Origin of the sequence: Pseudonocardia sp., assembly GCF_029263155.1 — a bacterium.
Classification (GTDB): Bacteria; Actinomycetota; Actinomycetes; order Mycobacteriales; family Pseudonocardiaceae; genus Pseudonocardia.
Genome location: NZ_JAJCYB010000101.1, coordinates 56,533 through 112,619 on the forward strand (window position 1 = coordinate 56,533; position 56,087 = coordinate 112,619).

The 56,087-nt window shown below is 74.8% G+C and carries 55 protein-coding genes and 2 riboswitches (2 of these 57 only partly in view); of the genes, 31 read left to right on the top strand and 24 right to left on the bottom strand.

The annotated features are described in order from the left end of the window. Both Q1K26_RS20800 and Q1K26_RS20805 read left to right on the top strand, forming a co-directional pair. On the top strand, nt 1-233 hold the 3' end of the coding sequence (locus Q1K26_RS20800; RefSeq protein WP_300015555.1) for a GNAT family N-acetyltransferase. The gene continues 967 nt to the left of window position 1, outside the view; the window shows 233 of its 1,200 coding nt (coding positions 968-1,200); its start codon lies off the left edge, out of view; it ends in the stop codon at nt 231-233. An 84-nt stretch (nt 234-317) separates the two neighbouring features. Next, a complete protein-coding gene (locus Q1K26_RS20805) occupies nt 318-686 on the top strand; it encodes a hypothetical protein (protein ID WP_300015558.1) in 369 nt (122 codons plus the stop codon). Nucleotides 687-690: 4 nt separating this feature from the next. Here Q1K26_RS20805 and Q1K26_RS20810 read toward each other — a convergent pair whose 3' ends face one another. Beyond that, the gene (locus Q1K26_RS20810; RefSeq protein ID WP_300015561.1) at nt 691-1,257 is read right to left on the bottom strand and encodes an RNA polymerase sigma factor; all 567 of its coding nucleotides are present in this window, start codon (nt 1,255-1,257) and stop codon (nt 691-693) included. A gap of 95 nt (nt 1,258-1,352) precedes the next feature. Between Q1K26_RS20810 and Q1K26_RS20815 the strand changes: the two genes are divergently transcribed. From Q1K26_RS20815 to Q1K26_RS20825, 3 genes are read left to right on the top strand one after another with little or no spacing between them, the layout of a single operon-like run. Beyond that, nucleotides 1,353-1,739: a hypothetical protein gene (locus Q1K26_RS20815; RefSeq protein WP_300015564.1), complete on the top strand. Its 387-nt coding sequence runs from the start codon at nt 1,353-1,355 to the stop codon at nt 1,737-1,739. Continuing rightward, complete coding sequence (locus Q1K26_RS20820; protein ID WP_300015567.1) at nt 1,736-3,730, top strand: dynamin family protein; 1,995 nt, start codon at nt 1,736-1,738, stop codon at nt 3,728-3,730. Before Q1K26_RS20815 ends, Q1K26_RS20820 begins: the two co-directional genes overlap by 4 nt. Then, nucleotides 3,727-5,592, top strand: a complete 1,866-nt coding sequence (locus Q1K26_RS20825) for a dynamin family protein (protein WP_300015570.1) — start codon at nt 3,727-3,729, stop codon at nt 5,590-5,592. Before Q1K26_RS20820 ends, Q1K26_RS20825 begins: the two co-directional genes overlap by 4 nt. Before the next feature lie 32 nt (nt 5,593-5,624). Here Q1K26_RS20825 and Q1K26_RS20830 read toward each other — a convergent pair whose 3' ends face one another. Both Q1K26_RS20830 and Q1K26_RS20835 read right to left on the bottom strand, forming a co-directional pair. Continuing rightward, nucleotides 5,625-8,003, bottom strand: a complete 2,379-nt coding sequence (locus tag Q1K26_RS20830; protein ID WP_300015573.1) for an Hsp70 family protein — start codon at nt 8,001-8,003, stop codon at nt 5,625-5,627. 168 nt (nt 8,004-8,171) lie between these two features. Further along, on the bottom strand, nt 8,172-9,116 hold the full coding sequence (locus Q1K26_RS20835) for a 5'-3' exonuclease (protein ID WP_300015716.1): 945 nt from the start codon (nt 9,114-9,116) through the stop codon (nt 8,172-8,174). A 51-nt stretch (nt 9,117-9,167) separates the two neighbouring features. Between Q1K26_RS20835 and Q1K26_RS20840 the strand changes: the two genes are divergently transcribed. Next, nucleotides 9,168-10,295, top strand: a complete 1,128-nt coding sequence (locus Q1K26_RS20840) for a Xaa-Pro peptidase family protein (protein WP_300015576.1) — start codon at nt 9,168-9,170, stop codon at nt 10,293-10,295. A 554-nt stretch (nt 10,296-10,849) separates the two neighbouring features. Here the strand turns inward: Q1K26_RS20840 and Q1K26_RS20845 are convergent. After that, the gene (locus Q1K26_RS20845) at nt 10,850-11,887 is read right to left on the bottom strand and encodes an SGNH/GDSL hydrolase family protein (protein ID WP_300015579.1); all 1,038 of its coding nucleotides are present in this window, start codon (nt 11,885-11,887) and stop codon (nt 10,850-10,852) included. 272 nt (nt 11,888-12,159) lie between these two features. On the opposite strand from Q1K26_RS20845, the gene Q1K26_RS20850 reads away from it, so the two are divergent. From Q1K26_RS20850 to Q1K26_RS20870, 5 genes are all read left to right on the top strand, one after another. Beyond that, nucleotides 12,160-12,348: a PspC domain-containing protein gene (locus tag Q1K26_RS20850; protein WP_300015582.1), complete on the top strand. Its 189-nt coding sequence runs from the start codon at nt 12,160-12,162 to the stop codon at nt 12,346-12,348. A 107-nt stretch (nt 12,349-12,455) separates the two neighbouring features. Beyond that, complete coding sequence (locus Q1K26_RS20855; RefSeq protein ID WP_300015719.1) at nt 12,456-13,862, top strand: amidohydrolase family protein; 1,407 nt, start codon at nt 12,456-12,458, stop codon at nt 13,860-13,862. 139 nt (nt 13,863-14,001) lie between these two features. Beyond that, nucleotides 14,002-14,796, top strand: coding sequence for a PIG-L deacetylase family protein (locus Q1K26_RS20860; protein ID WP_300015585.1), 795 nt, complete (start codon nt 14,002-14,004; stop codon nt 14,794-14,796). 154 nt (nt 14,797-14,950) lie between these two features. Beyond that, nucleotides 14,951-16,555 (top strand): apolipoprotein N-acyltransferase, encoded by a 1,605-nt coding sequence (gene lnt / locus Q1K26_RS20865; protein WP_300015588.1) that lies wholly within the window; start codon nt 14,951-14,953, stop codon nt 16,553-16,555. Beyond that, complete coding sequence (locus Q1K26_RS20870; protein ID WP_300015591.1) at nt 16,548-17,303, top strand: polyprenol monophosphomannose synthase; 756 nt, start codon at nt 16,548-16,550, stop codon at nt 17,301-17,303. Before lnt ends, Q1K26_RS20870 begins: the two co-directional genes overlap by 8 nt. Nucleotides 17,304-17,361: 58 nt before the next feature. Here the strand turns inward: Q1K26_RS20870 and Q1K26_RS20875 are convergent, their stop codons facing one another. From Q1K26_RS20875 to ligD, 5 genes are all read right to left on the bottom strand, one after another. Continuing rightward, the gene (locus Q1K26_RS20875; protein ID WP_300015594.1) at nt 17,362-18,633 is read right to left on the bottom strand and encodes a cytochrome P450; all 1,272 of its coding nucleotides are present in this window, start codon (nt 18,631-18,633) and stop codon (nt 17,362-17,364) included. 81 nt (nt 18,634-18,714) lie between these two features. After that, nucleotides 18,715-19,059 (bottom strand): RNA polymerase-binding protein RbpA, encoded by a 345-nt coding sequence (locus tag Q1K26_RS20880; protein WP_141276432.1) that lies wholly within the window; start codon nt 19,057-19,059, stop codon nt 18,715-18,717. A 318-nt stretch (nt 19,060-19,377) separates the two neighbouring features. After that, nucleotides 19,378-20,673, bottom strand: a complete 1,296-nt coding sequence (locus Q1K26_RS20885; RefSeq protein WP_300015597.1) for an MFS transporter — start codon at nt 20,671-20,673, stop codon at nt 19,378-19,380. Nucleotides 20,674-20,719: 46 nt separating this feature from the next. Beyond that, nucleotides 20,720-21,517: a glycerophosphodiester phosphodiesterase family protein gene (locus Q1K26_RS20890; protein WP_300015600.1), complete on the bottom strand. Its 798-nt coding sequence runs from the start codon at nt 21,515-21,517 to the stop codon at nt 20,720-20,722. A 25-nt stretch (nt 21,518-21,542) separates the two neighbouring features. Next, nucleotides 21,543-23,447 carry a non-homologous end-joining DNA ligase gene (gene ligD / locus Q1K26_RS28850; protein ID WP_363320507.1) on the bottom strand — a complete coding sequence of 635 codons (1,905 nt, stop codon included), beginning with the start codon at nt 23,445-23,447 and terminating at the stop codon, nt 21,543-21,545. A gap of 72 nt (nt 23,448-23,519) precedes the next feature. On the opposite strand from ligD, the gene Q1K26_RS20905 reads away from it, so the two are divergent. The 3 genes from Q1K26_RS20905 (at nt 23,520) to Q1K26_RS20915 (ending at nt 24,655) form a co-directional block, all read left to right on the top strand. Beyond that, complete coding sequence (locus Q1K26_RS20905; protein WP_300015603.1) at nt 23,520-23,717, top strand: (2Fe-2S)-binding protein; 198 nt, start codon at nt 23,520-23,522, stop codon at nt 23,715-23,717. A 131-nt stretch (nt 23,718-23,848) separates the two neighbouring features. Next, on the top strand, nt 23,849-24,334 hold the full coding sequence (gene bfr, locus Q1K26_RS20910) for a bacterioferritin (RefSeq protein WP_300015606.1): 486 nt from the start codon (nt 23,849-23,851) through the stop codon (nt 24,332-24,334). A 120-nt stretch (nt 24,335-24,454) separates the two neighbouring features. Then, complete coding sequence (locus Q1K26_RS20915) at nt 24,455-24,655, top strand: DUF3072 domain-containing protein (protein ID WP_300015609.1); 201 nt, start codon at nt 24,455-24,457, stop codon at nt 24,653-24,655. Between the two features lie 125 nt (nt 24,656-24,780). On the opposite strand, the gene Q1K26_RS20920 is transcribed toward Q1K26_RS20915, so the two are convergent. Further along, entirely contained in the window at nt 24,781-24,933 is a 153-nt protein-coding gene (locus Q1K26_RS20920; protein WP_300015612.1) for a hypothetical protein, read from the bottom strand. 58 nt (nt 24,934-24,991) lie between these two features. On the opposite strand from Q1K26_RS20920, the gene Q1K26_RS20925 reads away from it, so the two are divergent. Then, nucleotides 24,992-25,627, top strand: coding sequence for a TetR/AcrR family transcriptional regulator (locus Q1K26_RS20925; RefSeq protein WP_300015615.1), 636 nt, complete (start codon nt 24,992-24,994; stop codon nt 25,625-25,627). 29 nt (nt 25,628-25,656) lie between these two features. Here the strand turns inward: Q1K26_RS20925 and mgrA are convergent, their stop codons facing one another. After that, nucleotides 25,657-26,685 carry an L-glyceraldehyde 3-phosphate reductase gene (gene mgrA / locus Q1K26_RS20930; protein ID WP_300015618.1) on the bottom strand — a complete coding sequence of 343 codons (1,029 nt, stop codon included), beginning with the start codon at nt 26,683-26,685 and terminating at the stop codon, nt 25,657-25,659. Nucleotides 26,686-26,708: 23 nt separating this feature from the next. Next, nucleotides 26,709-27,563, bottom strand: a complete 855-nt coding sequence (locus Q1K26_RS20935) for a LysR family transcriptional regulator (protein ID WP_300015621.1) — start codon at nt 27,561-27,563, stop codon at nt 26,709-26,711. 129 nt (nt 27,564-27,692) lie between these two features. Here Q1K26_RS20935 and Q1K26_RS20940 point away from each other — a divergent pair, with 129 nt between their 5' ends. Further along, nucleotides 27,693-27,878 carry a hypothetical protein gene (locus Q1K26_RS20940; protein ID WP_300015623.1) on the top strand — a complete coding sequence of 62 codons (186 nt, stop codon included), beginning with the start codon at nt 27,693-27,695 and terminating at the stop codon, nt 27,876-27,878. A 52-nt stretch (nt 27,879-27,930) separates the two neighbouring features. Here Q1K26_RS20940 and Q1K26_RS20945 read toward each other — a convergent pair whose 3' ends face one another. Next, nucleotides 27,931-28,563, bottom strand: a complete 633-nt coding sequence (locus tag Q1K26_RS20945) for a DUF4232 domain-containing protein (RefSeq protein WP_300015626.1) — start codon at nt 28,561-28,563, stop codon at nt 27,931-27,933. A gap of 110 nt (nt 28,564-28,673) precedes the next feature. Here Q1K26_RS20945 and Q1K26_RS20950 point away from each other — a divergent pair, with 110 nt between their 5' ends. The 5 genes from Q1K26_RS20950 (at nt 28,674) to Q1K26_RS20970 (ending at nt 33,549) form a co-directional block, all read left to right on the top strand. Beyond that, nucleotides 28,674-29,252, top strand: coding sequence for a PadR family transcriptional regulator (locus tag Q1K26_RS20950; RefSeq protein WP_300015629.1), 579 nt, complete (start codon nt 28,674-28,676; stop codon nt 29,250-29,252). Between the two features lie 112 nt (nt 29,253-29,364). Beyond that, complete coding sequence (locus Q1K26_RS20955; RefSeq protein WP_363320510.1) at nt 29,365-29,994, top strand: ATP-binding cassette domain-containing protein; 630 nt, start codon at nt 29,365-29,367, stop codon at nt 29,992-29,994. Further along, the gene (locus Q1K26_RS20960; protein ID WP_300015632.1) at nt 29,991-30,770 is read left to right on the top strand and encodes an ABC transporter permease; all 780 of its coding nucleotides are present in this window, start codon (nt 29,991-29,993) and stop codon (nt 30,768-30,770) included. Before Q1K26_RS20955 ends, Q1K26_RS20960 begins: the two co-directional genes overlap by 4 nt. After that, on the top strand, nt 30,767-31,216 hold the full coding sequence (locus Q1K26_RS20965) for a nitroreductase/quinone reductase family protein (protein ID WP_300015635.1): 450 nt from the start codon (nt 30,767-30,769) through the stop codon (nt 31,214-31,216). The genes Q1K26_RS20960 and Q1K26_RS20965 overlap by 4 nt, the downstream gene beginning before the upstream one ends. Nucleotides 31,217-31,224: 8 nt before the next feature. Continuing rightward, nucleotides 31,225-33,549, top strand: a complete 2,325-nt coding sequence (locus tag Q1K26_RS20970) for an excinuclease ABC subunit UvrA (RefSeq protein WP_363320508.1) — start codon at nt 31,225-31,227, stop codon at nt 33,547-33,549. Nucleotides 33,550-33,623: 74 nt separating this feature from the next. Here the strand turns inward: Q1K26_RS20970 and Q1K26_RS20975 are convergent, their stop codons facing one another. The 3 genes from Q1K26_RS20975 to Q1K26_RS20985 form a co-directional block, all read right to left on the bottom strand. Then, nucleotides 33,624-34,739, bottom strand: coding sequence for a heparan-alpha-glucosaminide N-acetyltransferase domain-containing protein (locus Q1K26_RS20975; protein WP_300015638.1), 1,116 nt, complete (start codon nt 34,737-34,739; stop codon nt 33,624-33,626). A 172-nt stretch (nt 34,740-34,911) separates the two neighbouring features. Beyond that, entirely contained in the window at nt 34,912-36,726 is a 1,815-nt protein-coding gene (locus Q1K26_RS20980; RefSeq protein ID WP_300015641.1) for a serine/threonine-protein kinase, read from the bottom strand. 109 nt (nt 36,727-36,835) lie between these two features. Then, a complete protein-coding gene (locus Q1K26_RS20985; protein WP_300015644.1) occupies nt 36,836-38,011 on the bottom strand; it encodes an alpha-hydroxy-acid oxidizing protein in 1,176 nt (391 codons plus the stop codon). Nucleotides 38,012-38,067: 56 nt separating this feature from the next. On the opposite strand from Q1K26_RS20985, the gene Q1K26_RS20990 reads away from it, so the two are divergent. Beyond that, the gene (locus Q1K26_RS20990) at nt 38,068-38,865 is read left to right on the top strand and encodes a DUF427 domain-containing protein (protein ID WP_300015647.1); all 798 of its coding nucleotides are present in this window, start codon (nt 38,068-38,070) and stop codon (nt 38,863-38,865) included. Between the two features lie 15 nt (nt 38,866-38,880). Here the strand turns inward: Q1K26_RS20990 and Q1K26_RS20995 are convergent, their stop codons facing one another. After that, nucleotides 38,881-39,339, bottom strand: a complete 459-nt coding sequence (locus Q1K26_RS20995; protein ID WP_300015650.1) for a MarR family transcriptional regulator — start codon at nt 39,337-39,339, stop codon at nt 38,881-38,883. An 18-nt stretch (nt 39,340-39,357) separates the two neighbouring features. Beyond that, complete coding sequence (coaA, locus tag Q1K26_RS21000) at nt 39,358-40,314, bottom strand: type I pantothenate kinase (RefSeq protein WP_300015653.1); 957 nt, start codon at nt 40,312-40,314, stop codon at nt 39,358-39,360. 173 nt (nt 40,315-40,487) lie between these two features. Between coaA and Q1K26_RS21005 the strand changes: the two genes are divergently transcribed. The 3 genes from Q1K26_RS21005 to Q1K26_RS21015 all read left to right on the top strand — a co-directional run bounded on the left by Q1K26_RS21005 (nt 40,488) and on the right by Q1K26_RS21015 (nt 44,202). Beyond that, nucleotides 40,488-41,798 carry a hemolysin family protein gene (locus Q1K26_RS21005; protein ID WP_300015656.1) on the top strand — a complete coding sequence of 437 codons (1,311 nt, stop codon included), beginning with the start codon at nt 40,488-40,490 and terminating at the stop codon, nt 41,796-41,798. Continuing rightward, nucleotides 41,791-42,852 carry a hemolysin family protein gene (locus Q1K26_RS21010; RefSeq protein ID WP_300015659.1) on the top strand — a complete coding sequence of 354 codons (1,062 nt, stop codon included), beginning with the start codon at nt 41,791-41,793 and terminating at the stop codon, nt 42,850-42,852. Before Q1K26_RS21005 ends, Q1K26_RS21010 begins: the two co-directional genes overlap by 8 nt. Nucleotides 42,853-43,347: 495 nt before the next feature. Continuing rightward, entirely contained in the window at nt 43,348-44,202 is an 855-nt protein-coding gene (locus Q1K26_RS21015; protein WP_300015728.1) for a 3-methyladenine DNA glycosylase, read from the top strand. 197 nt (nt 44,203-44,399) lie between these two features. Here Q1K26_RS21015 and gcvP read toward each other — a convergent pair whose 3' ends face one another. Next, a complete protein-coding gene (gcvP, locus tag Q1K26_RS21020; protein WP_300015662.1) occupies nt 44,400-47,252 on the bottom strand; it encodes an aminomethyl-transferring glycine dehydrogenase in 2,853 nt (950 codons plus the stop codon). Between the two features lie 50 nt (nt 47,253-47,302). Beyond that, nucleotides 47,303-47,402: riboswitch (glycine riboswitch) on the bottom strand. Then, nucleotides 47,403-47,500, bottom strand: a riboswitch (glycine riboswitch). Nucleotides 47,501-47,791: 291 nt separating this feature from the next. Between gcvP and Q1K26_RS21025 the strand changes: the two genes are divergently transcribed. After that, nucleotides 47,792-48,082 carry a YiaA/YiaB family inner membrane protein gene (locus tag Q1K26_RS21025; protein WP_300015665.1) on the top strand — a complete coding sequence of 97 codons (291 nt, stop codon included), beginning with the start codon at nt 47,792-47,794 and terminating at the stop codon, nt 48,080-48,082. A 28-nt stretch (nt 48,083-48,110) separates the two neighbouring features. On the opposite strand, the gene Q1K26_RS21030 is transcribed toward Q1K26_RS21025, so the two are convergent. The 5 genes from Q1K26_RS21030 to Q1K26_RS21050 all read right to left on the bottom strand — a co-directional run bounded on the left by Q1K26_RS21030 (nt 48,111) and on the right by Q1K26_RS21050 (nt 51,012). Further along, nucleotides 48,111-48,635 carry a MerR family transcriptional regulator gene (locus Q1K26_RS21030; protein ID WP_300015731.1) on the bottom strand — a complete coding sequence of 175 codons (525 nt, stop codon included), beginning with the start codon at nt 48,633-48,635 and terminating at the stop codon, nt 48,111-48,113. Between the two features lie 210 nt (nt 48,636-48,845). After that, nucleotides 48,846-49,319, bottom strand: a complete 474-nt coding sequence (locus Q1K26_RS21035) for a bifunctional nuclease family protein (RefSeq protein ID WP_300015668.1) — start codon at nt 49,317-49,319, stop codon at nt 48,846-48,848. Nucleotides 49,320-49,476: 157 nt separating this feature from the next. After that, nucleotides 49,477-49,926, bottom strand: coding sequence for a glycogen accumulation regulator GarA (gene garA, locus Q1K26_RS21040; RefSeq protein WP_300015671.1), 450 nt, complete (start codon nt 49,924-49,926; stop codon nt 49,477-49,479). A gap of 116 nt (nt 49,927-50,042) precedes the next feature. Then, nucleotides 50,043-50,420, bottom strand: a complete 378-nt coding sequence (gcvH, locus tag Q1K26_RS21045) for a glycine cleavage system protein GcvH (protein WP_300015674.1) — start codon at nt 50,418-50,420, stop codon at nt 50,043-50,045. Continuing rightward, on the bottom strand, nt 50,410-51,012 hold the full coding sequence (locus tag Q1K26_RS21050) for a CDP-alcohol phosphatidyltransferase family protein (RefSeq protein ID WP_300015677.1): 603 nt from the start codon (nt 51,010-51,012) through the stop codon (nt 50,410-50,412). Before Q1K26_RS21050 ends, gcvH begins: the two co-directional genes overlap by 11 nt. Before the next feature lie 56 nt (nt 51,013-51,068). Between Q1K26_RS21050 and Q1K26_RS21055 the strand changes: the two genes are divergently transcribed. The 5 genes from Q1K26_RS21055 to Q1K26_RS21075 form a co-directional block, all read left to right on the top strand. Continuing rightward, nucleotides 51,069-51,590, top strand: a complete 522-nt coding sequence (locus Q1K26_RS21055) for an OsmC family protein (protein ID WP_300015680.1) — start codon at nt 51,069-51,071, stop codon at nt 51,588-51,590. 17 nt (nt 51,591-51,607) lie between these two features. Beyond that, nucleotides 51,608-53,152 (top strand): acetolactate synthase large subunit, encoded by a 1,545-nt coding sequence (locus Q1K26_RS21060; RefSeq protein WP_300015683.1) that lies wholly within the window; start codon nt 51,608-51,610, stop codon nt 53,150-53,152. Nucleotides 53,153-53,364: 212 nt separating this feature from the next. Further along, complete coding sequence (locus Q1K26_RS21065) at nt 53,365-54,273, top strand: MEDS domain-containing protein (protein ID WP_300015686.1); 909 nt, start codon at nt 53,365-53,367, stop codon at nt 54,271-54,273. Further along, the gene (locus Q1K26_RS21070) at nt 54,270-55,283 is read left to right on the top strand and encodes an ATP-binding protein (protein ID WP_300015689.1); all 1,014 of its coding nucleotides are present in this window, start codon (nt 54,270-54,272) and stop codon (nt 55,281-55,283) included. Before Q1K26_RS21065 ends, Q1K26_RS21070 begins: the two co-directional genes overlap by 4 nt. Nucleotides 55,284-55,499: 216 nt before the next feature. Further along, a protein-coding gene (locus Q1K26_RS21075) for a BTAD domain-containing putative transcriptional regulator (protein WP_300015692.1) crosses the window boundary here: on the top strand, nt 55,500-56,087 show its 5' portion. The gene runs 258 nt beyond the window's last position; the window shows 588 of its 846 coding nt (coding positions 1-588); its start codon is at nt 55,500-55,502; its stop codon lies beyond the right edge, outside the window.

Here is a 56,087-nt window from a genome sequence, read left to right on the forward strand (position 1 = left end):
GGCCGCGGAACGAGGGCGTCTACCGCATCGGCGAGGGGCGGGCCGAGCCCGTCGACGCAGCACCGGAGCTGCAGTGCGACGTCGCCGCGCTGGCCATGGCCTACCTGGGCGACCGCGCCCCGTCGCAGCTCGCCGCCACGGGATGGTGGCACGTGCACGACCCGGCCGCCGTGGCGCGCGCCGACGCCGTGTTCGCCACGGCCACCCGCCCGTGGTGCGGCACGTTCTTCTGACGATTCTCCGCGACCGCTGTAACCCCCGGCCCGCCCCCGGCATCGGTACCGGTGAGAGCCCACCACGAGAGCGAGGAGCCTCCGATGTCCGAGTGCTACGACGCCACAGCCACCACCGTCGCCCCGAGCAGCGAGTTCGTCGACACCGACGGCGACGGCTACGCCGAGACCATCGTCACCGACACCGACGGCGACGGCTACGTCGACGAGGTCCTCACCGACATCGACGGCGACGGCCTCGTCGACATCGGCGAGGTCGACACCGACGGCGACGGCCACGCCGACGTCGTCGCCGTCGACTCCGACCGGGACGGCGTGGCCGACGTCGCGTTCGTCGACACCGACTTCGACGGCACGGCCGACGCGGTGGTCACCGCCGACGGCGGGCCGTTCCCCAGCGGGAGCGGCGGCGAGGAGCCCTACACCGTTCCGGACGACGCGGCCCGGTCCTGAGAGGTCAGCGACCGAGTTGTTCCCTCACGGCGGAGCGGGCCCGATGGATCCACACCTTCACGCTGTTGAGCGGGGCCTCCATGAGTTCGGCGACCTGTGCGTAGGACAGGCCGCCGACCCACAGCAGCAGCGCCTCCCGGTGCTTGGGGGGCAGCGTCTCCAGGGCACCCTGCACCGTCATCGTCTCCACGAGGACGTCGGCGAAGGGGGTGGCAGCCGACGCGGGCGGGCGGTCGTCGAGCTCGTCGAGCACCGTCTCCGGGCGGCGGCCGCGGGCCCGGATCACCCCCAGCGCGGCGTTGCGGGCGATCGTGAACACCCACGCCCCGAACGGGCAGCGGCCCTCGAAGCGGTGCAGGTTGCGCCAGACCGCGATCTGGCACTCCTGCAGGGCGTCGGCCGCGTCGGCGCGGTTGCCGGTCAGGCGCAGGCACAGGGCGTGTGCCTGCCGCTCGGCCCCCGACCACAGGGCGCGGAACGCCTGTTCGTCGCCGCCGAGGGCGGCGGCGACCAGCGCGGCCTCGTCGGCGGGTTCGGCGGGGTCGTCGTCGGGATCCGGGAACGGGCCCATCGTCCTCCTGCTCGCACCACACATCGGTCAGGTCATGGATCGTGGCCCGCCCGGCGATCGTTAACCACATCATGTCGGACGAAGGGAGCGGTTCGATGACCGACGGGGCGCGGGACGAGTTGCGCGAGCTGCTGTTCGACGGCGTCGGGCCACCTGCGGATGCGGACGCGATGTTCGAGCGCACGTTCGCGGCGACCGGTGACGACGGCGCGCACCTGCTGCCGCCCGGCGACCTGTTCGACGGTGACGGCGACGGGCCCGACGACCCGGCGCCCGACGACCCGGCGCTCGACGACCCGGCGCCCGACGACCCGGCCCTGCTCGACGACGTCGCCGGGCCCGTCCCCGACGGCGACCCGGTCCTCGACGAGGACCTCGCCGACGACTGGTCGGATCCGGCCGCCGGCGCGTCCGACCCGGAGCCCGCGGTCGTCGAGCCGGCCGCGCCCGACGAGCCGTTCGACCCCACGTCGGGATGGTGAGTGCCGATCCGCTCACGGCACTGCGCGACCTGTGCCGGGACGGGGCCGGGCGCGCCCGCGACGAGCGGCTGCGCGCCGAGCTCGTCGCGATCGGGGGCCAGCTCGACCGCCCGCTGCAGCTGGCCGTGGCCGGTGCCGTCAGCGCGGGGAAGTCGACGCTGATCAACGCGCTGCTGCGGCGCCCGGTGGCACCCGCCGACGCGGGGGAGTGCACGCGGCTGGTCACCTGGTACGAGCACGGCGAGGACGGGGTGGTGCACGTCGAGTGCGCCGACGGCTCGGCCCGCCGACTGTCACTTGTCGACGGGCGGGTGCCCGACGACCTCGGGGTCGCCGCCGAGCAGGTCGTCCGGCTGCGCGTCCAGCTCGACGACCCGACGCTGCGCACCGTCACCGTCATCGACACCCCGGGCGTCAACACCGTGTCGGCGGAGAACGAGGACGCCACGCGGCGGCTGCTGTTCGGCGACGCCGCCGCCGAGCACGCGCAGGCGCTGCTCTACGTGCTGCGCTACGTCCAGCGCTTCGACGCCGACACCCTCGAGGAGTTCCGGGCGCTGTCCGCGGCGTGCGGGATGACCGCCGTGAACACCGCCGCGGTGCTCACCCAGATCGACCGCCGCGGTGACGACGACGACCCGTGGCCCACCGCGCGCCGGCTGGTCGCGAGGGCGTCGGCCGACCTCGGGGGCCGCGTCCTCGACGTCGCCCCGGTGATCGGGCTGCTCGCCGAGACCGCCCGCGCCGGCCGGCTGGGGCCCGCCGAGCTGGCCGCGCTGCGCGAGCTGGCCGCGCTGCCCGTCGAGGAGCTCGACGACCTGCTGCTCGACCTCGACGAGTTCACCACCGACGACTTCGGTCCCGTCGACCTGCCGACCCGGCGCGTGCTGGTCGCCCGGCTGCACCGCTACGGCATCCGGGAGGCCGTCGCCCGGCTGCGGGAGCGGCCCGGGACCGGCCGGGTCGAGCTGCACCGCTGGCTGGCCGGGCGGTCCGGCTACGGCGCCGACGTGGCCCCGGACGGGGCGACCCAGGCCTATGAGCTGGGGACCGACGAGGTCGGGGTCGAGGGGCCCGACCCGACGCGCACCCTCGCCGACGTGCTGGACCGGTTCGCCCGCCACGCCGGGCGGCTCAAGGCGTTCGCCGCGGTCGGCCGGATCCGGGCGCTCGCCCGGCTGGCCGAACGGGACGGGGGTGTGGATCCGGCCGACGGCCCGCTGGTGGCCGAGCTGCGCGCGGCCGTCGACGAGAGCCGCCCGGTCACGGCCGGCCTGCGGGGACTGCGGATCCTCGCGGCGTGCGCCGCGGTCGGGCGGGGGCAGCTGCGCCTGGACGAGGACATGACCGCCGAGCTGATGCGCCTGGCCCGCCACGACGACCCCGCCACCGGCCTCGGCCTGCCGCCGACGTGCACCGCGGCCGACGTCGTCGTGGCGGCGGGGGAGGCCTCGCGTCGGTGGCGGCGGGTGGTGCAGCTCGCCGGGCCGACGGTCGGCGGGCAGCGGGCCCGCGACGTCCTGGGTGCGCTGGAGGACATCGCGGCCGCGGCGTTCGTCGCGGCCGGCGGGGCGGCGGCGGGTTCGCCGGATGTCGCCCTCCCCGACGGCGCAGGCCGGCGGGGCGACCCCGCGGAGCCCCCGCCCCTGCCGGGCGTGGGGCAGCGCGCCGGGGTGCACCGCGTCGCCCGGACCGGTTCCGGCCCCGCCGCCGTCCTGGATCCCGACACGCTGGACCGGCTGGCCGCCTCGACCGCGCTGGGGGAGCGGGAGCGGGCGGCGGTGACGGCCCTGCTCGCCTCCGCAGGCCCGGCCGTGCTCGTGGGGGCCGCGCCGGATGCATCCCCCACCGAGGTCGTCACGGGGGCCGCCGAGCTCGCCGGCCGGTTCCGCGCGCTGCTGCACCGGCCGCTCCCGCCGCCCGAGCGGCGCGCGCTGCGGGCGATCTGCGAGGTGTTCGAGTCGATCGTGCACGGCGGAGGGACGACATGAACCCAGGAGCGGTCGCCGGCGTGCTGCGGCTGGCCAACGAGGTGCACGGGCTGGCCCGGGCGGCCGGGCGCACCGACATCAGCGGGCCGCTGGCCGAGCAGGCCGGCCGCTGGAAGGACACCACCGCCACGCTGGTGCTGGCCGGCGCCCAGAAGCGGGGCAAGAGCCGGCTGCTCAACTGCCTGGTCGGGCACCCCGACCTGCTCCCCGTCGACGCCGACATCGCCACCCACACCCAGGTGGCGGTGGTGCGCGGCCCGGCGCTGCGGGTCACCGTGCACCGGGCCGACGGCAGCTCGGCCGACGTCGACCCGACGCAGCTGCCCGCCTACGCGTCGGTGCTCGGCGATCCCGCGGTGCTGCGCGAGGTCACCGGCCTGCAGGTGTGCCTCGACGAGCCGCTCCTCGACGGCCTGCGCCTCGTCGACACCCCGGGGGTGGACAGCCTCACCCTCGGGCACCGGCACGCCACGATGGGCGCGCTGTCCGGCGCGGACGCGCTGCTGTTCGCCGTCAGCGCCCAGGACCAGCCGATCCTGCGCCACGAGCTGGAGTTCCTCGCCGAGGCGGCGGACCGCATCGCCTCGGTCGCGTTCGTGCTCACGAAGGTGGAGGACTCCACGTCGTGGCGCGACCTGCTGCGGGAGAACCGGGAACGGCTCGCCCGGTTCTGCTCGGGCCTCGACCCCGTCGTCGCGACACGGCTGACGGAGGCACCGTGGCTGCCGGTCAGCGCCAAGCTCGGCGAGGCCGCGCTGGCCCTGGAGAGGTCCGGGCACTCCGACCGGGCGCAGGCGCGGCTGGAACGCAGCGGGCTGCCGGCGCTGCGCCGCCACGTCCGGCGGTGCGCCGAGCGCCGCGAGCTCGTGCGCGCCGGGGGCGTGCTGGCCCTGGTCGTGTCCGGGTTGCGGGCGCTGGCCGAGCCCGAGCAGGACCGCGCGGCCGGTACCGAGGTGGCGGGGATCGAGGTGCGCCGCGCCGTCGTCGACGCCGAGATCGAGGCCCTGGCCCGGCTGCGGCGGGAACGCCGCCGCCGCAGCATCGACCACCAGACGCTGGGCAGGCGCGTCTCCAACCGCGCCCGCGCGCGGCTGGAGGGCTACCGGCGTACCTACGAGCGCGAGATCGGTGACCTCGCGACCCCGGCCGCCGTCGCCCGCTACGCCGAGTCGCTGCCGGGCAGCATCGAGCGCACGCTCGGGGCGGCGTGGCAGGAGATCGTCGCCGACACCGAGCGCACCGTCGCCGACGCCCTGCCGCGCTACCTCGTCGAGATGGGCGTCGATCCCTCCGAACTCGACGCGGTGGCGATGGAGGCCCCGGCCCGGGCACCCGGCCACCTGCACGCCGCGGGATCCGGCGGGAGGTTCGACGTGATCGGCGAGGGCGTGCCCGCGCTGATGATGGCCGGCAGCGTCGGCTATCTGTCCTCGCACGCGTTCGTCGGGCTGGCGTTCGGCCTGCCGTTCCTGCTCCCCGTCGCGATCGGCGCGGCGCTGGCGGGCACGCTGCTCACCCACCGCCGCCGCGTCGCCGAGGCCGCCCGCAACCGCGCCGCCCTGACCAAGGCGCTGACCGACGCGTTCTCGGTGGCGGTCAACGAGATGGTGCTCGCCGTCGACCAGGCCGTCGCCGCCTGGCGCGGAGGGGCCGAGCAGGCGGTGGACGCGGCGTTCGCGGTGCGCCAGCAGGAGCTCGACGCCAGGCGCCGGGAGCTCGCCGGTCTCGCCGCGCAGGACGCGGCGGAACGCCGCAGGTCGGCGGCGAAGGCGGAGGACAGCCTGCGCGCGCTGACCGAGGCCCAGGAACGCGCGCAGACCCTGGGCGCGGAGCTGGCCGAGGCGATGCGCGCGACGGCGTAGGCCCGGCCGACCCAGGGGGACGGCGGCCGCCGCTACCGCAGGCGGACGAGGAGCCCGGCGTCCGCGCAGCCGTCGCCGGGGGGCGCGTCGGGGACGTGCCTGCCGAGCACCGTGTCCCCGATGCGGCCCACCGGCTCCACCCAGCCGGGGGCCGAGGCGAGCACCCGGGCGGCGTCGGGGTCGGCGCGGACCAGGTGGGAGCCGCCGGTGCCGTCCGCGACCCCGACGAGCAGCTCCGGACCGTCGGGACGGACGCGGGGGGCGTCGTCGGGGCGGGCCGCCGCGGGGGAGCCCAGCAGGGCGGGCCAGCGGCCCAGCTCGCGGCGGCGCCCGTCGACCAGCACGTGCAGGGTGAACCCCCGGCCCGGGGCGAGCCGGTCCACCGCGAGCCCGAACGCGTGCGGGCCCGCCGCCACCCAGCGCACCGCACCGCCCGGTGGCCGGGGCAGGAACAGGCGCCGGTCGGTGCCGTGGCGCAGGTCGGCGTAGCTCTCCAGCCCCACGCTGGTGGCCAGCAGCCAGCGCCCGGCGGCGCCGAGCACCTGCTGCGCCCACGGGGTGCGGCCCGGCTGCGGCTGCTGCTCGGCGACCTGCACGACCTCGCCCGACGGGCCGACCAGGCTCAGCGCCTGGCGGTGCGGATGCGCGGTGATCACGGCGCAGGACCGGCCGTCGCCGAACAGCGCAGGCGCCGAGCTGGACGGTCCGTCCGGGTCGAGGAAGCGGCGCGCGGGGTCGGCGTACCGGTAGACGGCCGGTCCCAGGGCCACCACCGGACCGGCTGGTGTCCCCGGCCGCGCCCCGAGCGGGAACACCTGGACGGCGAGCGAGCCGGTCTCCCCGGGGGCCTGCCCGTCGACGAGGTGGGTGTCGGGCGACCGTAGCACCGCCCACGCGACCGGCCCGTCGGCCAGCAGGAACGGTCGGTACGGGGTGGGCAGCACGCTGGTGGCGCCGACCGACAGGTCCCGGCCCAGGGTGTGGCAGCGCAGCTCGCCGTCGCGGCGCTCGGCGACGACGACCCCCGCCGCGGACACCGCCCAGCCGACCAACCGGCCGAGCCGGATCTTGTGGTCCGCCCGGCCCGTGCGGGGGTCGACCCGGGCGATGCGGTGCGCCCCGCCGGGCCCGTCCGGCGCCGACCAGGTGTAGAGCCGGCCCGCCGCGACCCGGGCGTCGAGCACCGCCTCGGCGAGGGTCGCCAGGCCCCGAGCCGCCTGGGCCGGGGCCGGAGTCGGGGCGGAGTGGGCGGGTGGTGTCCGGGGCAGCGCCGGGTCCGGGCGGCCGGGCCTGCCCGGGGCGACCGGCTGGGCGACCGGCTGGGCGACCGGAGACGCGGTCCGCGGCGCGACCGGCGGAGTGGTCGCCCCCAGTGACCGCCACGCCGCGCCCAGCGCCACGGCCGACTTCGGGTCCCGACGGGTGCGGACCAGGTCGCCGTGCGCGTCACGCAGCACCCGCTCCACCAGCGGCGTGCGGCTCGAGCCGCCGGTCAGGAACACGGCCGCGGGCTCGGTGTCGGCCAGGGTGCCGGCGAGGATGCGGGCGCTGCGGCGCACGTCGTCACCGATGAGGGCGTCGAGCTCGGCCCGGCTGACGTGGACGTCGGTGTCGGCGCCGATCACGTACCGGCTGGTCGTCTCGGCCTCGGACAGCGCCTCCTTCGCCAGCCGCGCCTCGGTGAGCAGGTCGGCGGCGGCGGCGAGCCAGGCCCGCTCGGGGTTCGTGGCGAGCTCGGCCCACCAGTGCGGCGCGGAGTGCGCGAGCTGCTCGCCGACGTGCCGGTAGACGAGCTGGTCGAAGACCTCACCGCCCAGGTCCGGGTCCCCGCCGGGGGTCCCGAGGACCCGGAACCCGCCCCGCTCGGCGGCCAGCACCGCCGTGTCGACGCTGCCGGCGCCCAGGTCGTAGACGGCCACCGGGCCGTCGACGCGGTGCTCGCGCGCGTAGTGCACTGCGGCCGCCACGGGCTCGGCGACCAGCTCGACATCCGCCCGGGGAAGCACCCGCGCGGCCACCTCGCGCAGCTCGTCACGCTGCGGCGGCGTCCACGCGGCCGGGTGGGTGAGCACGATCCGGGCCGGATCGCCGTCGTGGCGACGCCTGCCCTCCTGCACGAACAGCGCCAGCACGGCGGCGAGTGCGTCGACGGCGGACACCGGCTGCCCACCGAGCAGCATCGGCGCCCGGCCGACGTAGCGCCTGGGGTTGCGCTCGGCGCGGTCGGGCAGCCGGCCCACCATGCGCTCGGCGTAGGCGCCGGCGAGCAGGCGCCCGTCCTCGGTGAGCAGGACGGTGGACGGCACACGGCGGTCGCCGCCCACCTCCAGCAGGTCCACCCCACCGTCCACGGCGGCGGCGCCCGCGGAGAAGCTGGTGCCGAGGTCGACCCCGAGGCCCCACCGCGTCACGTGCTGCTCCCACGCCCGGGCGCCGTCGGGTGCGGCGCGTGATCCGTGCCGACACGGTACGTCCCGCGGCCCGGGAGGTCGCCCGGTGGCCCGCCCGATCGCAGTGGCGTGGCTCTACTGCAACCGGGCTGGAGTGAAGCCACGCCACTGCAGCTCGGCGGGGGCGGGTCAGCGGGCCATCGCGGCGCGCAGGCGCTCCACCGAGCCGCCGATGCCCCAGCGCTCGGCGAGCGCGGCGAGCCGTTCCGGGTCCACGGGCTCCGCAGGGAGGACGTCGGGGCGGTCCAGCCGCACGTCGGCGTCGACGGCCACCCGCACCACCGGCTCCACCACCGACAGGTACGGCTCGGCCGCGGCGAGCTTGGCCCGTACGGGCGCGGAGAGCCGGGTATCGGTGCGGTCGGTGACCGCGGCCCGCAGGGCGGCCCACGACTCGAAGCGCCCGACCAGGGTGGCGGCGGTCTTCGCGCCGATCCCGGGGACGCCGGGCAGGCCGTCGGACGGATCGCCGCGCAGCATCGCCATCTCCGCGTACGCCGCACCCGCCCGCCCGATCGGCACCGTGTACTTCGCGGCCACCTCGGCCGGGCCCATCAGCTCAGCCTTCGCCAGCCCGCGCCCGACGTAGAGCAGCCGCACGTGCACCCCGCCGTGCTCGGCATCGGACACGATCTGCATGAGGTCCCGGTCGCCGCTCACGGCCAGCACCGGGTCGGCCGTCTCGGTCGCCGCGAGCGTGCCGATGACGTCGTCGGCCTCGTAGCCCACCGCGCCGCCGGTGGCGATCCCCGCCGCCGCCAGCACCTCCAGCAGGATCGGGACCTGCGGCGCGAGCGTGTCCGGCACCTCCTCGGGCACCCCGGCGGGCGCGGTGTCGGGCTCCCCGGGCACGCGGTGCGCCTTGTACGTCGGCAGCGCGTCGACGCGGAACGCGGGCCTCCAGTCGAGGTCGAGACAGGCCACCAGGCGGGTGGGCCGGTGCTCGGTGACCAGCCGCGACACCATGTCGGTGAAGCCGCGGACGGCGTTGACCGGCGTGCCGTCGGGCGCGGTGATCGACTCGGGCACGCCGTAGAAGGCCCGGAAGTACAGGCTCGCGGCGTCCAGCAGCATCAACGTGGGTGCGCGCACGGTGTGAGAGCTTGCCGGAATACCCTGCTGCCCATGACACCGGCCGTTCCTGCGCTCGCCGAGAGGATCCGACGCGCCGGGGAGGTGGCGGCCTCCCACGACGTCGAGGTCCTGCTGCTCACCCCGGGCACCGACCTGCGCTACCTGCTGGGGTACGGCGGGGCGAGCCACGAGCGACTCACCTGCCTGGTGCTGCCCGCCGCAGGCCACCTCGCGCCGCCGGCCATCGTGGTGCCGAAGCTGGAGGCCCCCGGCCTGGCCGCGCTGCCGCTCGCCGAGCTCGGCGTCGAGGTGCTCACCTGGACCGACGGCGAGGACCCGTACCGGCTGGTCAGCGACCTCGCGGGCGGTCCGACGCGGATGGCGGTCGCCGACTCGATGCCGGCGTCGCACGTGTTCGGGCTGCGCGACGTCTTCCCCGACGTGGCCCAGACGCTGGCCGGCCCGGTGCTGCGCGAGCTGCGGATGCGCAAGGACGCCGGCGAGGTCGCGCAGCTGCGCGCGGCCGGGGCCGCCATCGACCGCGTGCACGCCCGCATGGCGGAGTTCCTGATGGTCGGGCGCACCGAGGCCGAGGTGGGCGAGGCCATCACCGCGGCGATCCTGGACGAGGGGCACACCGAGGCCGCGTTCGTCGTGGTCGGGTCGGGCCCGCACGGCGCCAGCCCGCACCACGACGTGTCCGGCCGAGTCATCGAGCGCGGCGACGTGGTGGTGGTCGACATCGGCGGCCCGCTGCCCGGCGGCTACAACTCTGACTCCACCCGCACCTACGCCGTGGGCGGCGAGCCGCCCGCCACGATCCGCGAGGCGTACGCGGTGCTGCAGGACGCGCAGGAGCGCTCGGTGGCCGCGGTGCGGCCCGGCGTCACGGCCGAGTCCGTGGACACCGCCGCGCGCGAGCCGATCACCGAGGCCGGGCTGGGGAAGAACTTCGTGCACCGCACCGGGCACGGCATCGGCCTCGACGTCCACGAGGAGCCCTACATCGTCGGCGGCAACCCGATCCTCCTGGAGCCGGGCATGGCGTTCAGCGTGGAGCCCGGGGTCTACCTCGAGGGCGAGTGGGGCGCGCGGATCGAGGACATCGTCGTGGTCACCGCGGACGGCTGCGAGCGCCTCAACACCCGCCCGCGGGACCTCGTGGTGCTGCCCGGCTGATCGGGACCTGCCCGGGCGTCGTTCGGGCCTCGGTCGGGCCTCGTCCGGCCGGTTTCGCTGCGTGTCGGCCAGGTTCGCTGCGTGTTGACGGCCGCTGTCCTGCCGTCGCCGGCGGAATCCGACGGCCGGCCCGGCCATGGTCGTCGGCCTGGAAGGTGTGGAGGTGTCTGACGCGCCATCGTGCCCGCGGCATGGTCTGCGGCTCTCGCCGTGGCTCCGCTGCTTGATCGTCGTCCGGGTAGGGGCGGGCGTGTCCGACGCGTCGGGGCGTTCCGAGCCGGTGATCACGGCCGCCCCGCCCGCCCACCCCCGGCTGGCGTGGCTCGATGCGGGGCACCGCCTGCTCCCACGGCCGTCATCGGGAAGCCCCGGCCAGTGCCCCGGCGCGTGTCACCGGCCCGCGGCCCGGCCCACGTGTCGGCCGGTGTCTCGGCCCGTATCCCGCCCGGGGCGATCGCGCCGGGCGGCGACGTCGCCGGTTCGGGACGCAGTGCCGAACTCCGCGGGCATCGGCGAATCGGCCGCGTCCGGGCGAGCCCGCGTCGGGCGCCCGGTCAGGCCGGGGTCGGCACCGCGGCGCCGGTCTCGACCCGGGCCCGCCCGTCAGCCCCGGCGACGCAGGCGGCGGCCGGCAGCCCGGACCGGACGAAGTCGCCGACGCAGCGGCCCATCTCCGCGTGGGCGGCGGCGGTGGGGTGGAACGACTCCTGCGCGAGGTGGTAGCCGACCGCGTCGAGGCCGCCGTAGACGAACGCCTCCGGGTCCACGGTGATCCGGCGCTGCCACTCCTGCGTGTACGGCGTCCGGGTGCACGCCTCGTAGCCCTCGGTGGCCCGGACCATGTCGAGAAACCGGGTTCCGGTGCGCTCCGCGACCCCGCGCAGCGTGGCGGAGAGGGCCGGGAACAGGACGGTGCGGCCCCACCCGGCGTCGGCCCGGCTGTAGGGACACCCGCGGGCCCCCTGCAGCGGCAGCATGAGCTCGGTGACCGGGGAGGCGTACGAGGCAAGCACGAGGGTGTAGGCCGCGTCGGCGTAGCCGGCGAGGCGCATCGCGGCCCGCACGTCGCGGACGACCCCCTCGACCCGCGGCGCGACCGCGGCCATCCGCTCCGCGACCAGCGGCCCGAGCGTCTCGCGACACGGCGGCTCGATGACGTCGAGGAACGCGCGGATGCAGGCGATCCCGGTGCCCGTGAGGTCGGCCTCGTCGTTCGCCCCGACCTGCACGACGACGTCGGTGACGCGGTGGCTGCGGGCGACCTCCACCAGGCGCTGCGCCTGCGAGCCCTCGGTGTGGTGCGTGCCGTCGCCGAAGCCCACGTCGGCGGCCTCGGCCCCCGAGCAGGCGAGGTTGACCGACTCCGTGGCCAGCGCCGTGCGGTGGACGTAGGCGTGCGCGGACCGGTGGCACCAGTTGCCGTCCTCGCCGCGCGTGCCGGGCTCGTAGTCGCCCGCCCCGTCGCCCGACGCCGCGCTGTCGCCCAGCACGACCACCGCGGTCGGCAGCGCCGCGGCGGCGGCCGGCGCGACCGTCAGCGCCCCGGCCACGCAGAGGGCGGCGAGCACGACGAGGGCACGGATCCGGATCACGTGAAGGACGCTAGACACGGAGGCCGAGGCTGACCAGGGCACCGGCCGACGGCTGTGGACGGACCGGCGGGTTACGCCATGTGGAGCACACCCGGCTCACCCAGCGCGACGGCGGTCACCCCGTCGGCGCGAGGTTGTCCACAGGTCGCGTCCGGGGATCGACTCCGGGGAACTCCGGGGTGTTCTCCGGACGTTCACCCACTGACGGCGGGACGCGGATCGTGGACCGTCGGAGACGAGCGACGAGACCCGTCGCACGAGAGGAGCCCCTCGTGGCATCGACCCTGACCCGCCCGCGACACGGGAAGGTCATCGCCGGCGTCTGCGCCGGCCTGGCGGAGCGGTTCGGGCTCAGCCCGTTCATCGTCCGCCTGGCGTTCCTGCTGTCCTGCATCCTGCCCGGCCCGCAGTTCGTGGCCTACCTCGTCCTCTGGGTCATCATGCCCAAGCGCAGCGTCTGAGCCCGGCGGGGTAGACAGGCGGGGTGTCCCGCACCCTCCTGCTCGGCGCCCGGGTCCTCGACCCGGGTGCCCCCTCCGGGCCCGCCGCCGTCGAGATCGTCGACGGTGTGATCACCCGCGTCGGCCCGGCCGCGCCGGAGCGGGGCCCGCACGTCGTGGCCCTCGACGGGGCGCTCGTCACGCCCGCGTTCGTCGACGCGCACGTGCACGCCACCGCCACCGGCCTGCTCGCCGACGGCCTGGACCTGACCGCCTGCCCGGGCCCGCGCGCCCTGCTCGACGCGGTCGCGGCCCGGGTCGCCGCCCGTCCCGGTGCGCTGGTGTGGGGCCACGGCTGGCAGGACCAGGACTGGCCCGACGGGCCGCCGACCCGCGCCGCGCTCGATCGCGCCGCGGCCGGAGCACCGGTGTACCTCAGCCGCATCGACGTGCACTCCGCGCTCGCGTCCACCGCGCTGCTCGACCGCGCTCCGGCGGTCACCGGCGCGGCCGGCTGGTCGGACGGCCCGCTGACGGGCGACGCGCACCACCACGCGCGCCGCGCGGCCCTGGACGCCGTCGACGACACGACCCGCGACGCCGCGCAGCGCACGTTCCTGGCCGCGGCCGCGGCCCACGGCATCGGCGCCGTGCACGAGTGCGCCGGCCCGGACATCTCCTCGGTCGCGGACCTGGCCGCGCTGCGCCGACGGCCCGGGCCCGACGTGATCGGCTACTGGGGTGAGGCGGTGACGACCGTCGCCGACGCCCGCGCGCTGCTCGGCGCCACCGGCGCGCACGGCCTCGCCGGTGACCTGTTCGTCGACGGCTCGATCGGCTCGCGTACCGCCGCGCTCGCCGCGCCCTACACCGACGCGCCCGGCTGCACCGGCAACCGCTATCTCGACGCCGACGCGGTGGCCGCACACGTCGTCGCCTGCACGCAGGCCGGCACGCAGGCGGGCTTCCACGTGATCGGCGACGCCGCGGCACAGGTGTTCGTGCAGGGTCTGGAGCGGGCGGCGGCGGCCGCCGGGCCGGAGGCGGTTCGCGCGGCGCGGCACCGCGTGGAGCACCTGGAGCTGGTCGACGCCGACCAGATCGCCGCACTCGCCCGGCTCGGCGTGACGGCGAGCGTCCAACCGCTGTTCGACGCCCTCTGGGGCGGCCCGGCCGGGATGTACGCCGAGCGGCTGGGCGCCCGCGCCGCCGGGATGAACCCGTTCGCCGCGCTGCACGCCGCGGGGGTGCGGCTCGCGCTGGGCTCCGACGCCCCGGTCACCCCGCTGGGCCCGTGGGCGGCCGTCCACGCCGCGGTCGCGCACCGCACCCCCGGGTCCGGGCTGACGCGCGCGCAGGCGGTCCACGCGCACACCGTGGGCGGGCACCGCGCCGCCGGCGACGCCGACCCGCTCGCCGGGCGACTCGTCGTCGGGGCCCCTGCGTCCTACGCGGTCTGGGAGGGCGAGCGCTGCCTGCGCACGGTGCAGCGCGGCGCGACGTTGCACGACACCCTGCAATCCACGGCGGGATGACCTGTGGCACCATTCGCCCTGTGATCGACCGGACCGGGCCCGCGTACGGGCGCTGTCCGGGGTGCTGTCGCCCCTGCTGACACCCCCGGCCCCGTCCGCATGCCCGCTCTCCGAGCGGCCCGCACGTCTGCGAAACCCGATGACCCCCGATCTCTCCGGGCACACCGTGCTCGTGCTGCACGCCCACCCCGACGACGAGGCGATCTTCTCCGGCCTCACCCTGCGCCGCCTCGCCGACGCGGGCGCGCGCACCGTTCTGGTGCTCGCCACCGCCGGTGAGCTGGGCGGCTCCCGCGTCCCCCTGCGGCCGGGGGAGACCGTGCCCGAGCGGCGCATCGCCGAGCTGGAGCGGGCCGCCGCGCTGCTGGGGGTGTCCCGGCTGGTGTTGCTCGGCGGGCGCGATTCCGGCCTGCCCGGCGGCCCCGGCACCGCCCACCCCCGGGCACTGGCCCGGGCCGATCCGCTGCTGCTGGCCCGGCGCGTCGCCGAGCTGGCCGACGAGGAGGGCGCCGCGACCATCGTCCACGACGACGAGCAGGGCATCTACGGCCATCCCGACCACGTCGCCGCGCACCGCGTCGGCGCCCTCGCCGCCGAGCTGACCGGGGCCACCGCGTACCGCACCACCGTCGACCGGGAGCACCTGCACGTCAGCGCCCGTGACCGGCACCTGGTGCACGGCGCCGCCCGGGCCGCGGCCACCCCGTTCGGGCGGGCCACCGTCGAGATCGCCCTGGCCGTCACGGGGACCGCGGCCCAGCTCGACGTCAAGCGCGCCGCGATCGTCGCGCACGAGAGCCAGCTCGCCCCCGACGACGTGCCCGTCGACGGCTTCGCGGCGGCGTACGGCTACGAGTGGTACCGCCGCAGCGGCCCGCCGGGCGTCCTGGACCGCCTGGGCAACGCCCACCTGCTCGCCGCTCCCCGAACCTGACGGCCGCGGGGCCTCGCCCGTCCGCAGCTCCCGCCGAAGTTGCAGTGGGGTGGCTTCACTCCCACGGGGCTGCAGTGAAGCCACCCCACTGCAGGCGGTGCCGGGGCCGCCCGCGTCCTGCGGCGGCGTCGCGGGCAGCACGTAGGCTCGGTGGGTGGCCGCACCCACCACCGATCCCGCCCCGCCCCCCGGGGTCCCCACCCGCAGCGGGTGGACCGCATCCCTGGCCCGCCTGCTCGGCGCCGCCGCGGGCGGCTACCTGCTGTACCTGAGCTTCCCGCCCAGCACGCTGTGGTGGCTGGCGATTCCCGCGTTCGCGCTGCTCGCGCTCGTCGTGCACGGCCGGACCGCGCGCGGCGGCTTCGGCCTCGGTTTCGTGTTCGCGATGGCGTTCCTGACCCCGCTGCTGGTGTGGGTCAGCTCGCTGGTGCAGTGGCTGCCGTGGATCGCGCTGTCGGTGTTCGAGTCGCTGTTCGTCGCCGTCGCCGTCGCCGGGATGGCGCTGGTGTCGCGACTGCCGGCGTGGCCGCTGTGGGCGGCCGCCGTGTGGGGCATCGGCGAGTCGGTGCGCGGGCGGATCCCGTGGGGCGGCATGCCGTGGGGCCGCGTCGGGTTCGGCCAGCCCGACGGCCCGCTGCTGCCGCTCGCCGCGATCGGCGGGGTGCCGCTGCTCTCGTTCGTCACCGTGCTCGCCGGGCTCGCGCTGGGTGAGCTGGTGCGCCGGCTCGTGGTCCGGCAGGGGTGGCGGCGGTGGCGGGTGCCGGCGCTGATCACGGTGGCCGCGCTGCTCGCCGGACCGCTGGCGGCGCTGGTCCCGGCGTTCCCGGGCCCGGCACCGGACCGCGTCGTCACCATCGCCGCCGTGCAGGGCAACGTCCCGCGGCTGGGCCTGGACTTCAACGCCCAGCGCCGCGCGGTGCTCGACAACCACGTCCGCGCCACCGAGGCGCTCGGCGCGGACGTCGCCGCGGGCCGGGTCGCCCGGCCGGACCTGGTGATCTGGCCGGAGAACTCCTCCGACATCGACCCGCTGCAGAACCCCGACGCCGCCGCGCAGATCGACCGCGCCGCACAGGCGGTCGGCGTACCGATCCTGGTCGGCACCGTCCTGCGCAACCCGCCCGAGATGGCCAACGCCGACGGGCCCACCGCGAGCAACTCCTCACTGGTGTGGGAGCCGGGTGCGGGGCCGGTCGCGCGCAACGACAAGCGCCGCATCCAGCCCTTCGGCGAGTACATGCCGTGGCGCAGCTTCTTCCGCCTCTTCTCGCCCTACGTCGACCGGGCCAGCAACTTCCTGCCCGGCCCGGGGGAGGGGGCGCTGGACATGAACGGGGTGCGCGTCGGCATCGCGATCTGCTGGGAGATCGCGTTCGACGACCTGCTCGCCGACAGCGTCGCCGCCGGGGCCGAGGTGCTCGCCGTGCCCAGCAACAACGCCACCTTCGGGTTCACCGACATGACGTTCCAGCAGCTGGCGATGTCGCGGATCCGGGCGGTCGAGTTCGACCGCTCCGCCGTCGTCGCCACCACCTCGGGCGTGAGCGCCACCGTGACCCCGGACGGGACGGTCACGCAGAGCACCGAGCAGTTCACCGCCGAGGTGCTGGTCGAGCCGACCACGCTGCGCACCACCAGTACCATTGCCAGCCAACTGCGATCCGGTCCGGAGTGGACCCTGGTCGTGCTCGGGCTGGTGGCGATCGCCGCGGCGGTCGTGCGGCGACGTCGCGGTGCGGGAAGGAACGTCGATGTCTGAAGCCCCACCTCCTGGGGCGCTCGGTCCGGTGCTGGTGGTCATCCCGACCTACGACGAGCGGGAGAACCTCGGGCCGGTGGTGTCGCGGCTGCACGCGGCGGTGCCGCACGCCGACGTTCTCGTCGTCGACGACGCGAGCCCCGACGGCACCGGTGCACTGGCCGACGAGATGGCCGCCGCCGACCCCCGGGTTCGCGTCCTGCACCGCACGACCAAGGAGGGCCTGGGCGCCGCCTACCTGGCGGGTTTCGCGCTGGCGCTGCGCGGCGAGCACGGGGTCGTCGTCGAGATGGACGCCGACGGCTCGCACGCCCCCGAGGACCTCCCGGCCCTGCTCGACGCGCTGCGCGACGCCGACCTCGTGCTCGGGTCCCGGTACGTGCGCGGCGGCGAGGTGGTCAACTGGCCGGCGCACCGCGCCTGGCTCTCGCGCGGTGGCAACCTGTACTCCCGGCTGGCGCTCGGGGTCCCGATCCGCGACCTCACCGGCGGGTACCGCGCCTTCCGGCGCCAGGTCCTCGAGGAGCTCGACCTCGACGAGGTCGCCTCGCAGGGCTATTGCTTCCAGGTCGACATGGCGTGGCGTGCGGTGCAGGCCGGGTTCCGGGTCCGCGAGGTGCCGATCACGTTCGTCGAGCGCGAGCGGGGCGCGTCGAAGATGAACCGTGCGATCGTCGGCGAGGCGCTGTGGAGCGTCACCCGCTGGGGGGTGCAGCGGGTGCTGCGGCGAGACCGGGTCCGTACGTGAAACGGTGAGCCGGGCGGGCGGCACGGCGCACCGGTCGCGCTCGCGACGCCGGTAGCCGTCAGACCGCGAACCGCATCCGCTTGATCCCGTGGGTGAAGTTCGACAGCAGCAGCTCCGGCTCGCCGACGGCCCGGATGCCGGGCAACCGGGTGAACAGCTCGCGCAGCATGGTCGTGGCCTCCAGCCGCGCCAGGTTCGCACCGAGGCAGAAATGCGGTCCGGGTCCGCCGAACCCGAGGTGCGGGTTGGGGGAGCGGGTGATGTCGAAGAGGTCGGGCTCGGTGAAGACGGCGGCGTCGCGGTTGGCCGAGTTGTAGAACAGCAACAGCTTCTCGCCCGCCCGGATCGGGCGGCCGCCCAGCTCGGCGTCGGCCGTGGCGGTGCGGCGGAACTGGATGACCGGGCTCACGAACCGCACCACCTCCTCGACGGCCCCGCCGGTCCGGCCGTCCAGGTCCGCCAGCAGCAGCTCGCGCTGTTCGGGGTGCGTCGTGAGCAGTCGCAGCGCGTGCGCGATCGTCGCGCGCGTCGTCTCGCTGCCGGCCAGCACCAGCAGGACGAACAGCGTGCCGACCTCGCGCGGGGTGAGGCGCTCGCCGTCGGGGTTCGCGTGGACCAGCGTCGAGATCAGGTCGCCGCGGGGTTCGCGGAGCCGCTCGCGCCCCAGCCGGCCCACGAGCGTCGTGAGCGCCTGGCCCGCCCGCATCAGGCGGGCGCTGACCGGCACGATGTGCCGCGGCCCCGGCGCGCCGTGGCGCAGCAGGTAGTCGCGGCTGACGCCGATGTACTCCGGGTCGGTGAAGCCGACCAGTGCGTTGCCGTGTCGGGTGACGAGCGCATGGTGCTGCTCCGGGATGCCGAGCAGGTCGCACACGACCTCCACGGGCAGCCGCCCGGCGACCTGCGCGATGAAGTCACCGGGCCCGTCCCGCACCACGTCGTCGACGATCCGGGCGGCGCGGTCCCGGACGCCGGCCTCCAGGTCGGCGAGCAGCCGCGGCGAGAACGCCCTGGCCACGACCTTGCGCATCCGTGCGTGGCGCGGGCCGTCCATGTTGATCATCGATCCGAGGTAGCGGGCCATCCACGGCGGCAGGTCGTACAACGACGCGGCCGTGGGCTCGTTGCCGAACAGCTCCGGATGGCGGCTGGCCTCGACGACGTCGGCGTGCCGGACGATCGCCCAGAAGCCGTCGTCGGTCGGCACGAACGGCGTGCGGTTGCGGAACCGCATCCACTGCGGACGGTCGTGGCGGCGCAGTGCGGCGAAGGCGGCCACCCGCTCCTCGTCCGGCCGGGCCCAGAACCCGAGGTGGCCCGGTGAGATCACGCGCCCACAGTGGCGTGACAGGTCCGGACGCACAAGGGCCCGGGACCACCGATGTGGTCCCGGGCCCGGTGTCGATCCGCGTCAGGCGATCTCGCGGCGACGCTCGGCCAGCAGCTCCAGGCGCTCGTTGAGCAGCACCTCGAGATCGGCGACGGAGCGGCGCTCGAGCAGCATGTCCCAGTGCGTGCGCGGCGGCTTGGTCTTCTTCTGCTCCGGCTCCGAGCCGTCCACCAGCTTGGAGATGCTGCCGTGCAGGCGGCACTCCCACGTGTGCGGAGCCTCGGCGTCGTGCGAGAAGGGCACCTCGAAGTCGTGCCCACGCGGGCACGCGTAGCGCATCGACTGCCGCGGTGCGAGGTCGTGGTTGCGGTCGGTCTCGTAGCTGACAGCCCCGAGCCGGCTGCCACGGAGCACGCGGTCGGCCATGCGTCTTCCTCCCGTTCTCCGACCGTGGGAGCCTCCCGCGGTCATCACCAGCGGGTGTAACGTCTGCGTCGCAGCCGTTTGTTCCCGCGCCGGGACGATCCGCGACGGGTGTCGATGTGTTCTGTTCACGAAGAACACAGGAGCCGACACCCAGCTGTTCGCCGTCCCGATCCGCCAGTGTGGCCCATCCCGGCCGATCGCACACGCTGATGTGACGTGTCAGCCAACTGTGACTTATATCACCGGCTGCTGCGCCGGTGTTTACACGTCGGTCGGCACGTCGTTACCGGGCCGCCCGAATCGCGCGGCCTGCGGCGATCACACCGGACGGCGTACCGGCAGCAGCGCCGCGAGCCCCGCCCCGAGCACGACCAGGATGCCCACGATGCCGGCGCGGTCGGAGGCGAACAGGAATGTGAACAGCCCGACCAGGGTGGGCGCGAGGAACGACACCGCGCGCCCGGTCGTGGCGTAGAGGCCGAACAGCTCACCCTCCCGGCCGGGCGGGGCCAGCCGCGCGAGGTAGGTGCGCGACGCCGACTGCGCCGGCCCGACGAACAGGCACAGCGCCAGCCCGAAGATCCAGAACAGGGTGGGCCCGGAGACGACCAGCAGGACCATCCCGACCGCGAGCATGGCGACCAGCGAGCCGACGATCACCGCCTTCGGCCCCACCCGGTCGTCGAGGTAACCGGCGGCGAACGCGCCCGCGGCCGCCGCCACGTTGGCCGCGACCCCGAAGATCAGGACGTCGTCCGCGGCGATCCCGTAGACGGTCACCGCGAGCACCGCGCCGAAGGTGAACACCCCGGCCAGCCCGTCGCGGAACAGAGCGCTGGCGCCGAGGAAGTACAGCGTGTGCGGGCTCGTGCGGTACAGCTCGCGCAGCGTCGCGAACAGGGCGCGGTAGGAGTCCAGCACGCCGGCGGGTGGGGGCCGGTCCGGATCCGGTGGGAGCTCCGGCACCCGCAGCAGCATCGGGAGCGCGAACACCAGGAACCAGCCTGCGGCCACGAGCGCGACCAGCCGGATGTCGAACCCGCGGTCGGTCGGCACGCCGAGCAGCCCGCCGTCGCCGACGATCAGGCCCAGGTAGACGGCCAGCAGCAGCACGATCCCGCCGACGTAGCCCATCGCCCAGCCGAAGCCCGAGACCCGGCCGACCGTCTCCGGCGTCGACACCTGCACCAGCATCGCGTTGTAGGACACCGACGCGAGCTCGAAGAAGATCGACCCCAGCCCCAGCAGGACCAGCCCGAGCGCGAGGTAGGAGTAGTCGTCCTCGACGAGGAACAGGCCCGCCATCGTGGCGATCGTCAGGGCCGTCCACACGCCGACCGCGCGCTTGCGCCGACCGGCCGCGTCCGCCCGCCGCGCGAGCACCGGCGCCATCAACGCGATGAGCAGCCCGGACGCCCCGATGGACCAGGCCAGCCAGCTGTTCGCGTCGATCGGCCCCGGCAGGTCGTCGCCGACGGCGTCGGTGAGGTACACGGAGAAGACGAACGTCAGGATCACGGCGTTGTAGGCCGCGGAACCCCAGTCCCACAGCCCCCAGGCGAACACCTGGCCCCGGGTCACGGACGCGGCGCCCGCAGGCGCGTCGGTGCTCACGGCCGGAGGGTAGCGGGACGCGACGGCCGGATACACGCCCGCGCGGTCACGTCCAGGCGTCGCGGGCCTGCAACACCTCGCGCAGCAGGTCGGGGCGGTCCGAGAGCAGCCCGTCGACGCCCAGGTCGAGCAGCTCGGTCATCTCCGCGGGCTCGTCGACGGTCCACACGTGCACCTCGCGACCCGCGGCATGAGCGGTGGCCACCAGCCGGGCGTCCACGACGGTGAGCGGGCCGAACCTGCGGGGCAGCTGGGCGAGCTGGCCTGTGAAGGGCAGCGCGGGCAGCCGGGACAGCGGGGCGGGCAGCGCGTCGAGCCAGCCGCGCGAGCGCAGCCCGAGAGCCGAGGTCTGCCCCATCGACGTGCACAGCCGCGGCCCGGCCGCCCGCCGCGCCCGGTCCAGCCAGCGCTCGTCGTACCCGCCCAGGCAGACGCGGTGCCACGCGTCGAGCCGCTCGAGGACCGCCAGGGTGACGTCCACGGCCGCCGCGGACTTGAGCTCGACGGTCATCCGCGTGTCCGGCAGCGCGGTGAGCACCTCCTCCAGCAGCGGGATCGGCTCGACCCCGCCGACCCGGACCTCGGCCAGGGCCGCGGCAGGCTGCAGCGCGATCCGCCCGGTCCCGTCGGTGGTGCGGTCCAGCGTGGGGTCGTGGTGCACGACCGCTACCCCGTCGGCCGAGGCGTGCACGTCGAGCTCCAGGTAGGAGAAGCCCTCGTCGACCGCCCGGACGAACCCGGCCATCGTGTTCTCGAACCCGCCGCCCCCGACCCCGTCGTCGAGGTGCCAGCCGCGGTGGGCGTAGGCGCGCGGGTAGCGGCCGTCGAGGTAGGGGTGTCCCATGATCGCCCAGAGTATCGAGACGGCCCTACCGGCGGGGCAGCCGCGGGCCCGGCTCGAGTACCGGGGCCATCAGGTCGCCGTGCTCGGCGACCCGGGCGGGCAGATCGGCGTGGGTGAAGGTCAGGTCCTCGACGCGCCGGCAGGCCCGCACCTCGTCCCAGGTGACGGGGGTGGCGACGGTCGGGCGGGCGCGACCGCGCAGCGAGTAGCTGGCGATCGTGGTCTTGTGCGGGTTGTTCTGGCTCCAGTCCACGAAGACCCGGCCGCGGCGGCGCGCCTTGGTCATGACGGCGACGACGCGCTTCGGGTCGTCGGCCGCGAGCTCCTCGGCCAGCGCCTTCGCGAACTCGGAGGTCTGCTCGGCCCGGGACACCGTGACCGGCAGGTAGAGCTGCATCCCCTTGCCGCCGCTGGTGCGCGGGTGGGCGACGAGGCCGTCGTCGGCGAGGCGCTCGGCGATGCGCAGGGCGAGCCGTGCGCAGTCGACGACGGTGGTGCCCTCGCCCGGGTCGAGGTCGAACACCACGAGGTCGGGCAGGTGCCGCCCGTCACGGGGGCCGAGTCGCCACTGCGGGACGTGCAGCTCGAGTGCGGCGAGGTTGGCCGCCCAGGCCAGGCCGTCGACGTTGCCGAGCACCGGGAACTCGGCGCTCTCCGAACGACCTCCCGGGGTCCCGACGCGCGCGGTGCGGATCCAGTCCGGGGCGTGCCGGGAGACGTCCTTCTCGAAGAACGAACCCCGCTCCACGCCGTCGGGCCAGCGGACCATGGTCAGCGGCCGGTCGCGCAGGTGCGGCAGCATCACCTCGGCCACCGCCAGGTAGTGCTCCCACACCTGCGCCTTCGTGGTGCCGGTGAGCGGGTAGAGCACCTTGTCGGGGTTGGTGAGGCGCGCGCGGCCCAGCCGTGGTTCCCGCCGGGGCTGCGCGGGCCGCGCCGGCTGCGCGGGTCCGGTGGCGACCTCCACCCACCGGTCGCTGCGCCGGGCGGGCTCGTAGGGGGAGTCGCCGTCCTTGGCGACGACGCAGGGCAGCCCCTGCGCCCGTACCGCGTCGACCACCTCCGTTCCCGCCCCGGGGAACACCGGCGCCGGGCGCCAGTGCGCGCCGTCCAGCGGCAGGGCGTCGAGCCGGGCGCGGCGCTCGTGGAACGGCAGCGCCGTGAGGTCCTCGCCGTCGTGGTGCAGCAGGTCGCCGATCCAGAGGTCGGCGGTGTCGGGAGCCAGCTCGCCGTCGAACAGGGCGCGGGTGGCCAACAGGGACGGGCCCAGCCCGCGCAGGTGGGGGAGCGTGCCCGTCAGGTCCGCGCCGTCGGCGTCGGCGACCGTCGCCCGGCCGCCCTCGACCCGGACGATCACGCGCCGGCCGCCGAACCCCACCTGCAGCCACCAGCCCGCGCCCTCGGGGAGCGGGCCGGGGGTGGCGAGCATGGGCCGGGTGTCGCGGGGGAGCGGGTCCTGGTCGGGCGGTGTGGGGTCGGAGCGGCGCAGCAGCCAGGCGTCCTTCTCCCCCTCCCGGTGGGTGCGGATGAAGACGTAGCGCCCGCGGGCCTTCTCGCCGTGGAACACGACCGCGACCTCGCGCGGATGCCACTTCTCGGTCTCGTAGGTGCCGGAGTCCCAGATGGTCATCGTGCCGCCGCCGTACTCGCCTGCCGGGATCTCACCGTGGAAGTCGAGGTACTCCATGGGGTGGTCCTCGGTGCGCACGGCCAGCCGTACGGTCTCCCCGTCGGCCGGCAGGCCCTTCGGCACGGCCCAGGACGCCAGCACGCCGTCGCGTTCCAGGCGCACGTCCCAGTGCAGCCGGCGCGCGTGGTGCTCCTGGATGACGAACCGGGTCCCGGGCCCCCGCGTCTGCGGGTCCTCGGCGGGCACCGGCTCGGGGGTGCGACGTGCGTCGCGCTTGCGGCGGTACTCGTGCAGCGGCACGAGCACAGACTAGGGCTTGCGTCACAGCGTGATCGAATGCGAGCATAGGCATGCCTAAGGAGAGGAACGCCTGTGTACGTGTGCATGTGTTTCGGGGTGTGCGACCGGGAGATCCGCTCGTGCATCGCCAACGGCGCGCGCACCGTCGACGAGGTCGGCGAGGCCACTGACGCCGGCACCGGCTGCGGCGGCTGCCACGAGCACATCGACGCGCTGCTCGCCGCCTCCCACGCCTGCTCCGACCTGGCCGAGCTGCCCCCCACCGCCTGAGGTCACCTGGGTGTGCATGACCTGGCCTGAGGCGTCCCTGTGCTCCGAACAGGCGATCCTGGGTCCGACACGATCGTGGAGCGCCGCTAGCGTCGTGCCTTTCCGGCACCGACGAAGCGAGGACACACCCGATGCGTGGCGACCCCGAGATCATCGACCTGCTCAACGAGCAGCTGACCAGCGAGCTCACCGCGATCAACCAGTACTTCCTGCACGCCAAGATGCAGCAGAACTGGGGTCTCACGAAGCTGGCCTCCTACACCCGCGACGAGTCCATCGACGAGATGAAGCACGCGGAGAAGATCACCGACCGCATCCTGTTCCTGGAGGGGCTGCCCAACTACCAGCGCCTCGGCACGCTGCGCATCGGGCAGACGGTGAAGGAGCAGTTGGAGGCCGACCTGTCCATCGAGCTGGCCGTGGTCGAGCGGCTGCGTCCCGGCGTGATCATGTGCCGGGCGAAGGGCGACGCCACCACGGCGGCCCTGCTGGAGGAGATCCTCGCCGACGAGGAGCACCACATCGACTACATCGAGACCAACCTCGAGCTGATGGGCAAGCTCGGCGAGCAGCTCTACCTGGCGCAGCTGGTGGACCAGCCGCCCAACCCGGGCTGAGTCACGACCGGAGCGCTCACGACGGCAACGCCGGGATCCCCGGGCGGCGCGTGACCTGTCATAACGTGCCGCGACGGGTCCCGGCGTGCGTCGGGAGAGGCTCGACGACATGTTCGAGCGATGGCTGACGAGAACATCGCGGGTGCCGAGAAGAATCGCGACCGCTGGACCACCGGCGACGAGCCGATGACGGGCGACCAGAAGTCCTACCTGCAGACGCTGGCACCGGAGGCGGGCGAGGACGTCCCCGGCGAGCTGTCCAAGGCCGACGCGTCCCGGCGCATCGACGAGCTCCAGGAGCGCACCGGCCGAGGCCGGTAGACATCCGATAATCGTAGTTATGACAGTTACCTGAGCGCAGGTCCACTCGGCTCCCTCTCGGCCCGCTCCACGTGGTCGATCGCGGGGGTTCCGCGCCCGTCGATCACCGTGGCCCGGGCCCGTGCTCAGGCCGCCGCCTCCCGGAAGCGTTCGAGTTCACGCCGGGTGTCGGGCCCGCACGGCTGGAACACGATCTCGGTCACCCCGTGCCCGGCGAGCTCGTCGAGCCGGCCGCGTGCCCGGCCGACCACCTTGTCGCGTTCAGTGACTAAGCGCATAGTTACCTCGCAGCCAGGTCGTGTCAACCGACGCCGTCGGGGACGGGAGGGTCGAGAGGTGAGCTCCGTACAGCGCCGTGGTGGTGGCGATGCCGATCGGGTCGGGGCCCGGTTCTGGGACGGGTCGGGCTCCCGGGTCGCCCTGCTCGACTCGGCGGTGCTCTGCTTCGCCCGCACCGGCTTCCACGCCACGACGACCCGCGACGTCACCGCCGCGGTCGGGCTCAGCCCGGGCGCGCTCTACGTGCACTTCCCGTCGAAGGAGGCGGTGCTGTTCGAGGTCTCGCGAACCGGCCACCGTCGGGCGCTCGACGCGCTGCGGTCCCAGCCCGACGACGGCGACAGCCGGGCGTACCTGCGCCGGCTGGTGGTCGCGCTGGTGACCTGGCACGCCCGTCACCACACGGTCGCCCGGGTCTGCCAGTACGAGCTCGCGGCCCTGGAACCGGACCATCTGGCCGTCGTGCTGGAGCTGCGGCAGGAGTTCACCGACGTCATGCGCACGGCGGTGGCACGGGGCGCGGCGGAGGGGGTGTTCGATGTTCCGGACGTCAACCGGGCCGTCCGCGCCGTGGTGTCGCTCGGGATCGACCTGGTGCGGTGGTACCGGCTCGACGGGTCCGACACACCCGAGACGATCGGCGAGGTCTACGCCGACCTCGCGCTGCGGATGGTCGGCGCCCCGGCGCGCTGACTCAGCCCGCGCTGACTCAGCCCGCCGACTCAGCCCGCGCTGCTCGCCGCCCAGAGGTTGATGCCGCCGTCGACGGCGTGCTCGTCGATGCGCGCGAGCTCCTCGTCGTCGAAGGACAGGTTCTCCAGTGCACCGAGGCTGTCGTCGAGCTGGGCGACGCTGCTCGCCCCGATCAGCACCGAGGTGACGCGCGGGTCACGCAGGGCCCAGGCCAGCGCCATCCGGGCCAGGCTCTGGCCACGCGCCGCGGCCATCTCGTGCAGCGCTCGGACGTGGCGCAGCGCCTGCTCGCTGAGCAGTTCCCTCGCCAGCGACTTGCCCTGTGCGGCCCGCGAGTCCTCCGGGATGCCGTCGAGGTACTTGCCGGTCAGCATGCCCTGGGCCAGCGGCGAGAACGCGATGCAGCCGACGCCCGTCTCCCCCAGCACGTCGAGCAGGCCCTCCTCGATCCAGCGGTTGAGCATCGAGTACGACGGCTGGTGGATCAGCAGCGGCGTGCCCAGCTCGCGCAGGATCGCGGCGGCCTCGCGGGTGCGCTCGGCGGAGTAGGACGAGATGCCCGCGTAGAGGGCCCGGCCCGAACGGACGGCCGTGTCGAGCGCACCCATCGTCTCCTCGAGCGGGGTGTCCGGGTCGAAGCGGTGACTGTAGAAGATGTCGACGTAGTCGACGCCCATCCGGGCCAGCGACTGGTCCAGGCTCGCCAGCAGGTACTTGCGCGACCCGCCGCCCTGCCCGTACGGGCCGGGCCACATGTCGTAGCCGGCCTTCGTGGACAGGATCAGCTCGTCGCGGTACGGGCGCAGGTCCTGGGCGTAGATCCGGCCGAAGTTCGACTCGGCGCTGCCGTAGGGCGGGCCGTAGTTGTTGGCCAGGTCGAAGTGCGTGACACCGCGGTCGAAGGCGCGGCGCAGGATCGCGCGCTGCGTCTCCAGCGGCGTGTCGTCGCCGAAGTTGTGCCACAGGCCCAGCGAGATCGCCGGGAGCAGCAGGCCGCTGCGCCCGGTGCGGCGGAAGGTCGCGTCGTCGTAGCGGGAGGGGTCGGCTCGGTGGTCCACCGCCCCATTCTGCTGCGGGGCCGTCAACGGGCGGCGACCGCCTGTGCCGCGGCCACGAAGTCGGCGGTGCGCGGGTGCGTGCCGCGGCACGGCCAGATCGCGAGGACGTCGAGCGGCGGCGCGTCGCGCAGCGGCACGAAGCGCACCTCGGGATGGGCGTGGAAGGCCGCCGTGGAGGTCACCGTCACGCCGATCCCGCGGCCCAGTGCGACGGCGTGCATCCACTCCGCCGTGTTGCGCACCTCGACGACGGTGCGGTCGGCGTAGGCGGTCCCCCACAGCCGTGGCGAGGTCGTGCCGGCCACCGAGTTGACGAGCAGCGGCTCGTCGCGCACGTCGTCGAGCCCCAACGATGTCCGGCCCGCCAGCGGATGACCGACAGCCAGTGCCACGACACGGGACTCCCTGCCGATCACGGCGCAGTCCAGGCGCGGGGAACCGGGCGGGGTCCGCACGAGCGCGATGTGACAGCGACCGTCCTCGACCCCGGCGGTGGCCGTGTCGATGCGCCGCAGCACCACGCGCGTGTCGAGATGCTCGGCCTCGAACCTCCGGATCATCGCCGTCGTGCGCTCCCCCGCGGCGTTCCACGCGAACCCGACGCGCAGCACACCGACGTCGGCGTCCAGCGCCTGCACGGTCTCCCGGTGCACCGACAGCAGCCGCCGGGCCTGGAGCAGGAACGCCGCCCCGGCCGCGGTCGGCTGGACCGGCCGCCGGGCACGGTCGACCAACCGCTCCCCCAGTCGACGTTCCAGTTCGGCGACGGTTCGGCTCAGTGCGGGCTGGGTGACCCTCAGCCGGGCTGCGGCGGCGGTGAACCCGCCGTCGTCGACGACAGCGAGGAACGCGCGGACGTGCCGGATCTCGACCTCCATCGCCACATCATGCCTCAGCGGCATAAGAGGAGGTGAGATGGCATTTCACTTCCCGCAGAGCCGAGCCTACCGTCGTGGTGACGGGCAGTTCGCCCGAACCCCGAACGATTCCGAGGAGGAACGACGATCATGATGGTGACCCTCGCCATGCTGGCACTGGCCGGAGCGGTCCTGCTGGTCCTGTCCTACGCCGCGGAGGGGCCGGGCCGGCGCACGCTGTTCACCCGCCCCCTGCACGGCCTGCGTGAGTTCGGCCGCATGTCGGTCGTCTACGGAGACTCCGTCCAGCGCGGCCGCGAGTACCTCGCGCGCTGACGCCCCGCCCTCCCGCTGCATCGCTCGTTGCGGCGGGGCCCGTGCTGCGTCCCTACGAGCGGGCGGTGAGGGTCTGCACGCTGAGCTGGTCACCGGGCGGGGTGCCCGCGCAGCCGGTGCCCTCGGCCGGGACGAACAGCGATGCGGTGTCCCCGGGCGGGTACACGCGCAGGCCCCTCGTCGGTGTGGGCATGCACACCGCGGCGTCGTAGTTGGCCACGTTCACCAGCCGCAGTGCGGCCCCCGCCGAGTCGCCGACCTCCAGCCGTACCGGACCCCCGCGTTCGCCGTCCATCGCCGCGGCCGGGCCGACCTGGTGCCCGTCGTCACCGGTCACGTAGGAGACGCCCGGGAACCCGGTGAGCTCGCACGTGCGGGAGCCGGTGTTGGTCAGGACGAGCGTGACGAAACGTGAGCCGGCGCCCGCGTCGCCGTCGGTGAGGGAGCCGGTCAGCTCGGCCGTGGTGCAGCGGGCCGGATCGGCGTCCCCTCCCCCGGACCCGTCGGCCGGGGTGCCGGCCTGCGGCACCGTCGTGGGCGGTGTGGTGGGCGGCGCGGCGGCGGGTGAGGTCCCGATCACGGTCCCGTCGGGTGTACCGGTGCTCGCGGACGAGCAGCCCGCGGTGAGGAGTGCGGCGGCGGCGAGCACCGTCGCGGCGCAGCGCAGTCGAGCGTTGCCGGTCATGAGATCCCCCGATCCCTCGTTCGTGCTCTACACAACCAGGGACGCTTGCCGGGGATTTCGGTTGCGTGATGCAACGATCCGATCGGGTGACGCCCGATACGCTGTGGGCCATGTCGGCCACCCGCCTGCTCGTCCTGGGCATCGTCCGCGGGTACGGGCGCGCCCACGGCTACCGCATCGGCACCGACCTGCAGTCCTGGGACGCGGCCGACTGGGCCAACGCGAAGTGGGGGTCGATCTACCACGCACTGCGCGCGCTGACCGACGCCGGCATGCTGCTCGACCACCACGACGTGCCGGGTCGCACGGACTACGAGCTCACCGAGAAGGGTGAGGCCGAGTACCTGCGGCTGCTCCGCGACGCCGTGCGCCGCCCGGCGAGCCGTCCCGACCAGCTCGGGGCCGCGCTCGCCATGCTCCCGTCGCTGTCCCGGGCCGAGGCTGTGCGGCTGCTGCGCGAGCGGCTCGCCGCGCTGGAGCAGATCCGCGACAAGGCACGCGCCCAGCTCGACGGGTGGGCCGACGCCCCGCACTGGTCGGAGCTCTACGGCCTGTGGGAGCACACCGCGACGGGCGGCGTCGACTGGACGGCCGGGCTGATCGCCCGACTCGAGGCCGGCGCGTACGCGATGGCCGGTGAGCCGGACTCCCCCGGCAGGCCCGGCAGCTGGCCTGCGCTCACCGAGTGACGTCGGCCGGGCATCGACTCAAGTTTGCATAGTCCGTCCCCGCCGAGCACACTCGGTGGCTCGGACTCAAGTTTGAACATCGGAGGCACATGGCTGGCGCCGGCTGTTCCACCTGTCCCGGGACGCGGCGCGGCGGCGGGCCGACGAGCTGCTCGAGCGGTTCGGGCTCGTGGACGCGGCCGCGCAGCCGGTGAGCCGCTACTCGGGAGGCATGCGCAGGCGGCTCGACCTGGCCGTCGGCATGATCCTGGCGCCCGCCGTGCTGTTCCTCGACGAGCCGACGACCGGGCTCGACCCCCGTGGCCGCGCCGAGGTCTGGGCGGCCGTGCGTGCGCTCGTCGCCGAGGGCACGACCGTGCTGCTCACGACCCAGTACCTCGACGAGGCCGACCAGCTCGCCGACCGCATCTCCGTGCTCGGCGGGCGCGGCGAGGGCCGCGTGGTCGCCGAGGGCACGCCGGACGCGCTGCGCGAGCGGCTCGGCGGCGACCATCTGGAGCTGGTCGTGCGGCACGCGCGGGACCTGGGGCGTGCCGCGGCGCTCGTGGAACGCATCGCGGGGGTGCCCGTCGAGACCGACCCGGACCGGCGGTTCATCAGCGTGCCGGTGTCCGACCGGATGGCGGCGCTCGCCGCCACGGTGGTCGCGCTGGGCGCCGAGGGTGTGGCGGCCGAGGACCTCACCGTCCGGCGCCCCACCCTCGACGAGGTGTTCCTGCACCTCACGGAGGTGCGAGCATGACGACGATCATCGATACCGGGGTCCTCACCGGGCGCTACCTGTCGCACCTGCGCCGCCGGCCCGAGGAGATCGTGAACGCCGTCGGCTTCCCGATCCTGATGATGCTGATCTTCGTCTTCCTGTTCGGCGGGATGATGACGGTGCCCGGCGGCGGCGACTACCGGTCGGCCCTGCTGCCCGGGCTGTTCACGATGACGATGCTGTTCGGCGTCTCCTCGACGATGGTCGCGGTCGTCACCGACGCGCAGCGCGGGATCACCGACCGGTTCCGGTCGATGCCGATGTCGGCCTCCGCGGTACTGATGGGGCGGGCGGCCGCCGACATGGTGATCTCGACGCTCGCGCTGGCCGTCCTGCTGCTCGCCGGGCTGGCCGTCGGCTGGCGGGCCCCGAACGGGCTCGGCCCGGCGTTGGTGGCCGTGGGCCTGCTCCTGATGCTGCGGTTCGCTCTGCTGTGGGTGGGCATCTACCTCGGGCTTCTCGTGCGTGGTCCGGGCGCGGTCACCGCCGTGCAGACCCTGGAGTTCCCCGTCGCCTTCCTGTCCGGGCTGTTCGTCGCGCCGGCGTCGATGCCGGTCGTGGTGTCCGCGATCGCCGAGTGGAACCCGCTCTCGGCCACCGCGGCCGCGGCCCGGGAGCTGTTCGGCAATCCCGGCTGGGGTGGGGAGTCGTGGATCGCCCGGCACGCGGTTCTCGCGGCCGTGCTCTGGCCGCTGCTGATCGTCGCGGTGTTCGCACCGCTGTCCGTCCACCGATACCGGGAGATGAGTCGATGACCGACCTGCGTGACATCAAGCCGCCCGCCTGGCTCAAGGAGATGAACGAGGGGCTCATGGCGCAGCAGCGGTCCGGGACGCTGGAGTTCGACCTGCCGGTGCTCACCGTCCCCGGGCGGCGCAGCGGGCTGCCCCGGCACACCCCGCTGACGGTGCTGGAGCGCGGCGGGGAGCGGTTCGTGCTGGGCGGGTTCCCCGCGGCCGACTGGATCCGCAACGTCCGGGCCGCGGGGCGGGGGACGCTGCGCACCCGTGGAGGGGACGAGCGGGTGCGGCTGGTGGAGCTCGACGCCGCCGCCGCGCTGTCGGTGCTGCGGGAATGGCCGGCGCTGACCCCGGACGGGGTGGAGATGATGCGCGACGCCGGGGTCGTCGCGGACGTCACACCGGCGGCCATGGAGGCCGTGGCCGGGATCTGTCCGGTGTTCCGGATCGAGGCCGGATGAGACTGTCGGTGCCCAGCGACACAATGCCCGCAGTCACCGATCCGGGGGAGCTCGTCGTGCCGCAGGAGTACATCGTCGTCACCGGGGCGCGGGAGAACAACCTGCGCGACGTGTCCGTCCGCGTCCCGAAGCGGAAGATCACCGCGTTCGTGGGCGTGTCCGGGTCCGGCAAGTCGTCGCTGGTGTTCGACACCATCGCCGCGGAGGCCCAGCGCCAGCTCAACGAGACGTTCTCGGCGTTCGTCCGCGGGTTCCTGCCCAAGCTCGGCCAGCCCGACGCCGACCTCATCGAGAACCTGTCCACCGCGATCGTCGTCGACCAGCGCCGGCTCGGCGGCGGCTCGCGTTCCACGCTGGGCACCGTCACCGACATCAACCCGCTGCTGCGGCTGCTGTTCTCGCGGCGTTCCACACCGCACGTCGGGTACGGGCACGTCTTCGGCTTCAACGACCCCGCGGGCATGTGCCCGGGCTGCGCCGGCATCGGGCGCAAGGTGCAGCTCGACCACGCGGTGATGTTCGACCGGTCGCTCTCCCTCAACGGCGGCGCGATCCGGCACAAGGACTTCGCCGTCGACAGCTGGTACTGGCACATCTACGCGCAGAGCGGCAGGTTCGACAACGACAAGCCGCTGGTCGACTACACCGACGCGGAGTGGCAGCTGCTGCTGTTCGGGGCCGACGAGAAGGTCGCGCTGGCCAGCCCGGGCCGCAAGACGATCAACATGGAGTTCGAGGGCGTCGAGGCCAAGTTCAACCGGCTGTTCATCCAGGCCGACGGCGACGGCACCTCGGACCGCAAGAAGGAGACGCTCGCCCGGTACACCACCTCGGTGCGCTGCGGCGACTGTGGGGGCACCCGGCTCGCCGAGGCGCCGCGCAGCGCCACCGTCGGCGGGCACACGCTTCCGGCGCTGTGCGCACTGCCCCTGGTCGACCTGCACGCCGTGCTGCCCCGCCTCGGCGACCCGGAGATCGCGCCCATCGTCGACGAGGCGACGGCGCGGGTGGGCGCGCTGATCGACATGGGGCTGGGCTACCTCACGCTGGAGCGCGAGACCTCCACGCTGTCCGGCGGGGAATCGCAGCGGATCAAGATGGTGCGCCACCTCGGGTCGTCGCTGGTGGACGTGATGTACGTGTTCGACGAACCCACGATCGGGCTGCACCCGCGCGACGTCGGGCGGATGAACGACCTGCTGGTGCGGCTGCGCGACAAGGGCAACACGGTGCTGGTCGTCGAGCACGACACCGACGTGATCACCGCGGCCGACCACGTGGTCGAGCTGGGACCGCACGCGGGCAGCCGGGGTGGGCAGATCGTCTACCAGGGTGACGTCGCCGGGCTGGCGGGCTCCGGCACGCTCACCGGGGAGTTCCTGCACCGCCCGGTCACCGTCCGGGACCAGCCGCGCACGCCCACCGGGCACCTGCGCGTCACCGCAGCCACGGCCCACAACCTGCGCGGCTTCGATCTCGACGTGCCGCTCGGGGTGCTCGTGGCCGTCACGGGGGTGGCGGGGTCGGGCAAGTCCACGCTGGTGCGTGACGTGCTGGTACCCCAGCACCCCGGCACGATCGTCGTCGACCAGACGGCGGTGGCCACCTCGATCCGGTCCACCCCCGCCACCTGGACCGGCACGATGGACGCGATCCGCAAGCTCTACGCGAAGCACAACGGCGTCAAGCCCGCGCTGTTCAGCTTCAACTCCACCGGCGCCTGCCCCACCTGCAACGGCCTCGGCGTGCTGTACTCCGATCTCGCCTACCTCGACGGCGTGCGCTCCACCTGCACCGACTGCCTCGGCCGCCGCTACACCGACGAGGTGCTCTCGCTCACCGTCGACGGGAAGTCGGTCTCCGACGCGCTGGACATGACCGCGGCCCAGGCGCTGGAGTTCTTCGCGTCGACCAGGGACATCACCAAGCGGCTGTCGGCCGTCGTCGACGTCGGGCTGGGGTACCTCACGTTGGGGCAGCCGCTGTCCACCCTGTCCGGGGGCGAGTGCCAGCGGCTCAAGCTGGCGGGGCGGCTGCACGAGCAGGGCAACACGTACGTGCTCGACGAGCCCACCACCGGGCTGCACATGTCCGACTGCGGGCACCTGCTGGGGCTGCTCGACCGGCTCGTCGACGGGGGCAGCTCGGTGATCGTCGTCGAGCACAACCTCGACGTGATCGCCCACGCCGACTGGGTGATCGACCTCGGGCCCGACGGCGGCGACGCGGGCGGCACCGTCGTCTTCGAGGGACCGCCCACGCAGCTGATCACGGCGGGCGGCTCGTTCACCGGGGAGCACCTGGCCCGGCACGTGGGTGCCGAGGCCCGGTGATCAGGCGCGATCGTCCTGCACCGAACGGGACTCTCGTCCCACAGGTTCGTACGAGAGTGCCACTCGTCCGGTGATCAGGCGCGGTGCCGCGCACCCCGCTCCCCCACCGAGTCCCGGGCCGCCCGCCCGAGGCCGGACACCACCCGCTCCAGCGGCCCGCGACGCCCGGCGGCCCGCAGCCCCACCCCGATGACGAGCGCCCCGGCAAGGTGCGCGAGCAGCACCGTGCCGCGACCGTCGCCCTCCGCGGGGTAGGCGGCCAGCAGCACCACGTGCAGCGTGTAGAGCGTCAGCGGGATCGCGCCGACCGCGGCCGGGACCCACACCAGCGCCCGCGACACGTGCGCCAGCAGCAGCATCAGCCCGAGCACGGCGAGTGCGGTGCCGATGGTGTGGACGAGGTCGAACGGGGTGCCCGAGTGCGGGATGTCGACGGCCAGCCACCACCAGGTGTCGGTGGGGGTGCTGCCGTACTGGCGCCGGAGCATCTCGACCCGGTCGAGGCCCGCGTCGCGGACCAGCACCGCCGACACCGCGGCCGCCACCGCCGCGAGCAGCCCACCACCGACGAGCAGGGCGACCGCGACCCGCACCCGCCGCAGGTCCAGACGCCCGACCGCCATCCCGGCCAGCAGGTACGCCGTCCACGGCAGGACCGGGTAGTAGCCGGTGAGTGCGAGTGTCACGAGCAGGTCGCCCGGTTCGGCCAGCGCGGCCAGTCCCGCCTGCTCCCCCGGCCCGTCGGGCAGCCCCGTGCGCAGCAGGTGGCTCAGGAACGGCATCCCGATCCCGACGAGCACCGCGCCGAACCCCAGCGCGGCGGCGGGTAGCCGTAGCAGCGGGATCGCGATCACGAACAGCAGCCCGTAGTAGGCCAGGATCACCGCGACCGGCGGGTCCAGGCCGACGAGGGTCAGCCCGAGCAGCCCGACCAGCACCCCCCGCACGAGCAGCCCCGCGCCCGCGGCCAGGTGGGCACGGGCGTCGGGTGGGCGGGGCGTGGACAGGGCCACCCCGACCCCGGCCAGCACCGCGAACAGCGCCGACGACCGGCCGTCGGCGAGCAGGCCCGTCCACGACTCCGATCCGTCGGGCGCACGCAGCGGGAGGGTGTGGGTACTGAACATGCCGACGAGCGCCACCGCACGTGCGGCGTCGACGCCGAGCAGGCGGTCGCGGGGGGCCGTCACCGGCCCGACCGGACCCGGCCGGGCCGGGCGGGAGCGGTGGGTGCGGCCACCGCCGCAGCCTACGTGCGCACCGATGTGGCGCCCGTGATCCATGCCCCGGATCGCCCGGACCGGGCGCTATGACGCGGCGGCGCGCGGCGGCGGCGGTGCGCGGCGGCGGGGCGGGGGCGGGTCAGCGGCGGGTCGTCACGACGGTGACCGGGCCGTCGGGACGCGCGCCGGCGCGCTGCAGCCAGTTCTCCAGGGCATGGCGCGCCTCCCGCAGCGACGGGCGCTGTGCGGGGTCGTTGTGCATGCTGGCGTGCAGCAGGGCGAGGTGGGCGCTGCGCGGCGGCAGGTGGGTGAGGGGGGCCCCGGCCGCGGCCGCGCGCAGCCCGGAGATCGCGTCGGGGTGCCCGCCGCGGGGCGGGTGCCCGGTCAGCGCGTACGCGATGGTGGCGGCGAGCTGCCAGGCGTCCGACGACGGGGTGGCCCGCTGCCCGCCCGCCACCTCGGGGGCCAGGAAGTCGGGCGTGCCCAGGACGAACCCGGCCATCGTCAGCGTGGCGTCGCCGGTGCGCCGGGCGATGCCGAAGTCGATGAGGTGGGCGAGCCCGCTCGGGTCGACGACGACGTTGCCCGGCTTCACGTCCCGGTGCATGACGCCCATCTGGTGCGCCGCGTCCAGCGCCCCCGCGACCGACGCCCACACCCGCGCGGCCGCGATGTCGTCGAGCACGCCGCGCCCGCGGACCAGCTCGCCCAATGACTGCCCCTCGACGTACTCCATCACGATCACCATGCCGTCGAGCTCGGCCAGGCCGGGGTCGCTGCGGGAGTCGACGAGCTCATGGATGCGCACGCAGTGCGGGTGGCGCACGGCACCCAGTGCGGTGGCCTCGCGCCGGAGCCGCTGCTCGGTCTCGGCGTCCGGGGCGTGGGCCGCCTTCAGCGCGACCTGGTGCCCGAGCTTCGCGTCGTGGGCCAGCCAGACCTTGCCGAACCCGCCCTCACCCAGGCGCCGCACGAGCTGGAACCGGGTGCCGGACGCGGTGCCGCTCCCGAGGAACCCGGCGGGCGCGACCAGCGTCGGGTTCGGGATCGGCGCGGGCCCCGGCTGCGGCACCACCGGCGGTTCCGGTGGTCGCGCCGAGAACCGCTGGGCGAGCCGGTCCGACAACCGCCGGCCGCCGACGTCCTCGGGCGCGGCGCCGTCGGGGCGACGACGCGCCGGCGTGCGGATGGGTGGCGAGGGCGGCGGGGTCGCCGGCCGGGGCGCCGCGGCGGGCTCCAGCGACCTGCGCACGGTCTCCCGCGACGGAACGCCGAACAGCAGGACCACGAAGATCCCGAGGAACGCGCCGGTGACGGCGCCGAGCCACAGGTGCCCCGACGACCCGGCCGGGGTGGACGCCGTGAGCAGGGCCAGCGCGAGGGTGGGAGCCCAGAAGAACTTCGAGGGCCACATCGGCCCGCGGCGCAGCGCGAGCCGGGCCTGCACGGCGACGAACGCGGCCGTGACGAGCGGGATCCCGGCCAGCCCCACCAGCGCGACGACGAACAGCGCCGGGTTGGCGGGGTCGAACGCGGCGGCCACGCTCCCCCGGCCCAGGTAGGTGCCCTGCGTGTCGACGACCAGGTCGGCGAAGGGCACCCCGGGCACGGGTTCGGCCAGCTCCGCGATGGAGTCGCGGGACAGGCCCGAGCGTTCCGGCCCGCCCGCGGCGCGGCTGAGCACCGTCCCGGCGCCGACGAAGGCCAGCCACGGCAGTAGCCCGCCGAACAGCAGCCCGGTGCCGACGACGACCAGGCCGCCGCCCACCCCGTAGTGCGAGCCGATCCGCTTGCGCAGCAGCGCCACGATCACGGCGCCCACGGCGGGCAGCAGCCCCACGCCGATACCGAGCAGGCTGACCGCCCACGCCCAGCTGCTGGGCGGGACGTCGCCGCCGACCACGGCCCGCAGCATCGTGAGCAGGGCGGCGATCAGCGAGGTGACCCCGTCCACGCCGCCTCCCGCGTCCGCCCGATCCGTCCGGAACCACTATGGCATCAACCGGGCCGGCCCTGCCGCCAGGACCGGCCCCACGTCCGGGCGCCGTCGCGACCGCGCCCGGTCAGCGTGGGGTGGACCTGACCGCGTCGGGCGTCGCGCGCAGCGAGGCCAGGTCGGCGAACCCGGACAGGGCCAGCGTCAGGTCCAGCTCGGCGAGCACGCTGCGCAGGACGTGCCGCACCCCGTCCTCACCACCCAGCGCGAGCCCGTAGGCGTAGGGGCGGCCCAGCAGCACGGCGTCGGCGCCCAGCGCCAGCGCGACCGCGGCGTCGGCGCCGGTGCGGATGCCCGAGTCGAACAGCACCGCGGCCCGCCCGTCCAGGGCGCCGACGATGCCCGGCAGCGCCTCCAGCGCGCCGATGGCCCGGTCGACCTGCCGGCCGCCGTGGTTGGACACCACCACCCCGTCCATCCCGGCGTCGACGGCCCGCAGCGCGTCGTCGACGTGCTGGACGCCCTTGAGCACGATCGGCCCGTCCCAGTGCTCGCGGATCAGGTCGAGGCGGTCCCAGCGCAGCGCGGTGCCGGTGAACATCGGCACCCAGCGCCCGACCGCCGCCATCAGGTCGTCCTCGGGGGCCGAGGCGAGGCCGGCCCGGAACGCCGGGTCGGAGAACGGGATCGCCGTGCCGACGCCGCGCAGGAACGGCAGGTAGGAGCCGTCGAGATCGGCCGGGCGCCAGCCCAGGGTCCACGTGTCCAGCGTGACGACCAGGGTGGTGTAGCCCGCGGCGCGGGCGCGCTGCAGCAGGCTGACGGTGACGGCGTCCTCGGTGGGCCAGTAGAGCTGGAACCAGCGGGGACCCTCCCCGGAGGCCTCGGCGACCTCCTCGAGGGTGTGCGAGGCGGCCGTCGACAGGACCATCGGCACGCCCAGCGCCGCCGCCGCCCGGGCCACCGCGAGCTCGCCGTCGGGATGCAGGATCGACAGCACGCCGATCGGGGCCGCCAGCAGCGGCGCGGGCATCGCGGTGCCGAGCAGGGTGGTGGACCAGTCCCGCTCGGTCGTGTCGCGCAGCATCCGCGGCACGAGCGCGGCCCGGTCGAACGCGGCCCGGTTGGCGCGCATCGTGGCGCCGGAGCCGGCCCCGCCCGCGACGTAGCCGAAGGGCCCGTCGGTGAGCACGGCGCGCGCGGCGGTCTCCAGCTGCGCGGGGTCGGTGGGGTACCCGGGTACCTCGCCACCGAGCCCGCGCAGGTAGATCTCGGCGGCGTACGAGGAGAACGGCACGGTCATCGGCCGAACCTACTGGCAACGGAATGTTCGCGCCGTCACAGCGCGTTGTCCCCGACATGGGCCTCACTCGCACCGACGGACCGCTGTCCCCGCACCCGCCGCAGAGCGTCAACTACGCGATCGACGGCCCGGCGCACAAACTGCTCATGCACCCGTTCCCGCGCCGCGTACGCGCCGAGTTCGCCGGTCGCACGGTGCTGGACTCCACCCGCGGCGTCCTTGTCCACGAGACGGCGTTGCTGCCCCAACTGTACGTGCCGGAGGCCGATCTCGACGCCACCGCGTTCGTCGCCACCGACCACACGACGCACTGCCCGTTCAAGGGCGACGCCGCCTACCGGTCGCTGCGGGTCGGGGACCGGGTCGTGGAGAACGCGCTGTGGGCCTACCCGGAGCCCGTGCGCACCGCCGCGTGGCTGGCCGGCTACGCGGCGCTGTACTGGGAGGCCGCCGACGCCTGGTTCGACGAGGACGAGCAGGTGTACGCCCACCTCACCGATCCCTACACGCGCGTCGACGTCCGGCCGACCAGCCGGCACGTGCAGGTGCTCGCCGGCGACGTGCTGGTGGCCGAGTCGCACGCGCCCCTGCGCCTGGACGAGACCGGCCTGCCGACACGCTGGTACCTCGCGCCCGAGGACGTGATGGTGGGGCTCGAGCCCAGCGACACGAGCATGCGCTGCCCGTACAAGGGGCGGTCCAGCTACTGGACGGTGCGGCTGCCCGACGGGTCGGCGATCACCGACGCGGGCTGGAGCTACCCCGACCCGCTGCCCGAGTCCAGCCGGATCGCCGGGCGGGTCAGCTTCCTGCACGACGACCTGCGCACCGTGGTGGACGGCACGGAGGTCTGACCGGGCGGGATCTGCTCAGTCGTCGTCCACCAGCAGGGCCTCCAGTGCCGGCATCGCGGCGGCCAGCGCGGCGCGCTGGGCGTCGTCGAGGCGGGCGAGGCGGCGGGCGACGAGCGCGGTGCGGTGCGTGCGCACCTCAGCCAGCGCGGCGGCGCCCGGCTCCGACAGCGACACCAGCACCCCGCGCGCGTCCTGCGGGTCCGGGGCGCGCCGCACCAGGCCCTGCTCGTCGAGCGCGGAGAGCACGCGGCTCATCGTCGGTGCCGTGACGGCCTCGCGCCGCGCCAGCTCGGAGAGCCGCAGCGGCCCGTGCTGCTCCACCGTGACCAGCGCCGAGAGCTGCAGCGGCGGGATCGACTCGCGGCCGTCGATGCGGATCCGCCGGTGCAGCCGCCCGACCGCGAGCCTCAGGTGGGCGGCCAGCTCGGTGAGGCCGTCGGGCTGCTCGTCATGGACCGGGGGCGCGTCGTGCATGGCGCGCATCGTGCCAGGTCAGACCTTGCGCAGCCGCACCCCGGTCACGCTGTGGTCGGGTCCCTTGCGCAGCACCAGGCTGGCCCGGCCGCGGGTGGGCAGGATGTTGCGTTCCAGGTTGGGCCCGTTGATCTCCGCCCAGATGCTCAGGGCGCGGGCCACCGCCTCGGCCTCGTCGAGCTGGGCGTAGCGGCGGAAGTAGGAGTCCGGGTTGCGGAACGCGGTCTCGCGCAGCCGCAGGAACCGCTCGACGTACCAACGCCGGATGTCGTCGGTGGCGGCGTCGACGTAGACCGAGAAGTCGATGAAGTCGCTGACGGCCAGCGCCGCCCGCCCCGGCAGGCTGGACGCGGGCTGGAGCACGTTGAGGCCCTCCAGCAGGAGGATGTCGGGCCGGTGCACCGTGAGCCGCCCGTCCGGGACGATGTCGTAGACGAGGTGCGAGTACAGCGGCGCGGTCACCTCGGCGCGGCCGGCCTTGACCTCGGTGACGAACCGCAGCAGCGCGCGCCGGTCGTAGCTCTCCGGGAAGCCCTTGCGCGCCATCAGGTCGCGGCGGGCGAGCTCGGCGTTGGGGTGCAGGAAGCCGTCGGTCGTCACCAGCTCCACGCGGGGATGCTGCGGCCAGCGGGCCAGCAGCAGGCGCAGCAGCCGTGCGGTGGTGGACTTGCCCACCGACACCGACCCGGCGACCCCGATGACGAACGGGGTGCGGGCGTTCTGGGCGCCCAGGAACGTGCGGTACGCGCGGTAGAGGCGCCCGCCCTCCTGCACGTGCAGCGTCAGCAGCCGCGACAGCGGCAGGTAGACCTCGCGGACCTCGTCGAGATCGACCTCGTCGCCGAGGCTGCGCACCTGGTCGAGCTCCTCGGCCGTGAGCGGCAGGGGCGTCGAGGTTCCCAGCCTCGCCCAGGACGGCCGGTCGAAGTCGACGAACGGCGAGGACGCGTCGCGGGCCAGGCGGCTGCCGTTCATGAACGGTCAACCTAGATCGCACGGCGGCCGAGGGCAGCCGGGGGTGACGCGCCACTCACCGCCGGCCACCCGCGGTGCCTACACTGGCGCCTCCGAGAACGAGGAGCAGCCGTGCCCACCGCACGTCACGCCCACGCGGGTCGCCGCACGTTCCGCACGACAGCGGTGTGCGCATGACGGTCCTGCTGTCCGTCCTGGGTCTGGTCGGTGTGGCCGCGCTCACGATGGGCACGTTCGTGTCCGTGGCGTCGGAGTTCGCGCTGACCGCGCTGGAGCGCAGCCAGGTGGACGCCAACGTCGCCGAGGTCGGGGACCGGCGGTCGCGCACCGTGCAGCGCGCCCACCGCGGCCTGTCGTTCCAGCTCTCGGGCAGCCAGCTGGGCATCACGGTGACGACCCTGGTCACCGGCTACATCGCCGAGCCTGCCATCGCCTCGCTGTTCCGGCCCGCGCTCGACGCCGCGGGTCTTCCCGAGGGCCCGGCGGCCACCGCGGCCACGGTGCTGTCGCTGCTGGCCGTCACCACGCTGTCGATGGTGTTCGGCGAGCTGGTGCCCAAGAACCTCGCCATCGCCGACCCGCTGCGCACCGCCCGCGCCGTGGTGCCCCTGCAGAGCGCGTTCGCGCACGCGTTCCGCCGGCTGATCGGCGGGCTCAACTCCGCGGCCAACTCGGTGGTGCGCCGGCTGGGCGTGGAGCCCGCCGAGGAGCTGCGCTCCGCCCGGTCCCCGCGGGAGCTGAGCTCCCTGGTCCGCTCCAGCGCCGTGAGCGGGACCCTCGACGCCGGCACGGCGGCCCTGCTGGACCGCTCGCTGCGCTTCACCGACCGCGTCGCGGAGGACCTGATGACGCCGCGGGTGCGCGTCGTGTCGCTCGCGGCCACCGAGACCCTCGACGACCTGGTCGCGCTCGCCCGCCGCACCGGATTCTCGCGGTTCCCCGTCGACGACCGCGACCCCGACACCGTGCTCGGGGTGGTGCACGTCAAGCAGGCCTTCGGGGTGCGTGATCGCGGCGTCGCGCTGCGCGAGCTCGTGCGACCCGTGCCGACGGTGCCGGCGTCCCTGGACGGCGACGCGCTGCTCACGCGGCTGCGGGCGTCGGGGCTGCAGATGGCGGTGGTGGTCGACGAGTACGGCGGGACCGCCGGAATCGTCACGCTGGAGGACCTGATCGAGGAGATCGTCGGGGACGTCCACGACGAGCACGACGGCGCCGAGCAGGCCCAGGTGCGCCTGCTCGGCGACAGCGGCTGGCTCGTGTCCGGGTTGCTGCGCGCCGACGAGCTGGCCGACGCGACCGGCTTCACGATGCCCGACGGCCCCTACGAGACGCTCGCCGGGCTGGTGCTGGCGCGGCTGGGCCGGCTGCCCGACGTCGGCGACGAGCTGGTCGTCGACGGCCGCCGCCTCACGGTGACCCGCCGCGACCGCAACCGCGTGGCCGAGCTGCGCCTGCACCCGGAGGTGGTCGATCGTGGGTAGCGACCTGATCGCCCTGCTCGCCGCGATCGCCCTGCTGGCCGGCAACGCGTTCTTCGTGGGTGCCGAGTTCGCGCTGGTCTCGGCCCGCCGCGACCGGCTGGAGTCGATGGCGGGCTCGGGCCACGGTGCGGCGGCCATCGTGCTGCGGGCCCACGCCGACCTGTCCCGGATGCTTGCGGCGTCCCAGCTCGGCATCACGATCTGCTCGCTGCTGCTGGGCCGCCTCGGGGAGCCCGCGGTCGCGCACCTGATCGAGAAGCCGCTGGAGTGGGTCGGGATGCCGGAGGCGCTGCTGCACCCCCTGGCGTTCGCGGCGTCGCTCGCGATCGTGGTCGTCGCGCACATGGTGCTCGGCGAGATGGTGCCCAAGAACATCGCGATCGCCGGTCCGGAACGCGCGGCGCTGTGGCTGGTCCCGCCGTTCCTGGTGTTCACCCGGGCCGCCGCGCCGCTGATCGGCTTCTTCAACTTCCTGGCCAACGGCGTGCTCCGGCTCTTCGGGGTCGAGCCGCGCGACGAGCTGGAGGCGGCGTTCACCTCCGGCGAGCTGGCCGACCTGATCACCGAGTCGCGCGCCGAGGGCTTCCTCGACGACGACGAGACCAGCCGGCTCACCCGCACGCTGCGCTCGGCCCAGGCCACCGTCGCCGACGTGCTGATCTCCGTGGCCGCCCTGGTGACGCTGCCGCCGCACCCGGTCGTCGGCGACGTCGCCCGCGCGGTGGCCGACACCGGCTACTCCCGGTTCCCGCTGCGTTCCGCGGACGGCCGCCTCACCGGGTACCTGCACGTCAAGGACATCCTCGACCTCGCCGACGACGAGCAGGCCGCGGTGCCGCCGGGCCGGGTCCGCGCGCTGCCGGAGGTACCGATCACCGCGCGCCTGGACGAGGCGCTCGCCGTGCTGCGCCGGCAACGCTCGCACCTGGGCCGGGTGGTCGGCCGGGACGGCGCCACCGTCGGCACGGTCACGATGGAGGACCTCGTCGAGCGCTACGTCGGGGTGGTCCGCGACGCCACCCACGCCCCCGGCGACCAGTTGCGGCCCACGTAGCCCTGTCGGGTCCGCGCGGTCAGCGGGCTGCCGCGTCCACCCGGCCGGTGCGGTGCGGGATCCCGGTCGGGGCCGTGAGGGCGTGCCCGGCCGCCGGCCCGGGCAGCCCGCGCTGCCCGCGGGCCCTTCCGCGGCCGGTGCCTCCCCCGACGGGGCTGCCGGTGATCGTGCGTTCGGAACGCCCGGCGGTGCGGGGCACGCCTGCCGGTTCCGAGACGTCGATCTTCGCGGTCCGCCCACCTCATGATCGACGACGCGGAAGCCGCGGGCGTGTCCCGCCGCGCTGCGGGTTCCGAGATGCCGATCTTGCGCTCGGGGGCCAGCGGCGGCGGTTCGTCGGCGGCACCGTCCCGTGCCGTCCGGACCGGTGCGGCGCCCGGCGTCACGGGGTACGTGTGCGACGCGGCGGGCACGATCCCAGGGCCCGCCGGTGCGGCCGGCGGCCGTCGGACGCCACGGTCGCGGGGCGGCCGGGCCGGTACCGTTGCCGCCGTGGTGCAGGTGGTGCTCGACGAGTCGCAGTGGCGGGCTCGGGCCGCCGCGCACCGCGCCCGGGTCGAGCGCTGGACCGGGCCGCACCGCGAGCGGCGCAGGCGCCGCGAGCCGCACCCCGTCCTGGACTTCCTGTTCACCTACTACTCGCTGAGACCCGCCGGTCTCGAGCAGTGGCACCCCGGGCCGGGCGTCGCGCTGCGGGGCGCCGAGGACTACCTGGGCCGCCCCGGCTATGTCCGGGACGGCGACGCGGTCCGGCTCGAACCGTCGGCCCTCCCCGGACGGCTGGCCGGTACGGCCGGGTTCGTCCGGGCCCTCTTGGCCGCCACCGCGGCGCGCCCGCCCCGGCTGGGCTGCTTCGGGTTGCACGAGTGGGCGATGGTGTATCGCACGGACACGCCACGACACGGCGCGCTGCCGCTGCGGCTGGGCGCGGCCGGCACCGACGCGGTCGTCGAGTCGTTGCCGGTGCACTGCACCCACCATGACGCCTACCGGTTCTTCACCGCCGCGGCCCGCCCCCGCAACGCCCTCGTGCCCACGCGGGAGGAGCAGGTCGCCCACGAGCAGCCGGGCTGCCTGCACGCCACCATGGACCTCTACAAGTGGGCCTACAAGCTGGCCCCGGCCACCCCGTCGGAGCTGCTGGGCGACTGCTTCGCCCTGGCGGTCGAGGTGCGCGAGCTCGACATGCGGGCCAGCCCGTACGACCTGGCCGACCTCGGCCACTCCCCCGTGCCGATCGAGACACCCGCGGGCCGGGCCGAGTACGCCCGCGCCCAGTCGGCGTTCGCCGAGCGCGCCGCCCCGCTGCGGCGTCGCCTGCTCGCCCTCTGCGACACCCTCCTCTCCTGATCGTCCGGGCCGCCGCCCGGTGGTCAAGGCTGTTGCTCGTTGTCAGTGATCGAATGACGATTCGCAGCGTCAAGGATTCATTGACCTAAGAAGGGCCGAGGCGCTGGAACCGGACGTATCAGCGCCCGCTCCACCCGCTCAGATGACCGGGTGGGTGAAGTTGAGGGGGCTTCACCCACCCAGTACGGGCCCCACGATCAGGAGTAGGCCTCCACCGGAGGGCAGGAGCACACCAGGTTGCGGTCGCCGTGCGCGCCGTCGATGCGCCGCACCGGCGGCCAGACCTTGCGGTCGTGCACCCCGGGAACCGCGCCCGTCGGATACGCCGCCAGCTCGCGCGGGTACGGACGGTCCCACTTGTCGGCGATGCACGCCGCGGTGTGCGGGGCACCGCGCAGCGGGTTGTCGTCGGCGGGCCACTCCCCCGCCGCCACCCGGTCGATCTCGCGCCGGATACCGATCATGGCCTCGACGAACCGGTCGATCTCGGCGAGGTCCTCGCTCTCGGTGGGCTCCACCATCAGCGTGCCGGCCACCGGGAACGACATGGTCGGCGCGTGCAGGCCGTAGTCGGCGAGCCGCTTGGCCACGTCGTCCACGGTGACGCCGGTGTCCTTGGTGATCCGGCGCAGGTCGAGGATGCACTCGTGGGCCACCTGCCCGTCGGTGCCCGCGTAGAGCACCGGGTAGTGCTCGCCCAGGCGGGCGGCCACGTAGTTCGCGGCCGCGACGGCGGTGAGGGTGGCCCGGCGGAGCCCGTCGAGACCCATCAGTCGCACGTACGCCCACGAGATCGGCAGCACACCCGGGCTGCCGTGCGGGGCGGCCGACACCGGGCCGACCACTCCCCGGCCGGGCAGGAACGGCGCCAGGTGCGCCGCCACCGCCACCGGTCCGACACCGGGCCCGCCGCCGCCGTGCGGGATGCAGAACGTCTTGTGCAGGTTCAGGTGGCTGACATCGCCGCCGAAGGCCCCCGGCCGCGCGACCCCGACCAGCGCGTTCAGGTTCGCCCCGTCGACGTACACCTGCCCACCCGCGTCGTGCACGGCGTCACAGACCTCGCGCACGGTCGCCTCGTACACCCCGTGCGTGGACGGGTAGGTGATCATCAGCGCGGCCAGGGTGTCCCGGTGCGCCTCGATCTTGGCGCGCAGGTCGTCGAGGTCGACGTCGCCGGTGGGTGCGGTGGCCACCACGACCACCCGCATCCCCGCCATCACGGCCGAGGCCGCGTTGGTGCCGTGCGCGGACGCCGGGATCAGGCAGACGTCGCGGTGGGAGTCGCCGCGGGAGCGGTGGTAGGCCGCGATCGCGAGCAGGCCCGCGAACTCCCCCTGGCTGCCCGCGTTGGGCTGCAGCGACACCGCGGCGTAGCCGGTGAGCTCGGCGAGCCAGCGCTCCAGGTCGGTGATCAGTTCGAGGGTGCCCTCGGCGTCGGCGGCCGGGGCGAAGGGGTGCAGGTCGGCGAACCCGGGCCAGGTGATCGGTTCCATCTCCGCGGCCGCGTTGAGCTTCATCGTGCACGAGCCCAGCGGGATCATCGTGCGGTCCAGCGCGAGGTCGGCGTCGGCGAGGCGGCGCAGCCAGCGCATCAGCGAGGTCTCGCTGCGGTGGTCGTGGAACACCGGGTGCGTCAGGTACTCGCCGGTCCGCCCCAGGTCCGCGGGCAGGGCGTCCGCGGTCGCGGCGTCCAGGTCGTCGACGGACCCGCTGACGCCGAACGCCGCCCACACCGCCTCCAGGTGCGCGCGCGTGGTGAGCTCGGAGCAGGCCACGGCGACCGTGCCCTCGTCCACCCGGCGCAGCGCGATCCCGGAATCGTGGGCGGCGTCGAGCACGGCATCGGCGTCCGCGCGGGCGGTGACGGTGTCGAAGAACGCGTCGTGCACGACCTCCACCCCCCCGGCCCGCAGCCCGGCCGCCAGCACCGCGGCCATCCGGTGGGTGCGCTGCGCGATGCGGCGCAGCCCGTCCGGCCCGTGGTACACCGCGTAGCAGGCGGCGACCACGGCGAGCAGCACCTGCGCCGTGCAGATGTTGGACGTGGCCTTCTCGCGGCGGATGTGCTGCTCACGGGTCTGCAGCGCCAGGCGCAGGGCCGGGCGGCCGTCCGCGTCGACGGACATGCCGACCAGCCGGCCCGGGAGCTGACGCGCGAGCTGCTGGCCGACGGACAGGAATCCCGCGTGCGGCCCGCCGTAGGCCATCGGCACGCCGAATCGCTGCGTGGTGCCCACCACGGCGTCGGCCCCCAGCTCGCCGGGCGGCGTGAGCAGGGTCAGGGCGAGCAGGTCGGTGGCCACGGCCACCAGCGCACCGCGCTCGTGGGCGTCCCCGATCAGCTCGGACGGGTCGCGCACCCGCCCCGAGGCGCCCGGGCAGGACAGCAGCACCCCGAAGAACTCGCCCTCGGGGAGGCCGTCGGCGAGGTCGGTGACCACGAGCTCGATACCCAGCGGCTCCGCGCGCGTCCGCAGCACGTCGAGCGTCTGCGGCAACGTGTCGGCGTCGACGACGAACCGGGCGCTGCGGGCCTTCCCGGCCCGGCGCAGCAGCGTCATCGCCTCGGCCGCGGCGGTGGCCTCGTCGAGCAGCGACGCACCGGCGACCGGGAGCCCGGTCAGGTCGGCGACCGCGGTCTGGAACGTCAGCAGCGCCTCCAGCCGGCCCTGGCTGATCTCGGGCTGGTAGGGCGTGTACGCGGTGTACCAGGCCGGGTTCTCCAGCACGTTGCGGCGGATCACCGGCGGCGTGACCGTGCCGGAGTAGCCCAGCCCGATCATCGGCACGGTGACGGTGTTGCGCGCGGCGAGCGCGCGCAGCTCGGCCAGCACCTCGGACTCCGTCGCCGCGGGGGGCAGCGTGGACGGCACCGGGGCGGTGTCCCGGATGGCGTCGGGCACGGCGCGGGCGGCCAGCTCGTCGAGCGAGGAGACCCCGACGGCGGCGAGCATGGTGTCCAGTTCGCCCGGACGGGGGCCGACATGGCGGTCGGCGAACGGGACGCCCCGCTCCAGCTCGGCGAGAGTGGGACGATCGGTGCTCACGTGGGCGACCTCCGGACGGCGCGAACGGGCAGGGCGGTACCGCGATGCCCTCCCCCTCTGTCGCTGCCCGAGATCGGGCGCCTGAGAGATTCACCCCACGTGCTGGGCTTTCCCCGTCGGCGGACGGTGACCCGTCACTCTCCAGAGGCGTCTGCCCGCGCGGTCCGTGCTGCCTGAGAGGTTCCGGGGAGGAGTTGCTCCTTCGGCGCCCGGCCTGAGATCGACCGGGTCTCTTCCGCGCGGCCGTCGACCGCGGCCACAGCCTACCCGCATCCACGGCCCCGCACCGGAGCCGCCGCGCATCCGGCCGGCTTCTCGCGCACCGAGCCGCGCCTCGCGCGCCGAGCCGCGCCTCGCGCGCCGAATTGCGCCTCGCGCGCCGAGCTGCGCCTCGCGCGCCGTCGGCGGCGCGCGGGACGCGGTTCCGTGCGCAGACCGCGCCCGTGGACACGCAAGGACCCGGGCGAGTCGGATCCGTGACCGCGCGCCCGTACTTGCACGGACGCGCCGCCACGCGCGCCGCCGCCAGACTTCGCGGCATGACCACGAACCCGCCGCCCGCCTCGCCCACCACCGCCGCGTTCCACGTCCAGGCGATCCTGTCCTTCGCGGTCGCCCTGTGCGCCGTCACCGTCGCCGTGATCTACCTGCCCGCCGACCCCTGGGTCCGGGCCTTCCTGGCCCTGGGCGTCCTCTACGTCACGACCTCGGCCTTCACGCTGGCCAAGACGATCCGCGACCGCCAGGAGATCACCACGGTCGTCACCCGCGTCGACCAGGCCCGGGTCGACAAGCTGCTCGCCGAGCACGACCCCTACGCGATCCGCTGACCCCGGGCGACACCCGGCTCGGGTCGGGTCAGGAGATGGCGCGGCGGGCGCGGCGGCGGGACAGCTCGTCCTCGGGTGCCTCGTCGATCGTGCCGCCGTCGGCGCGCTCGACCGGGAAGTCCTTGATCGAGCCGCTGATCTCGCGCATGGCGCCGGAGACGGCGATGCCGAACACGCCCTGGCCGCCGCGCAGCAGGTCGACGACCTCCTCGGCCGAGGAGCACTCGTAGACGGTGGTGCCGTCGGAGAACAGCGTGATACCGGCGAGGTCGCGGATGCCGCGGCGCCGCAGGTGCTCGACGGCGACGCGGATGTTCTGCAGCGACACCCCGGCGTCGAGCAACCGCTTGACGACCTTGAGGACCAGCACGTCCTTGAAGGAGTACAGCCGCTGCGAGCCCGAACCGGCGGCGCCGCGGATCGAGGGCATGACCAGCCCGGTGCGCGCCCAGTAGTCCAGCTGCCGGTAGGTGATGCCGACGACCTGGCACGCGGTCGGCCCGCGGAAACCGACGAGCTGGTCGGGCATGCCGTCCAGACCGGCGCCGAGCAGCGGGTCGGGGAAGAGCTCACCCTGCTCGGGCGTACCCGACGGCGGGTTGTCGTCCACCGAACTCCCTCCGCCGGGGCCAGGCTGACCCGAGAAGCAGACGGTAAGCGGACCGGCGCTGCGGGTCAACGCGACGCGCCGGTGGCGGTCACCCGACTCCGGGCGCGCCGCTCGCGAACGGGCCCGGCGCCGACCGGATCAGGACCGGGCGGATCAGGGCTGGGCGCCGCGGAAGTCCTCGGGCGAGATGGAGTCGAGGAACTCGCGGAACTTCTCGACCTCGTCCTCCTGCTCGTCCGGGATGATCAGGCCCGCCTCGGCGAGCACGCTCTCCTCGGCGTGGATCGGCACCCCGATCCGCAGCGCCAGCGCCACCGAGTCGCTCGGCCGCGCGGACACCGTGATGCCGCCGTCGAAGATGAGTTCGGCGTAGAAGGTGCCCTCCTGCAGGTCGGTGATCCGGACCTGCTCGAGCCGGCGCCCGAGCGAGGAGATCACCTCCTTGAGGAGGTCGTGGGTGAGCGGCCGGGCGGGCTTGACGCCCTGTTGTTCCAGCGCGATGGCCGTCGCCTCGACCGAGCCGATCCAGATCGGCAGGTAGCGATCTCCCGCGGTCTCCCGCAACAGGAGGATCGGCTGGTTCGCGGGCAGTTCGACCCGTACGCCCACGACGCGCATCTCGCTCATGCGCTCTCCTCCTCCTGGGTACTACTCCGGTGCCGGGCCCCCGGTGCTGTGACCGACGGGCCCCGTGTCCGACCCCACGAACGCTACACGGACCGTACCGCCCGCGCCCGACTCCGGACGGGCGTCGGGGCGACATCGGAGCGTGTCGTCGACGACGCTAGCGGTCGCCCGGCTCGCGGGGTCCGGTGAGGAACACCAGCCGGAACTTCCCGATCTGCACCTCGTCACCGTCGGCGAGCACCGCGGTGTCCACCGGCTCGCGGTTGACGTAGGTGCCGTTCAGGCTGCCGACGTCGACGACGACGAACTCGCCCGCGTCCCGGCGGAACTCGGCGTGTCGGCGCGAGACCGTGACGTCGTCGAGGAAGATGTCGCTGTCGGGGTGGCGGCCCGCGCTGGTGGAGACCCGGTCCAGCAGGAACCGGGACCCGGCGTTGGGGCCCCGCTTGACCACCAGGAGCGCGGCTCCCGGCGGCAGCGCGTCGACCCCGGAGATCGGCTGGTCCTGGGCCGGAGGCTCGGCGTCGGCCAGGAAGTCGGCGCGGAAGACCGACGTGGTCTCCGGTGCGCGCTCGGGCGGTACGCCGGGCCCGTCGTTCGTGGTCACCTCGGGGTCTCCTCCTGCGGTGTGTGGTCCCGGCCGCGTGCGTGCGCCTCGGCCGGCGTGCGTTCTGCGAGAACCTACAGGGCCGGGCCGGTCCGGCACGGGGCGGAGCCCCCCGCTCAGCTACCGGTGAGTTCGGCGTAGGCCGCGGCGTCGAGAAGGTCGGTGACATCGCCGCCCGAGAGCCGCACCTCGATCATCCACCCGGCCTCGTAGGGACCGGAGTTGACCAGCTCGGGACGGTCGGCGAGCGCCTCGTTGACCGCCACGACCTCACCCGCGAGCGGGGAGAAGATCTCCGAGACGGACTTGGTCGACTCGACCTCGCCGACGGCGCCCCCGGCGGCGACGGCGTCGCCGACGGCGGGCAGCGCCACGTAGACCACGTCCCCGAGCTGGTTCTGGGCGTGGTCGGTGATGCCGATGCGGACGACGCCGTCGCCCAGGTCGCGGACCCACTCGTGCGCGTCGGTGTAGCGAAGATCGTCAGGAATCACGCCGGGAGCCTACTGCGACGTGCGGCACCGACCGCAGGGCCAGGCCGAACTGGGCGAGGTAGAGCAGCCCGGAGTACACGTAGAGCACGGTGCCCCACACCGCGAACGCCAGGCCGAAGGGCAGTGCGACCGCGGCGAGGGCCCCGGTGCCCTGCCCGAGCAGCAGCAGGGGGAACGCGTAGAGCAGCAGGAACGTGGCCGCCTTGCCCAGGTAGGTGACCACGAACGGGCCGTAGCCGCGCCTGCGCAGCACCAGCACGCACACCGCGAGCACGACGTCGCGCGCGACCAGCGCGGCCACCGCCCACCAGGGCACGACCTCCCGGATCCCCAGCGCGACGAGCGCGGCCAGGATGTAGAGGCGGTCGACGGCCGGGTCCAGCAGCGCGCCGAGGCGCGAGTGCTGGTCGAGCAGCCGGGCCAGCTTCCCGTCGAGCCAGTCGGTGAACCCGCCGACCGCGAGCACCACCACCGCCCAGCCGTCGGCCTGCGGGCCGAGCAGCAGCCACAGGAACAGCGGCACCCCCGCCAGGCGCAGCAGGCTCAGCGCGTTGGGGACGGTGAGAACGCGATCCCGGGCCTGCGCGGACACCGCCGCAGCCTATCCGGGAGGTGCGGCGGACGGATCCGTTGTGCACGATGTGGTGCATGGACACCTCAGCGCTCAAGGAGATTCAGGCCCCGCTCAAGGCCCGCTACAAGGACGATCCCGGCGCCGCGCTGATCACGCTGACCGCCGACGGCGAGCTCGACGGCTCCGGCATCGCCTGCCGGGTGCGGACCGCCACCGCGCTGGCCGAGGCCGGCCTGCACCCGGCGACCGGAGGCGACGGCACCCAGCTGTGCTCGGGCGACATGCTGCTCGAAGCGCTGGTCGCCTGCGCGGGCGTGACCCTGCGGGCGGTGGCCACGGCACTCGGCCTGGAGGTCACCGGCACCGTGCGGGCCGAGGGCGACCTCGACTTCCGGGGCACGCTCGGGGTCGACAGGGAGGCACCGGTCGGCTTCCGCGACATCCGGTTGACCTTCGACCTCGACACCGCCGCTGACGCCGAGCAGGTCGCCACGCTCACCAAGCTCACCGAGCGCTACTGCGTGGTGCTGCAGACCCTGGTGTCCTCGCCCAGCACGTCCGTGCAGGTCCGCACCGGCGCCACGGCCGCGTCCTGAGCGCGCGCGACGCGGGGATGAACGGCGCCGACTCGCTGCTGCGCACGCTGGTGGACAGCGGTGTCGAGGTCTGCTTCGCCAACCCCGGCACCTCGGAGATGCATTTCGTCGCCGCGCTGGACGGCGAGCCCCGGATGCGGCCGGTGCTGACGCTGTTCGAGGGCGTCGCCACCGGGGCGGCCGACGGCTACGCCCGGATGGCGGGCCGGCCCGCGGCCACGCTGCTGCACCTGGGCCCGGGCCTGGGCAACGGGCTGGCGAACCTGCACAACGCCCGCCGCGCCGGCACCCCGCTCGTCTGCGTGGTCGGCGACCACGCCACCGACCACGCCCCGCTCGACGCCCCCCTGCAGTCCGACATCGCGGCGGTGGCGGGCTCGGTGTCGGGCTGGGTCCGACACAGCGCCTCCCCGGCCGCGGTCGGGGCCGACGCCGCCGACGCGGTGGCTGCGGCACGGCGCGGGCAGGTGGCCACGCTCGTGCTGCCCGCCGACGTCAGCTGGGGTGCGGGCGGGCGGGCCGCGGCGCCCGTGGCGGCCCCGGCGCCCGACCGCGTCGACCCGGACGCCCTCACCGCGGCGGCCCGGGCCCTGCGCGGCGGCGAGCCGGCCGTGCTGCTGATCGGGGGCGACGCCACGCGCGCGGACGGGCTCGCCGCGGCGAACCGCGTCGCCGCCGCGACCGGTGCCCGGCTGCTCGCGGAGACCTTCCCCACGCGGCTCGAGCGCGGGGCGGGCGTCGCACCCGTCGCCCGGCTGGCCTACCTGGGCGACGCCGCGCGCCACCAGCTCGGCGGGGCGCGGCACCTGGTGCTGGTCGGCACCCGCTCCCCCGTCACCTTCTTCGGCTATCCGGGCCGCGACGGCGACCTCGTGCCCGACGGCTGCGCCGTACATCCGGTCGGCGGGCCGCCCGCCCGGGCCCTCGCCGAGCTGGCCGACCTGCTCGCCCCCGGCACGTCCGCCGGCGTGGCGGCGCAGCGCCGCCCGGACCTGCCCACCGGCGAGCTGACCGTGGCCACGGCCGCCGCCGTGGTCGGGGCGCTGCTGCCCGAGGGCGCGATCGTCGTCGACGAGGCGATCACCTCCGGCCTGGGCCTGCCCGACGCCACCGCGGGCGCACCCCGCCACGACTGGCTGACGCTGACCGGCGGCGCGATCGGCTACGGCCTGCCCGCGGCCACCGGTGCCGCCGTGGCGTGCCCCGACCGCCCGGTCTGGTGCTTGCAGGCCGACGGCAGCGCCATGTACACGATCTCCGCGCTGTGGACGCACGCGCGCGAGGGGTTGGACGTGACCACCGTGATCTACCACAACAGCGCCTACGCGATCCTGCGCATGGAGCTGGCCGCGGTGGGAGCGCGCGGCGGCGCGGGGGGGACCGCCTCGGCCGGCCTGTTCGACCTGGGCCGGCCGGAGCTCGACTTCACCGCGCTCGCCCGCGGCATGGGCGTGCCCGCGGTCCGCGTCCGCACCGCCGAGGAGCTCGCCGCCGCGCTGCGCCGGGCCGACGCGGAGCCGGGCCCGCACCTGGTCGAGGCGATGCTCCCCGCGGTCGCCTGACCGGGGAACCCGCCGGGTCCCGGCCGGACGGACCTGCTCGGACGGTGAGCCGGGTCACCGTGCGGTTGCGGGCGGTCCGCTCGTCGCCGACCAGGGCCCCTTCACCGCTCGGTGAGCGGTCCACCCCGGGGGGCGACCCCCCGCTCGGACGTAGGGTGTCCTGGACGTGACTGTGGGTTCCCACGTCACGACGCCGGATCCGGGGTGCCCCCATGACGCTGGTCGAGGACGCGATGCCGTTCTCCCACGCCTGCGCCGTGCCGGTCAGCGACGAGCACCTGTGGGAGATCACCGCCCGGTTCCTCGCCGACGGGCTGGCGGCGGGCGAGCACGTCGTCTACCTCGAGGACGGCACGCTCGACCCGGTGCTGCGGCGGCTGGCCGACGACCGGGTCGACGTCCGGGCCCCCCTGCAGCGCGGCCAGCTCGCCATCATGCCGACCGACGCCACCCGGACACTGCTGCGGGGCCCCGCCGCGGGCGTGCTCGCCACCGCCGACGCGATGATCGACGAGGCGCTCGGCAACGGCTTCCCCGCGGTCCGGCTCACCGGCCAGGCCGTATCGGCGCTCGACCGGGGCGGGCTGGACAACATGCTCACCTACGAGGCCGGCATCGACGGCATGCTCGGCGACCGCCCCGCCCGCGTGCTGTGCCTCTACGACCGGGTCCGCTTCCCCGAGGACGCGATCGCGAGCCTGCGCGCGCTGCACCTCCACGAGATCACCGCCACGGCGGTCTACGACGACAGCCTGCTGCGGATCACCAGCGGGGATCCGTACACGGCGCGCGTCGCGGGCGAGGCCGACCACAGCAACCGGCCCCAGATCAAGCGCTTCCTGGAGTCGGCCCTCGACCGGGCGCTGCGCTCGCCGTCGTCGGCGCCGGAGATCACCCTCGACCTGTCGTCGCTGCGTTTCCTCGACGTCGCGGGCGCGGTGAACCTGGTGCACGCCGGGCAGGAGTTCCCCAGCACCCACACCCTCGTCCTCACCGGCGTCCGTCCCGGGGTGCTGCGCCTGCTGGACCGCTGCGGCGCGCCGTTCGCCGAGCAGCTGCGGGTCGAGGCGCGCACCGACGACGTCCCGGTCGCCGACCCGACCGACCAGGTGGCCTCGTGAAGGTCGGCGCGCTCCGGGCGGGGCCCCGGCCCCCCGAGGGGCCCGCACCGTTCCAGCACGCGGCGGGGTTCCACGCATCGCCCACCCACCTGCTCGGCCAGCTGGTGCCCCTCGCCCGCGGCGCGCTCGACCGCGGCGACCGGGTGGCCCTCGCCCTCGCCCCGGACACCGCGGACGCCCTGCGCCACGCCGTGGACGGCGACCTGGTCGACCTCGCCCCGCCCGCCGAGATCGACGGCGGTTCGGGCCAGACGGTCGCGCTGCGGCGTGCACGCGAGCTGCGCACCCTCACCGCGACCGGCCCGGTCACCGTGCTCGCCGAGCACCTGCCCGACCTCGACGGACCGGACGGCGGCTTCTGGACCGAGCTCGACGCCGCGGTCAACGTCACGCTGGCCGAGCTCCCGGTGCACCTCACGTGCTTCTTCCCGGAGATGCCGCTGCACCAGGCGGTGCTCGACGGGGCCCGGGGCAACCATCCCCAGCTGCTCGTCGACGGCCGGTTGCTGCACAACCCCGAGCACCGGCCACCCCGTGCGGTGCTGGCCGGGCATCCCGCGGCGTCGCCCGCCCTCCTCGGCGCCCCGGACCTGCGGCTGCCGTTCCACTCCTGGCAGCTGCAGGACGTGCGGCGCGCCGTCCGGGCGCTGGCGGGCGCCGCCGGGTTCACCGAGGACCGCACCGAGGACGTCGTCCTGGCCGTCAACGAGATCGCCACCAACGCCGTCGAGCACGGCACCGGCGATCCGGGCGCGGTCGAGGACGTCGCGGTTCCCCGGACCGGCTCCGCGCCCCGGCCCGCCGAGCTGCACGTGTGGGCCACCCCCGCCGGACTGACCTGCGAGGTCCACGACGGGGGCACGCTGCGCGACCCGTTGCCCGGTCTGCACGCCCCGCACCCGTCGGACCCGCGCGGGCGCGGACTCTGGATCGCCCGCCAGATCTGTGACCTGCTGCACGTCTGGGCCGACGCCGAGGGCACCCACGTCCGCGTGCGGGCCGCCCCATGAGTTATCCTCGCCACAGTCGTCACCCGTACGGCCGTGTCAGCGCCCGTAACTGTGACGAAGCAGCCCTTGGCAAGCCGATGACTTCGGAGAACACTGCTTCGGGGAATCGGCGCTGCGGGGCTGCGGCGCATCCGCACGTACTCGACCTGCACGTACTCATCGGCACCACCACAGACCGGGACAGTCATGCCTGAGGATCAGCGACGATCTCGCTCCATGCCGGCCGCGCCGGCCCGGACCACCCAGGACGGCCCCCACCGGGTCACCGTTCTCGGCTCCTTCACCCTCACCGCACACGGCGCCACGATCCCGCTGGGCGTCGACGCCCGTCGCCTGGTCGCCTACCTCGCGGTGCACCCGCGCCCGCAGCGGCGCGGTGCGCTGGCCGCGGACCTGTGGCCCGGCATGGCGGTCGGTGCGGCGATGCGCCTGCTCGACGACGCGGTGCTCGCCGTGGCGGTACCGGGTCTGCTGGTCACCGACGACCGCGGCGCGCTGGCGCTGGGCGCCGACGTCGAGGTCGACCTCACCGCGGCGATGCAGCTCGTCCGGACCCTGCCGGACGTGGCGGCCGACGCCCGACCGGACCTGTCCCTGCTCGCCGCCGACATCCTGCCCGGCTGGACCGCCGCATGGATCGTGGTCGAGCGCGAGCGCTTCCGGCAGCTGCGGCTGCACGCCATCGAGGAGCGCAGCGTGCGCCTCACGGCCGCCGTCCGGATCGACGAGGCCGTCGCGCTCGCGCGCAGCGCCGTCCGGTCCGCACCGAGCCGCGACAGTGCCCGGCGCGTCCTCATCGAGGCG

Coding starts and splice junctions, on each gene's coding strand:
- coaA (WP_300015653.1), bottom strand. CDS start 40,314: ATGAACGGCAGCCGCCTGGCCCGCGACGCGTCCTCGCCGTTCGTCGAC.
- Q1K26_RS20950 (WP_300015629.1), top strand. CDS start 28,674: ATGTCGGCCACCCGCCTGCTCGTCCTGGGCATCGTCCGCGGGTACGGG.
- Q1K26_RS21055 (WP_300015680.1), top strand. CDS start 51,069: ATGGACACCTCAGCGCTCAAGGAGATTCAGGCCCCGCTCAAGGCCCGC.
- Q1K26_RS20860 (WP_300015585.1), top strand. CDS start 14,002: ATGACCCCCGATCTCTCCGGGCACACCGTGCTCGTGCTGCACGCCCAC.
- Q1K26_RS20815 (WP_300015564.1), top strand. CDS start 1,353: ATGACCGACGGGGCGCGGGACGAGTTGCGCGAGCTGCTGTTCGACGGC.
- Q1K26_RS21025 (WP_300015665.1), top strand. CDS start 47,792: ATGACCACGAACCCGCCGCCCGCCTCGCCCACCACCGCCGCGTTCCAC.
- Q1K26_RS21060 (WP_300015683.1), top strand. CDS start 51,608: ATGAACGGCGCCGACTCGCTGCTGCGCACGCTGGTGGACAGCGGTGTC.
- Q1K26_RS20870 (WP_300015591.1), top strand. CDS start 16,548: ATGTCTGAAGCCCCACCTCCTGGGGCGCTCGGTCCGGTGCTGGTGGTC.
- Q1K26_RS20990 (WP_300015647.1), top strand. CDS start 38,068: ATGGGCCTCACTCGCACCGACGGACCGCTGTCCCCGCACCCGCCGCAG.
- Q1K26_RS21035 (WP_300015668.1), bottom strand. CDS start 49,319: ATGAGCGAGATGCGCGTCGTGGGCGTACGGGTCGAACTGCCCGCGAAC.
- Q1K26_RS20890 (WP_300015600.1), bottom strand. CDS start 21,517: ATGGGACACCCCTACCTCGACGGCCGCTACCCGCGCGCCTACGCCCAC.
- Q1K26_RS20965 (WP_300015635.1), top strand. CDS start 30,767: ATGACCGACCTGCGTGACATCAAGCCGCCCGCCTGGCTCAAGGAGATG.
- Q1K26_RS20880 (WP_141276432.1), bottom strand. CDS start 19,059: ATGGCCGACCGCGTGCTCCGTGGCAGCCGGCTCGGGGCTGTCAGCTAC.
- Q1K26_RS20810 (WP_300015561.1), bottom strand. CDS start 1,257: ATGGGCCCGTTCCCGGATCCCGACGACGACCCCGCCGAACCCGCCGAC.
- Q1K26_RS20915 (WP_300015609.1), top strand. CDS start 24,455: ATGGCTGACGAGAACATCGCGGGTGCCGAGAAGAATCGCGACCGCTGG.
- Q1K26_RS20985 (WP_300015644.1), bottom strand. CDS start 38,011: ATGACCGTGCCGTTCTCCTCGTACGCCGCCGAGATCTACCTGCGCGGG.
- Q1K26_RS20825 (WP_300015570.1), top strand. CDS start 3,727: ATGAACCCAGGAGCGGTCGCCGGCGTGCTGCGGCTGGCCAACGAGGTG.
- Q1K26_RS20920 (WP_300015612.1), bottom strand. CDS start 24,933: ATGCGCTTAGTCACTGAACGCGACAAGGTGGTCGGCCGGGCACGCGGC.
- Q1K26_RS20945 (WP_300015626.1), bottom strand. CDS start 28,563: ATGACCGGCAACGCTCGACTGCGCTGCGCCGCGACGGTGCTCGCCGCC.
- bfr (WP_300015606.1), top strand. CDS start 23,849: ATGCGTGGCGACCCCGAGATCATCGACCTGCTCAACGAGCAGCTGACC.
- Q1K26_RS20840 (WP_300015576.1), top strand. CDS start 9,168: ATGACACCGGCCGTTCCTGCGCTCGCCGAGAGGATCCGACGCGCCGGG.
- Q1K26_RS21065 (WP_300015686.1), top strand. CDS start 53,365: ATGACGCTGGTCGAGGACGCGATGCCGTTCTCCCACGCCTGCGCCGTG.
- Q1K26_RS20940 (WP_300015623.1), top strand. CDS start 27,693: ATGATGGTGACCCTCGCCATGCTGGCACTGGCCGGAGCGGTCCTGCTG.
- Q1K26_RS21005 (WP_300015656.1), top strand. CDS start 40,488: ATGACGGTCCTGCTGTCCGTCCTGGGTCTGGTCGGTGTGGCCGCGCTC.
- Q1K26_RS20935 (WP_300015621.1), bottom strand. CDS start 27,563: ATGGAGGTCGAGATCCGGCACGTCCGCGCGTTCCTCGCTGTCGTCGAC.
- Q1K26_RS20835 (WP_300015716.1), bottom strand. CDS start 9,116: ATGCTGCTGGACGCCGCGAGCCTGTACTTCCGGGCCTTCTACGGCGTG.
- Q1K26_RS20960 (WP_300015632.1), top strand. CDS start 29,991: ATGACGACGATCATCGATACCGGGGTCCTCACCGGGCGCTACCTGTCG.
- Q1K26_RS20805 (WP_300015558.1), top strand. CDS start 318: ATGTCCGAGTGCTACGACGCCACAGCCACCACCGTCGCCCCGAGCAGC.
- Q1K26_RS20995 (WP_300015650.1), bottom strand. CDS start 39,339: ATGCACGACGCGCCCCCGGTCCATGACGAGCAGCCCGACGGCCTCACC.